General features: G+C 72.9%; 50 protein-coding genes and 2 pseudogenes (2 of these 52 only partly in view). 16 read left to right on the top strand and 36 right to left on the bottom strand.

Annotated features, from left to right (window positions below; translation table 11 throughout):
- From ASG83_RS10165 to ASG83_RS10130, 8 genes and pseudogenes are all read right to left on the bottom strand, one after another.
- Nucleotides 1-1323 carry the 5' portion of a glycine--tRNA ligase gene (locus tag ASG83_RS10165; protein ID WP_055860795.1) on the bottom strand. 63 nt of this gene lie to the left of the window's left edge, so 1323 of the gene's 1386 nt are visible here — the first part of the coding sequence; the start codon lies at nucleotides 1321-1323; its stop codon lies beyond the left edge, outside the window.
- Nucleotides 1324-1417: 94 nt separating this feature from the next.
- On the bottom strand, nucleotides 1418-2251 hold the full coding sequence (locus ASG83_RS10160; RefSeq protein ID WP_055862055.1) for an isoprenyl transferase: 834 nt from the start codon (nucleotides 2249-2251) through the stop codon (nucleotides 1418-1420).
- 194 nt (nucleotides 2252-2445) lie between these two features.
- Nucleotides 2446-3168 (bottom strand): annotated as a pseudogene (recO, locus tag ASG83_RS10155) (DNA repair protein RecO); the annotation flags it as partial.
- A gap of 87 nt (nucleotides 3169-3255) precedes the next feature.
- Complete coding sequence (locus ASG83_RS10150) at nucleotides 3256-4527, bottom strand: cysteine desulfurase family protein (protein WP_200959286.1); 1272 nt, start codon at nucleotides 4525-4527, stop codon at nucleotides 3256-3258.
- Between the two features lie 6 nt (nucleotides 4528-4533).
- Nucleotides 4534-5394 (bottom strand): carboxylating nicotinate-nucleotide diphosphorylase, encoded by an 861-nt coding sequence (nadC, locus tag ASG83_RS10145; protein WP_055860792.1) that lies wholly within the window; start codon nucleotides 5392-5394, stop codon nucleotides 4534-4536.
- 75 nt (nucleotides 5395-5469) lie between these two features.
- Nucleotides 5470-7121, bottom strand: a 1652-nt coding sequence (locus ASG83_RS10140) for an L-aspartate oxidase (RefSeq protein ID WP_235460177.1), incomplete at its 3' end; no start/stop codon positions are given.
- Between the two features lie 12 nt (nucleotides 7122-7133).
- Nucleotides 7134-8405, bottom strand: a complete 1272-nt coding sequence (gene nadA / locus ASG83_RS10135; protein WP_055860790.1) for a quinolinate synthase NadA — start codon at nucleotides 8403-8405, stop codon at nucleotides 7134-7136.
- Nucleotides 8402-9166: an NUDIX domain-containing protein gene (locus ASG83_RS10130; protein WP_082599205.1), complete on the bottom strand. Its 765-nt coding sequence runs from the start codon at nucleotides 9164-9166 to the stop codon at nucleotides 8402-8404. The genes nadA and ASG83_RS10130 overlap by 4 nt, the downstream gene beginning before the upstream one ends.
- Nucleotides 9167-9326: 160 nt before the next feature.
- Here ASG83_RS10130 and ASG83_RS10125 point away from each other — a divergent pair.
- The 3 genes and pseudogenes from ASG83_RS10125 to ASG83_RS10115 form a co-directional block, all read left to right on the top strand.
- A pseudogene (locus ASG83_RS10125) lies at nucleotides 9327-9968 on the top strand (trimeric intracellular cation channel family protein); the annotation flags it as partial.
- Between the two features lie 199 nt (nucleotides 9969-10167).
- Entirely contained in the window at nucleotides 10168-11082 is a 915-nt protein-coding gene (gene sigJ / locus ASG83_RS10120) for an RNA polymerase sigma factor SigJ (RefSeq protein WP_055862048.1), read from the top strand.
- Nucleotides 11083-11116: 34 nt separating this feature from the next.
- The gene (locus ASG83_RS10115; RefSeq protein WP_082599204.1) at nucleotides 11117-11866 is read left to right on the top strand and encodes an SDR family oxidoreductase; all 750 of its coding nucleotides are present in this window, start codon (nucleotides 11117-11119) and stop codon (nucleotides 11864-11866) included.
- A gap of 204 nt (nucleotides 11867-12070) precedes the next feature.
- Here the strand turns inward: ASG83_RS10115 and leuA are convergent, their stop codons facing one another.
- The 9 genes from leuA to hrcA form a co-directional block, all read right to left on the bottom strand.
- Complete coding sequence (gene leuA, locus ASG83_RS10110; RefSeq protein ID WP_055860787.1) at nucleotides 12071-13831, bottom strand: 2-isopropylmalate synthase; 1761 nt, start codon at nucleotides 13829-13831, stop codon at nucleotides 12071-12073.
- A gap of 219 nt (nucleotides 13832-14050) precedes the next feature.
- Nucleotides 14051-14992 (bottom strand): GTPase Era, encoded by a 942-nt coding sequence (gene era, locus ASG83_RS10105; protein ID WP_055860784.1) that lies wholly within the window; start codon nucleotides 14990-14992, stop codon nucleotides 14051-14053.
- A gap of 13 nt (nucleotides 14993-15005) precedes the next feature.
- Nucleotides 15006-16337 carry a hemolysin family protein gene (locus tag ASG83_RS10100; RefSeq protein ID WP_055860781.1) on the bottom strand — a complete coding sequence of 444 codons (1332 nt, stop codon included), beginning with the start codon at nucleotides 16335-16337 and terminating at the stop codon, nucleotides 15006-15008.
- Nucleotides 16334-16801, bottom strand: coding sequence for an rRNA maturation RNase YbeY (gene ybeY, locus ASG83_RS10095; protein WP_055860778.1), 468 nt, complete (start codon nucleotides 16799-16801; stop codon nucleotides 16334-16336). Before ybeY ends, ASG83_RS10100 begins: the two co-directional genes overlap by 4 nt.
- 2 nt (nucleotides 16802-16803) lie before the next feature.
- Nucleotides 16804-17877 (bottom strand): PhoH family protein, encoded by a 1074-nt coding sequence (locus ASG83_RS10090; RefSeq protein ID WP_082515114.1) that lies wholly within the window; start codon nucleotides 17875-17877, stop codon nucleotides 16804-16806.
- A 55-nt stretch (nucleotides 17878-17932) separates the two neighbouring features.
- Complete coding sequence (locus ASG83_RS10085) at nucleotides 17933-18298, bottom strand: HIT domain-containing protein (protein WP_055860772.1); 366 nt, start codon at nucleotides 18296-18298, stop codon at nucleotides 17933-17935.
- 96 nt (nucleotides 18299-18394) lie between these two features.
- Nucleotides 18395-19150, bottom strand: a complete 756-nt coding sequence (locus tag ASG83_RS10080; RefSeq protein ID WP_055860769.1) for a 16S rRNA (uracil(1498)-N(3))-methyltransferase — start codon at nucleotides 19148-19150, stop codon at nucleotides 18395-18397.
- Nucleotides 19151-19158: 8 nt separating this feature from the next.
- Entirely contained in the window at nucleotides 19159-20265 is a 1107-nt protein-coding gene (gene dnaJ / locus ASG83_RS10075; protein ID WP_055860766.1) for a molecular chaperone DnaJ, read from the bottom strand.
- On the bottom strand, nucleotides 20266-21285 hold the full coding sequence (gene hrcA / locus ASG83_RS10070) for a heat-inducible transcriptional repressor HrcA (protein WP_055860763.1): 1020 nt from the start codon (nucleotides 21283-21285) through the stop codon (nucleotides 20266-20268).
- A gap of 167 nt (nucleotides 21286-21452) precedes the next feature.
- Here hrcA and ASG83_RS10065 point away from each other — a divergent pair, with 167 nt between their 5' ends.
- Nucleotides 21453-21845 carry a DUF4870 domain-containing protein gene (locus tag ASG83_RS10065; RefSeq protein ID WP_055860760.1) on the top strand — a complete coding sequence of 131 codons (393 nt, stop codon included), beginning with the start codon at nucleotides 21453-21455 and terminating at the stop codon, nucleotides 21843-21845.
- A 115-nt stretch (nucleotides 21846-21960) separates the two neighbouring features.
- Nucleotides 21961-22332 carry a DUF4870 domain-containing protein gene (locus tag ASG83_RS10060; RefSeq protein WP_235451451.1) on the top strand — a complete coding sequence of 124 codons (372 nt, stop codon included), beginning with the start codon at nucleotides 21961-21963 and terminating at the stop codon, nucleotides 22330-22332.
- A gap of 40 nt (nucleotides 22333-22372) precedes the next feature.
- On the opposite strand, the gene hemW is transcribed toward ASG83_RS10060, so the two are convergent.
- Nucleotides 22373-23611 (bottom strand): radical SAM family heme chaperone HemW, encoded by a 1239-nt coding sequence (gene hemW / locus ASG83_RS10055; RefSeq protein ID WP_055860753.1) that lies wholly within the window; start codon nucleotides 23609-23611, stop codon nucleotides 22373-22375.
- Nucleotides 23612-23681: 70 nt separating this feature from the next.
- Between hemW and ASG83_RS10050 the strand changes: the two genes are divergently transcribed.
- Together ASG83_RS10050 and ASG83_RS10045 are read left to right on the top strand one after the other, a co-directional pair.
- Nucleotides 23682-24800: an NAD(P)/FAD-dependent oxidoreductase gene (locus ASG83_RS10050; RefSeq protein ID WP_055860750.1), complete on the top strand. Its 1119-nt coding sequence runs from the start codon at nucleotides 23682-23684 to the stop codon at nucleotides 24798-24800.
- Nucleotides 24797-25510 carry an HAD family hydrolase gene (locus ASG83_RS10045; protein ID WP_055860747.1) on the top strand — a complete coding sequence of 238 codons (714 nt, stop codon included), beginning with the start codon at nucleotides 24797-24799 and terminating at the stop codon, nucleotides 25508-25510. The genes ASG83_RS10050 and ASG83_RS10045 overlap by 4 nt, the downstream gene beginning before the upstream one ends.
- 10 nt (nucleotides 25511-25520) lie before the next feature.
- Here the strand turns inward: ASG83_RS10045 and ASG83_RS10040 are convergent, their stop codons facing one another.
- On the bottom strand, nucleotides 25521-25889 hold the full coding sequence (locus ASG83_RS10040) for a hypothetical protein (protein WP_055860744.1): 369 nt from the start codon (nucleotides 25887-25889) through the stop codon (nucleotides 25521-25523).
- 97 nt (nucleotides 25890-25986) lie between these two features.
- On the bottom strand, nucleotides 25987-26904 hold the full coding sequence (gene truB, locus ASG83_RS10035) for a tRNA pseudouridine(55) synthase TruB (RefSeq protein ID WP_055860741.1): 918 nt from the start codon (nucleotides 26902-26904) through the stop codon (nucleotides 25987-25989).
- A 33-nt stretch (nucleotides 26905-26937) separates the two neighbouring features.
- Here truB and ASG83_RS10030 point away from each other — a divergent pair, with 33 nt between their 5' ends.
- A complete protein-coding gene (locus ASG83_RS10030; protein WP_055860738.1) occupies nucleotides 26938-27948 on the top strand; it encodes a ketopantoate reductase family protein in 1011 nt (336 codons plus the stop codon).
- Nucleotides 27949-28128: 180 nt separating this feature from the next.
- Here ASG83_RS10030 and ASG83_RS10025 read toward each other — a convergent pair whose 3' ends face one another.
- From ASG83_RS10025 to ASG83_RS10010, 4 genes are read right to left on the bottom strand one after another with little or no spacing between them, the layout of a single operon-like run.
- Nucleotides 28129-29001 (bottom strand): aldehyde dehydrogenase family protein, encoded by an 873-nt coding sequence (locus ASG83_RS10025; RefSeq protein ID WP_055860734.1) that lies wholly within the window; start codon nucleotides 28999-29001, stop codon nucleotides 28129-28131.
- Nucleotides 28998-30509, bottom strand: a complete 1512-nt coding sequence (locus ASG83_RS10020; RefSeq protein ID WP_055860732.1) for an aldehyde dehydrogenase family protein — start codon at nucleotides 30507-30509, stop codon at nucleotides 28998-29000. Before ASG83_RS10020 ends, ASG83_RS10025 begins: the two co-directional genes overlap by 4 nt.
- A gap of 3 nt (nucleotides 30510-30512) precedes the next feature.
- Nucleotides 30513-31526: a deoxyribose-phosphate aldolase gene (gene deoC / locus ASG83_RS10015; protein ID WP_055860729.1), complete on the bottom strand. Its 1014-nt coding sequence runs from the start codon at nucleotides 31524-31526 to the stop codon at nucleotides 30513-30515.
- On the bottom strand, nucleotides 31523-32557 hold the full coding sequence (locus tag ASG83_RS10010) for a sugar-binding transcriptional regulator (RefSeq protein ID WP_082515042.1): 1035 nt from the start codon (nucleotides 32555-32557) through the stop codon (nucleotides 31523-31525). The genes deoC and ASG83_RS10010 overlap by 4 nt, the downstream gene beginning before the upstream one ends.
- Before the next feature lie 207 nt (nucleotides 32558-32764).
- Here ASG83_RS10010 and ASG83_RS10005 point away from each other — a divergent pair, with 207 nt between their 5' ends.
- Nucleotides 32765-33700 (top strand): ROK family protein, encoded by a 936-nt coding sequence (locus tag ASG83_RS10005; RefSeq protein WP_055860726.1) that lies wholly within the window; start codon nucleotides 32765-32767, stop codon nucleotides 33698-33700.
- A gap of 21 nt (nucleotides 33701-33721) precedes the next feature.
- On the opposite strand, the gene ASG83_RS10000 is transcribed toward ASG83_RS10005, so the two are convergent.
- The 5 genes from ASG83_RS10000 to lepA form a co-directional block, all read right to left on the bottom strand.
- The gene (locus tag ASG83_RS10000) at nucleotides 33722-35020 is read right to left on the bottom strand and encodes a CynX/NimT family MFS transporter (protein ID WP_055860724.1); all 1299 of its coding nucleotides are present in this window, start codon (nucleotides 35018-35020) and stop codon (nucleotides 33722-33724) included.
- 74 nt (nucleotides 35021-35094) lie between these two features.
- Nucleotides 35095-36051, bottom strand: a complete 957-nt coding sequence (locus ASG83_RS09995; RefSeq protein WP_055860721.1) for a bifunctional riboflavin kinase/FAD synthetase — start codon at nucleotides 36049-36051, stop codon at nucleotides 35095-35097.
- Nucleotides 36048-36482, bottom strand: a complete 435-nt coding sequence (locus tag ASG83_RS09990) for a hypothetical protein (protein ID WP_055860718.1) — start codon at nucleotides 36480-36482, stop codon at nucleotides 36048-36050. The genes ASG83_RS09995 and ASG83_RS09990 overlap by 4 nt, the downstream gene beginning before the upstream one ends.
- Nucleotides 36483-36496: 14 nt before the next feature.
- Nucleotides 36497-37252 (bottom strand): DUF1990 family protein, encoded by a 756-nt coding sequence (locus tag ASG83_RS09985; RefSeq protein WP_055860715.1) that lies wholly within the window; start codon nucleotides 37250-37252, stop codon nucleotides 36497-36499.
- A gap of 2 nt (nucleotides 37253-37254) precedes the next feature.
- Entirely contained in the window at nucleotides 37255-39126 is a 1872-nt protein-coding gene (gene lepA / locus ASG83_RS09980; RefSeq protein ID WP_055860712.1) for a translation elongation factor 4, read from the bottom strand.
- A 300-nt stretch (nucleotides 39127-39426) separates the two neighbouring features.
- Between lepA and rpsT the strand changes: the two genes are divergently transcribed.
- Nucleotides 39427-39687 (top strand): 30S ribosomal protein S20, encoded by a 261-nt coding sequence (rpsT, locus tag ASG83_RS09975; RefSeq protein ID WP_055860708.1) that lies wholly within the window; start codon nucleotides 39427-39429, stop codon nucleotides 39685-39687.
- Nucleotides 39688-40102: 415 nt separating this feature from the next.
- Here rpsT and holA read toward each other — a convergent pair whose 3' ends face one another.
- The 5 genes from holA to ASG83_RS13365 all read right to left on the bottom strand — a co-directional run bounded on the left by holA (nucleotide 40103) and on the right by ASG83_RS13365 (nucleotide 48697).
- Complete coding sequence (holA, locus tag ASG83_RS09970) at nucleotides 40103-41155, bottom strand: DNA polymerase III subunit delta (protein WP_055860706.1); 1053 nt, start codon at nucleotides 41153-41155, stop codon at nucleotides 40103-40105.
- Nucleotides 41156-41247: 92 nt separating this feature from the next.
- Entirely contained in the window at nucleotides 41248-43785 is a 2538-nt protein-coding gene (locus ASG83_RS09965) for a ComEC/Rec2 family competence protein (protein ID WP_055860703.1), read from the bottom strand.
- Nucleotides 43782-44519: a ComEA family DNA-binding protein gene (locus ASG83_RS12525; RefSeq protein ID WP_082599202.1), complete on the bottom strand. Its 738-nt coding sequence runs from the start codon at nucleotides 44517-44519 to the stop codon at nucleotides 43782-43784. Before ASG83_RS12525 ends, ASG83_RS09965 begins: the two co-directional genes overlap by 4 nt.
- A 61-nt stretch (nucleotides 44520-44580) precedes the next feature.
- Entirely contained in the window at nucleotides 44581-47268 is a 2688-nt protein-coding gene (gene leuS / locus ASG83_RS09955; RefSeq protein ID WP_082599201.1) for a leucine--tRNA ligase, read from the bottom strand.
- On the bottom strand, nucleotides 47234-48697 hold the full coding sequence (locus ASG83_RS13365) for an anthranilate synthase component I family protein (protein WP_055860697.1): 1464 nt from the start codon (nucleotides 48695-48697) through the stop codon (nucleotides 47234-47236). Before ASG83_RS13365 ends, leuS begins: the two co-directional genes overlap by 35 nt.
- A gap of 11 nt (nucleotides 48698-48708) precedes the next feature.
- Between ASG83_RS13365 and ASG83_RS09945 the strand changes: the two genes are divergently transcribed.
- The 4 genes from ASG83_RS09945 (at nucleotide 48709) to ASG83_RS09930 (ending at nucleotide 52871) form a co-directional block, all read left to right on the top strand.
- Complete coding sequence (locus ASG83_RS09945) at nucleotides 48709-49620, top strand: aminotransferase class IV (protein WP_055860695.1); 912 nt, start codon at nucleotides 48709-48711, stop codon at nucleotides 49618-49620.
- A gap of 82 nt (nucleotides 49621-49702) precedes the next feature.
- A complete protein-coding gene (locus ASG83_RS12930; RefSeq protein ID WP_235460174.1) occupies nucleotides 49703-51403 on the top strand; it encodes a DUF2510 domain-containing protein in 1701 nt (566 codons plus the stop codon).
- A gap of 189 nt (nucleotides 51404-51592) precedes the next feature.
- On the top strand, nucleotides 51593-52411 hold the full coding sequence (locus tag ASG83_RS09935; protein WP_055860689.1) for a DUF2510 domain-containing protein: 819 nt from the start codon (nucleotides 51593-51595) through the stop codon (nucleotides 52409-52411).
- Nucleotides 52412-52541: 130 nt separating this feature from the next.
- Nucleotides 52542-52871, top strand: a complete 330-nt coding sequence (locus ASG83_RS09930) for a hypothetical protein (RefSeq protein ID WP_055860686.1) — start codon at nucleotides 52542-52544, stop codon at nucleotides 52869-52871.
- Between the two features lie 33 nt (nucleotides 52872-52904).
- Here the strand turns inward: ASG83_RS09930 and ASG83_RS09925 are convergent, their stop codons facing one another.
- Together ASG83_RS09925 and ASG83_RS09920 are read right to left on the bottom strand one after the other, a co-directional pair.
- Nucleotides 52905-55478 (bottom strand): RNA helicase, encoded by a 2574-nt coding sequence (locus ASG83_RS09925; protein WP_055860683.1) that lies wholly within the window; start codon nucleotides 55476-55478, stop codon nucleotides 52905-52907.
- A gap of 36 nt (nucleotides 55479-55514) precedes the next feature.
- Nucleotides 55515-56357, bottom strand: coding sequence for a CPBP family intramembrane glutamic endopeptidase (locus ASG83_RS09920; protein WP_055860680.1), 843 nt, complete (start codon nucleotides 56355-56357; stop codon nucleotides 55515-55517).
- Nucleotides 56358-56480: 123 nt separating this feature from the next.
- Between ASG83_RS09920 and ASG83_RS09915 the strand changes: the two genes are divergently transcribed.
- A complete protein-coding gene (locus tag ASG83_RS09915) occupies nucleotides 56481-56861 on the top strand; it encodes a hypothetical protein (protein ID WP_055860677.1) in 381 nt (126 codons plus the stop codon).
- Nucleotides 56858-56932, top strand: partial view of a hypothetical protein gene (locus ASG83_RS09910; RefSeq protein WP_055860673.1) — the 5' end (the start) only. The gene runs 153 nt beyond the window's last position; 75 of the gene's 228 nt are visible here — the first part of the coding sequence; it begins with the start codon at nucleotides 56858-56860; its stop codon lies beyond the right edge, outside the window. Before ASG83_RS09915 ends, ASG83_RS09910 begins: the two co-directional genes overlap by 4 nt.

Raw genomic sequence — 56932 nt, 5'->3', positions numbered from 1 at the left:
CGCCATGGTGTCGCGCTCGCGCACGGTCACTGCCTGGTCGTCGAGGGTGTCGAAGTCGACCGTGATGCAGAACGGGGTTCCGATCTCGTCCTGACGGCGGTACCGGCGGCCGATCGCGCCGGCGTCGTCGAAGTCGACGTTCCAGTGCTGCCGCAGGCGGTCGGCGAGCTCGCGCGCGACGGGCGACAGCTGCTCGTTGCGGCTGAGCGGAAGAACCGCCGCCTTGACGGGCGCGAGCCGGCGATCGAGGCGCAGCACCGTGCGCTTATCGACCCCGCCCTTGGTGTTGGGCGCCTCATCCTCGGCATAGGCGTCGAGGAGGAAGGCCATGAGGGCGCGCGTGAGTCCGAATGCGGGCTCGATGACGTACGGGGTCCAGCGCTCGTTCCTGCCCTGGTCGAAGTACGACAGGTCTGTGCCGGAGGCGGCGGCGTGCGTCGAGAGGTCGAAGTCGGTGCGGTTCGCGACGCCCATGAGCTCGCCCCACTCGCCGCCCGTGAAGCCGAAGCGGTACTCGAGGTCGACCGTGCGCTTGGAGTAGTGCGAGAGCTTCTCGGCCGGGTGCTCGTACTGGCGGATGTTAGCCGGGTCGATGCCGAGGCCGAGGAACCACGCGAGCGACGTGTCGATCCAGTACTGGTGCCATTCCTCGTCGGTGCCGGGCTCGACGAAGAACTCCATCTCCATCTGCTCGAACTCGCGCGTGCGGAAGATGAAGTTGCCCGGCGTGATCTCGTTGCGGAAGCTCTTGCCGATCTGGCCGATTCCGAACGGGGGCTTCATGCGCGCGGCGTTGAGCACGTTGACGAAATTCACGAAGATGCCCTGCGCGGTCTCGGGGCGCAGGTAGTGCAGGCCGCTCTCGTCGTCGACGGGGCCCAGGTAGGTCTTCAGGAGCCCCGAGAACTCGCGCGGCTCGCTCCACTGGCCGCGGGTGCCGCAGTTGACGCAGACGATGTCGGCGAGACCGTTCTCGGGCTTGCGGCCTTTCTTCGCCTCGAACTCCTCCTCGAGGTGGTCGGCTCGGTACCGCTTGTGGCAGCTGAGGCACTCCACGAGCGGGTCGCTGAAGACCTCGACGTGGCCGGAGGCCTCCCACACCCGCTTGGGCAGGATGACGCTCGAGTCGAGCCCGACGACGTCGTGCCGGGACTGCACCATGGTCTTCCACCACTGGCGCTTGATGTTCTCCTTCAGCTCCACGCCGAGGGGCCCGTAGTCCCACGCCGAGCGCGAGCCGCCGTAGATCTCACCGGCCTGGAACACGAAGCCGCGCCGCTTGGCGAGGGAGATGACGGAATCCAGACGGGTGGGGGCTGCCACTTGGGGGTCTCCTAGAGATCGCGCCGAGCTGGATGCCCGGCGGCTGTCGCACGAAGTCCCCAGTCTACTGAGGCCGGGGCCGCGCGACGGGCGGTCAGACCGTGCCGGGGTCGGTCGCCGCCGCGGGTTTGTCGACCGCGCCGCCGAACCGGCGGTCGCGCCCCGCGTAGGCCTCGATCGCGCCCCACAGGTGGCGTCGCCGGAAGTCGGGCCACAGCGTGTCGAGGAACACCATCTCGGCGTAGGCCGACTGCCAGAGCAGGAAGTTGCTCGTGCGCTGCTCGCCGCTCGAGCGCACGAAGAGGTCGACATCGGGCATCCCCGGCGAATAGAGGTGCTGGGCGATCGTGCGCTCGGTGACGCGATCGGGGGCGAGGCGGCCGGCGGCGACGTCCGTCGCGATCGCGCGCACGGCATCCACCAGTTCGACGCGGCCGCCGTAGTTGACGCACATCGTCAGCGTTAGTCCTGAGTTATCAGCGGTGCGGCGCTCGGCCTCCTCGAGCTCGGAGATCACGCTGCGCCACAGCCTCGGGCGGCGGCCGGCCCAGCGGATGCGCACGTTCCAGGCGTCGAGCTGGTCGCGGCGGCGGCGCAGCACCTCGCGATTGAAGCCCATGAGGAAGCGGACCTCGTCGGGGCTGCGGCTCCAGTTCTCGGTGCTGAAGGCGTAGACGCTCAGGTGGGTGACGCCGATCTGGATGGCGCCGGCGACGACGTCGAGCAGGCTCGCCTCGCCCGCGCGGTGACCCTCGACGCGCGTGAGGCCCTGCTGGTTGGCCCAGCGGCCGTTGCCGTCCATGACGATCGCGACGTGCTTCGGCACGGCGGCCGTCGACAATTCAGGACAACGCTCGCCCGTCCAGTCGATCGGGCGCAGCGGTTCGGCCTCGGCGGCGCGCCGGGCCGCCCGGCTCTGGCCCGGAATACGGGGGGTGCGGGGCTCTCGGCTCACGCGGGGGCTCCGATCGTCGGGGTCTCGTGCGGTGCGCCACCGGGCGGCTTGTCCTGAATTGTCGACGCGGGCGCGGTCGGCGACGCGACCCCGGGGGGCGGATGCTCGCTCGCGAGCTCGGCAGGGCCGGCGGCCGCGCGGCGCGAGGTGGGAGCGCTCGGCGCCTGGCGGTCGACGTGCGGCAGACTGCGCAGCCCGCGTTCGAGGTGGAACTGCGTGTAGGCCGCGATGATGCCGCTCGCCTGGTTGCGCGCGCGCTCGTCGGACGCGTCGGCCGTGGCCCAGTCGCCCGTGAGGAGGGCGGCGAGCAGCGCGAGAGCCTCCGGGCTCACGCGCGGAGACCCGGGCGGGGCGACGTCGGCGGCCACCATGCCCCCCAGCTGGACCACGAAATGGCTGTGCAGGCCGGGCGCGCCGGTCACGGCGCAGTCGCCGAAGCTCGGCGCCCATCCCGCGATCGACAGCGCCCGGAGCAGATATGAGTCGAGGGTCAGGCTGGGTGCGTGCTCGCGGCGGGCGAGGGAGCGGAGGGCTCCGACGAGGAGGAGGTACTGCTGGACTCCTCCGCCGTCGTCGTCGGTGACCTTGTCGGCCGTCTCGACCATGACGCTCGCGGCGGTGTAGCTGCCGTAGTCGTCGCTGATCTCGGCGCCGTAGCTGCCGAGCGACTCGGCCTGCTGCACGATGTCGAGGCTGCGGCCGACGTAGAGCTGCACGTCGGCGACCATGAACGGCTCGAGGCGGCTGCCGAAGCGGCTGCCGGTGCGCCGCACGCCCTTCGCGACCGCGCGGATCTTCCCGTGGTGCCGGCTGAGCATCGTCACGATGCGGTCGGCCTCGCCCAGCTTGTGGGTGCGCAGCACGACGGCTTCGTCACGGTAGGTGGGCACGCTCCAGTATCGCGCGCGGAGCGGCGCGGCGCGGTGAGCGCGCGGGCGGGTGGTCGACAACTCAGGACTACCGCGCGCCCGCCGCGCTCAAACCCGCAGGGCGGCGGCCGATCGGGCGAGGAGCTCGACGGCCGACGCGAGTTCGTCCTGAGTTGTTGACGCACCCCAGCTGAAGCGCAGGGCCGTGCGGGCCACGTCGGCGGGGTACCCCATCGCCAGGAGCACGGGCGACGGGTCGTCGCGGCCGGCGGCGCACGCAGAGCCGCTCGAGGCGATCACCCCGCGATCATCGAGGGCGATGAGCAGGGGCTCGCCGCCGATTCCCGGGACGACGAACGACGCGTGCGCGGGCAGACGCTCAGACGGATGCCCGGTGAGCGCCGCCCCGGGGACCCTCGCGAGCACGTCCGCGACGAAGCGATCTCGCCGCGCGGCGATCGCGACGAGGTCCTCCCGTTCCTGCTGAGCGAGCTCGAGCGCGACGGCGAGCCCCACCGCTCCGGCGACGTTCTCGGTGCCCGAGCGCCGCTCGCGCTCCTGCCCGCCGCCGTGGATCAGCGGCTCCACGGGAGCGCCCGTCGGCAGCACGAGCGCGCCGATTCCCTTCGGCGCGCCGAGCTTGTGCCCGCTGATCGCGACCGCGTCGGGGCGGGATGCCGCACCGGCACCGGCGACATCAGCCGTACCGGCAGCACCAGAACCGGCAGCACCAGAACCAGCAGCACCAGCAGCCCCGGCCCCAGCAGCTGTCGACCCGGCAGCGCCCGGGCCGGCGCCGGTCAGGGGCGGTACCACGGGCATCCACCCCGACGTCTGCACGGCGTCGACGTGCACGCGCGCCCCCACCGCCCGCGCGGCGCGCACGAGAGAGTCGACCGGCTGCAGCGTTCCGACCTCGTTGTTGGCGCGCTGCACGGCGACGAGCGCGGTGCCCGGTCGCAGCAGCGCCTGGAGCTCGCCGACCGAGTACCGCCCGAGCTCGTCGACTCCGAGCCGCGAGACCTCGACCCCGTGCCAGCGCGCGAGGTGGTCGGCCGAGGCGAGCACCGCCTCGTGCTCGACCGCTCCGACCACGACGTGCCGGTCGCGCCCCGCCGTGAGCGCCGCGAGCGTCAGCCCGATGACGCCGAGGTTGTCGGCCTCCGTGCCTCCGGACGTGAACACGATCTGCGCCGCCCGCACGCCGAGGAGGCGCGCGATGCGGCTACGGGCATCCTCGAGGGCGTCGGCGGCGCGCCGCCCGAGGGCGTGCGTGCTCGACGGGTTGCCGTAGTCGCCCGTCAGGTGCGGCCACATCGCCTCGAGCACCGTGCGGCGCACGGATGCCGTGGCCGCCTGATCGAGGTCGATGATCGTCATGAGCGGCTACAGCTCGATGTCGAGGCCGAGGTCGAGGGCCGGCGCCGAGTGGGTGAGGGCTCCGACCGAGATGACGTCGACGCCCGTCTCGGCGATCGCACGGACGGTGTCGAGGGAGACTCCCCCGCTCGCCTCGGTGATCGCGCGGCCGGCGATGAGGGCGACCGCCTCGCGGAGGGCGTCGACGGGGAAGTTGTCGAGCATGATCGTGTCGGGTTCGGCCGCGATGACGGCGGGCAGCTGGTCGAGCCGGTCGACCTCGACCTCGAGGTGCGTCGTGTGCGGGATGCGCGCGCGCACCGTGCGGATCGCCTCCGTGAGGTCGAGCCCCTGCGCCGTCAGGACGGCGAGGTGGTTGTCCTTCAGCATGACCGCGTCGGAGAGCGAGAAGCGATGATTGCGGGCGCCGCCGGCGCGGACGGCGGACTTCTCGAGCATCCGCAGACCCGGTGCGGTCTTGCGGGTGTCGACGATGCGAGCGCTCGTGCCGGCGACCGCGTCGACGTAGGCGCGCGCGAGCGTCGCGACGCCGGAGAGGCGCTGAGCGAGGTTGAGAGCGACGCGCTCGCCGAGGAGGATGCCGCGCGCAGGCCCGGTGATCTCGGCGACGACGGTGCCGGGTCGCAGGGGGTCCCCGTCGGCATGCGTGCGGGTGACGCGCAGCGTCGGGTCGGCGCGCAGGAACGCGGTCTCCAGGGCGAGGCCCCCGGCGAGGATGCCCGTGCTGCGGCTGACCGCACGCGCGGTCGCCGTCACGCCGGCCGGGATCGCAGCCTCGGAGCTGACGTCGCCCCACGGCGCGTCCTCGGCGAGGGCGCGGTCGATGAGCTCGACGAGGGCGGGGCGGGGCGGGTCGAACGCGGTCATGCGGCTCCTCGGGAGGGGGTGGGCGCGGCGGGTGGGTGGGCGGCGGTTGGGTGGGCGGCGGGGTGGGCGGCNNNNGGGGCCGGGTGGGCGCGGATCGTCAACAACTCAGGACGAGCGATCACGGCGGGCGCCCAAGCTCGCCGCACGCGCTGCGCGTCATCGGACTCCGGCGCGTCCGCACGCCAGTGCGCGCCGCGCGACTCGACCCGCGCCTGCGCGGCGGCGGTGACGAGGCGCGCAAGCGGCAGGAGCGTCTCAGCGGTGGTGTCGGCGGGGCGGCATTCCCCGAGTTCTCGGGCGAGAGCGGCCAGCGAGTCGCCATGTCGCTCGAGCCCGAGCACCGCCCACGTCCGCTCGCGGAGCCGCGACGACTCGAGGGGTCGCAACGGCTCGAGACGAGCATCCGTCTTCATGCTGGCGGCCGACGCGGTGACGACCTCCAGACCGCTGGGAACCAGGTAGTCCTGAATTGTCGACGCGGGGGCGGCGAGCAGGCGGCTCGAGAGGCGTCGGGACATGACCGCGGCCTCGAGGAGGGAGTTCGAGGCGAGGCGGTTCGCGCCGTGCACGCCCGTGGCCGCGGTTTCGCCCACAGCGAACAGGCCGGGGATCGTCGTGCGGCCATCCAGGTCGGCGAGCACTCCGCCCATCGCGTAATGGGCAGCGGGCGTCACCGGCACGGGCTCGCGCGCCCAGTCGATGCCCTGCGCGCGCACGAGCCGGTCGATCGTCGGGAAGCGGCGCGCGAGGGCGGCGGCTCCCCCGAGCCGCGCGGCGACGTCGCGAACGTCGAGCAGCACCGGGTCTCCGCCCTGTTCGCGCATCGTGCGGGCGATCGCGCGGGCGACGACGTCGCGGGGGGCGAGCTCGGCACGAGCATCCACGTCGGTCATGAAGCGTCGGCCGCGCGAGTCGCGCAGCACCGCGCCCTCGCCGCGCACCGCCTCGGAGACGAGGCCGCCGCCGACGAGCACCGTCGGGTGGAACTGCACGAACTCGAGGTCGGCGACCATCGCCCCCGCGCCGTGGGCCAGCACGACGCCCGCTCCGATCGACCCCGCGGGGTTGGTCGTGCGAGGGTAGAGCGCGCCGTAGCCGCCCGTCGCGAGCACGACGGCGTCGCCGGCGAGGGCTCGGCGCGCGCCGGTCGCGTCGGTGACCTCGACCCCCGCAGCCGCGCCGTCGCGGGTCAGGATGCTCGAGACGCGCACCCCCTCGAGCACCGTCACCCGGCTCGACCGGACAACCCGCGCGAGGGCGTCGACGATGCGCGCGCCCGTCGCGTCGCCGCCCGCGTGCAGCACGCGCGCCCGCGAGTGAGCGGCCTCGAGACCGCGGGCGAGGTCTCCGGTCGCATCGCGGTCGAAGGCGACTCCGAGATCGAGGAGCTCGGCCACGACTCCGGGAGCCTCCCTGCACAGGGCGAGGGCGGCATCCGCATCGACGAGCCCGGCGCCCGCCGCGATCGTGTCGGCCGTGTGCAATTCAGGACCATCGTCGGCGCCGACCGCGGCGGCGATACCGCCCTGCGCCCACGAACTGGAGCCGGAGGGCAGCGCGCCGGCCGTCACGAGCGTGATGTCCTGAATCGTTGACGCGCCTGCGCCGTGCGGCCGCGGGCGGGCCGCGGGCCGGTAGTCCTGAGTTGTCGACGAACCCGCTCCGGCCGCGAGGCGCAGGGCGGTCAGCAGGCCCGCAAGGCCCGACCCGACGACGATGACGTGCATGGCAGGCCCTGGTCAGCCGCGCGGCTTCGCGGCGAGCATCCGCTCGAGGGCGACGCGCGCGTCGGACTGCACCGACGCGTCGACGACGATCTCGTTGACGACGCGCCCCGCGACGAGCTCCTCGAGCACCCAGGCGAGGTAGCCGGGGTGAATCCGGTACATCGTCGAGCACGGGCAGATGACCGGATCGAGGCAGAAGATCTCGTGCTGCGGGTGCTCGGCGGCGAGCCGGTTCACCATGTTGATCTCGGTTCCGATCGCGAAGACGCTCGGCTCGGTCGCCCCCGCGACCGCGCGCCGGATGTAGTCGGTCGACCCCGCCTCGTCGGCCGCGTCCACGACCTCCATCGGGCACTCGGGGTGCACGATCACGCGAACCCCGGGGTGGGATGCCCGCGCCGCCTCGATCTGCGCCGGCGTGAACCGCTTGTGGACGCTGCAGAATCCGTGCCACAGGATCACCTGCGCGTCGAGCAGCTCGTCGGCGGTCGAGCCGCCGAGGGCCTTGCGCGGGTTCCACATCGGCATGCGCGACACAGGCACACCCATCGCCTTCGCGGTGTTGCGCCCGAGGTGCTGATCGGGGAAGAACAGCACGCGCTGGCCGCGCTCGAACGCCCACTCGAGCACGGTTGCGGCGTTCGACGACGTGCAGACGATGCCGCCGTTCCGCCCGCAGAACGCCTTGAGCGCCGCGGATGAGTTCATGTAGGTGACGGGGATGACCGGGGCCCGGCCGTCGGCGTCGGGCGACGACCCGTAGAGGGCGGTGAGCTCCTCCCACGCCGCCTCGACCGAGTCGATGTCGGCCATGTCGGCCATCGAGCATCCGGCCGCCAGATTGGGCAGGATGACGCGCTGCCACTCGCGGGCGAGGATGTCGGCCGTCTCTGCCATGAAGTGCACGCCGCAGAACACGATGAACTCGGCATCGGGCTTCGTGAGCGCGGCGTTCGCGAGCTGGAACGAGTCGCCGAGGAAGTCGGCGTGCTCGACGACCTCGTCGCGCTGGTAGAAGTGGCCGAGGATCACGAGGCGGTCGCCGAGCGCGGCCTTCGCGGCGCGGATGCGGTCGTGCAGCTCGGCGTCGGGCGCGTCGCGGTACTCGGCCGGAAGTGCGCCTTGCCGCGGCGACCCGGTCGGGATGACGTCGAGCATCGACGAGCCGGGGCCGTAGCCGGGCACCGTGTCGAACTCCCACGGTCCCTTCGCGAGGTCGGGCGTGCAGACCTCGCCGGCGGCGCCGTTGGTGATTCCGCGGATCACGGTGTCGAGAGCGGTCATCGGGGGTCCTCCTGGGCGGGTTCTGGCTGGCCGTCGTGACGAGAAGCGGGGGGATGCTGGGCCGTCGCCGCGACCACGCGCGCGGTGAGCGGCCCGGCGTCGGCGAGCTCGACTCCCCCGGCGTAGCGGTAGAGCTTGGGCGGGCGGTGCCGGCCGCCGACGACCACGTCGCCGGTGGGCTCGATCGCGCCAGAGGACTCCATCTGGCGTCGGAAGTTCGCCGGATCGAGCGGCTTCTGCAGCACGGCCTCGTGCACGCCGCGCAGCTCGGCGAGGGTGAACTGCTCGCCGAGGAAGGCGTGGGCGATGCGGGAGTACTCCATCTTCGTGCGCAGGCGCCAGAGGGCGTACTCGACGATGAGGTTGTGGTCGAAGGCGAGGTCGGGCAGGTCGTCGGCGGGGAACCAGCGCACGTTCTCGCCGGGGCTCACGCGCTCGGCCTCCTCGGGGCGCACGAGCGCCCAGTAGACGATCGACACCAGGCGGGTGGTCGGCGAGCGGTCGACGTCGCCGAAGGCGTAGAGCTGCTCGAGGTAGGTGGGCTCGAGCGCGGTGGTCTCGAGCAGGTTGCGGCGCGCAGAGGCCTCGAGGCTCTCCGACAGCGCGACGGGGCCGCCGGGCAGCGCCCACCGGTCGAGGTACGGCTCACGGATGCGCCGGACGAGGGGCAGCCAGACGCTGGGCGCGCCCGCGGCGTCGGGGCGGAGCGCGAAGATGACGGTCGACACGGCGAGGCCGATGCCGGATGCGGCGGCGGGCATCCGCGCCCCCTCTCATCGCTGCGTGCGGACCGCGATCGCGGTTAGAGTCACTCTGACCCGAACAGAGTCTAGCACTTCGTGTCAGGGCGACACGAACCGGAGGATGCGTCGACCGCGCGGCGGCGGCCCGACCCCGCTCCGCGACCGCCAGAATGGGCGCATGGCCGAGGTGTTCGTGATCCCGCTCTGGGCCGACCTGCTCGCGGTCGGCATCGGAGCGCTGCAGGGCGCGCTGTTCGCGGCGCAGTTCCGCGACCGGCGGCTCGACTGGCTGGGCGTCGCGATCATCGGCATCGTCGTCGGCTTCGGCGGCGGACTCCTGCGCGACCTCCTGCTCGACGTGCCGCTCGCTCCCCTGCAGACGAACTGGTACGTGGTCGTCGCGACCGGAGCGGCGCTGCTCGGCATGCTGCTCGAGCGCGTGTTCTCGCGCCTCGGCGGCCTCATCACCGCGCTCGACGCCCTCACGATCGGGCTCTTCGGCGCGATCGGCACGACGAAGGCCCTCGCGCTGGGGATCCCCGAGGTCGCCGCCGTCTTCGTCGGCGTGCTCGCCGCGGTCGGCGGGTCGATCCTCCGCGACGTGCTGCTCAATCTGCCGATCGCGCTCATGCACGTCGGCTCGCTCTACGCCGCCGCCGCTGCTGCCGGCTCGGGACTCATCGCCCTGCTGCTCGCCCTCGACGCCCCCGTCTTCGCGGCGGCGGTCGCCGGCGTCGCACTCACCTTCTGCGTGCGCATCGCCTCGGTGCTGTTCGGGTGGAGCCTGCCCGAGCAGAGAGCGATCACCCGGCTGCCGCGACTGCCCGCGCTCCCCCGGCGGGGTCGGCGCGGCGAGGACGACGGGACGGGCGATCGCGGTCGCACCGTCACGACGACGACCGGCGTGATCCACCTGCGACCCACGACGTCGACGATCCCCGTCGTCGGCTCGACGCCTCGCGTACGGCGGCGCTCCCCCATTCCCGGGGCGAGCCAGCGACGCGGGTGACCGCGTGACGATGCACGCGAACGAGGCGGCCGCTCGGTTCGAGGCCGCCCGGCCCCGGCTCACGGGCCTCGCCTACCGCCTGCTCGGCTCGTGGGCAGAGGCAGAGGACGTCGTGCAGGACGCATGGCCGCGCTGGGCATCCACGGCCGCGACCAATGACATCGACAACGCCGACGCGTACCTGACCACGATCGTCACGCGGCTCGCGCTCACCGCGCTCGACTCCGCCCGCGTGCGACGCGAGCTGTACGTCGGGCCGTGGCTGCCCGAGCCCGTCTCGACGCTCGACGACCCGACCCTCGGGGCCGAGCGCGCCGAGGCGCTCGACCTCGCGACCCTCCTGCTGCTCGAGCGCCTCAGCGGCCCCGAGCGCGCCGCCGTGGTGCTGCGCGAGGCCTTCGCCTACGACTACGCGAGCCTCGCCGAGGTGCTCGGCACGAGCGAGGCCGCCGCGCGCCAGCTCGTCTCGCGAGGGCGGCGCGCCCTCGACGGGCACCGGCGGGAGCAGGCCTCCCCCGCCGAGCGCGACCGGCTGCTCGCCGCGTTCGTCGCGGCGGCGCAGGGCGGCGACCTCGCCGCGCTCGAAGCGGTGCTCGTGCCCGACGCCGTCGCGATCAGCGATGGGGGCGGCGTGGTGAGCGCGGCCCGCCGGCCCGTGCGCGGCGCCGAGCAGGTCGCGCGCTTTGTGCTCGGGGTGCTCGAGAAGTTCGGGCGAGGCGTGCGGAGCATCCCGGTCATCGCGAACGGCGATACCGCCTTCCTCGCCGTCACCGACGAGGCCCGGCCGAAGCCGGTCGCGCTGTGGTCTCTCGACTTCGGCGCCGACGGGGTGCGCGGCGTGCACATCGTGCGGGCGCCCGCCAAGCTCGCGCGGCTCACGGCTTCTGCCCTGTCACAGAACGACGGCCCGCCCGGTCGACTCTGAGAGGGATGCGCCCGGCACTCTCGGAGAGGACACCATGACCCTGCTCATCACGGGAGGCACGGGCACCGTCGGGCGCCCCACCGCCGAGGCCGCGCGCGCCGCGGGGCTCGCGCCGAGCATCCTCAGCAGACGACCCGGGCCCGACCACCGCGTCGCCGACCTGCGGACCGGTGCCGGGCTCTCCGCCGCGCTCGACGGCGTCACGACCGTCGTGCACCTGGCCACCAACAGGCGGTCGGATGCTCGAGCGACGTCGCGGCTCGTCGCAGCCGCGCGCGCCGCGGGAGTGGAGCACCTCGTGTACCTGTCGATCGTCGGCGTCGACGCCGTGCCGCTCGGGTACTACCGGTCGAAGCTCGCGTGCGAGCGGCTGGTCGCGGGGTCGGGGGTGCCGTTCACGGTGCTGCGGGCGACGCAGTTCCACGACTTCGTGGCGGGGGCGTTCGCGGCGCAGCGGCGGCTGCCGCGGGTGCTCACGCTCGACGTGCCGTTCCAGCCGATCGACACGGGGGCGGTGGCCGCACGCCTGGTGTCGCTCGTGGGCGGGCCGCCCGCCGGCGGCCGGGTGGATGACCTCGGCGGGCCCGCCGTTCTGCCGATGCGCGAGCTCGCCGAGCAGTGGCTCGTCGCGCGGGGTGCGTCCGAGACGGATGCGCGGCGCCGGGTCGTCGAGTGGCGCGCGCCGGGGCGGCTCGCGGCGGCCTACCGCGCCGGGCTGCACACGACCGGGCTGCCCGGGCCGGGCATCCCGTTCGCGGAGTGGGCCGCGCGGGCCGCGCGCTGACCCGCGTCGCGTCAACAACTCAGGACGAACGCTGCTCGCGCGTACTGCGTGACCCGCATAGGCCCGGAGTTGCGCCGCGGAGTGGGCTCGTAGCCGTCGCTAGTCCTGAGTTGTTGACGAGCCCGCGTGACTGCGACGTGCGCTTGTCCTGAGTTGTCGACACGCGCGGCGGCCATAGCCGGCGCGCGCCGGGCGGGGCGCGGCTCAGGCCGAGACGAGCTCGCGGTCGGGCGACTCGAGCCGGATCGCCCGGTTGACCGCCGAGACGACCGCCTTGAGGGATGCCGTCGAGATGTCGGCGTCGATGCCCACGCCCCAGAGCGTGCGCCCGTTCACCTCGAGCTCGACGTACGCAGCGGCGAGAGCATCGCCGCCGGCCGAGAGCGCGTGCTCGACGTAGTCGAAGAGGCGGATGGTGATGCCCTCCGACTCCATGATCGACAGGAACGCCGCGATCGGCCCGTTGCCCGTCGCCGAGACGCCGTCGATCGACTCGCCGTCGCGCAGCGTCGCGTCGAGTCGCACCTCGCCCGTCATGTCCGACGCCGTGCGGGTCGAGAGCAGCTCGAAGCGGCCCCACTTCTCGTCGGCCGAGGCGGCCGGCAGGTACTCGTCCTGGAAGATCTCCCAGATCTGCTCCGACGTGACCTCGCCGCCCTCGGCGTCGGTCTTCGCCTGCACGACCCCGCTGAACTCGATCTGCAGCCTGCGGGGCAGGTCGAGCTTGTGGTCGGCCTTGAGCAGGTACGCGACTCCGCCCTTGCCCGACTGCGAGTTGACGCGGATGACGGCCTCGTAGGTGCGGCCGAGATCCTTCGGGTCGACGGGCAGGTAGGGAACACCCCAGACGAGGTCGTCGACGCTCACGCCCGACTCCGCGGCACGGGCATCCATCGCCTCGAAGCCCTTCTTGATGGCGTCCTGGTGCGACCCGCTGAAGGCCGTGTAGACGAGGTCGCCGGCCCAGGGGCTGCGCTCGTGCACCTTCAGCTGGTTGCAGTACTCGGCGGTGCGCTTGATCTCGTCGAGGTCGCTGAAGTCGAGCTGCGGATCGATGCCCTGCGTGAACAGGTTGATGCCGAGGGCGACGAGGTCCACGTTGCCGGTGCGCTCGCCATTGCCGAACAGGCAGCCCTCGATGCGGTCGGCTCCGGCCATGTACCCGAGCTCGGCGGCGGCGACGGCCGTGCCGCGGTCGTTGTGCGGGTGCAGGCTCAGGATGATCGAGTCGCGCCGCGCGAGGCGCCGGTGCATCCACTCGATGGAGTCGGCGTAGATGTTCGGCGTCGCCATCTCGACCGTGGCAGGCAGGTTGATGATGAGCTGGCGCTCGGGCGTCGGCTGCAGCTGCTCGATGACGGCGTTGCAGATCTCGAGCGCGGTCTCGAGCTCGGTGCCCGTGTAGCTCTCGGGGCTGTACTCGTAGAAGACCTCGGTGCCGGGCACGGTCGACTCGTACTGCTGGCACCAGCGGGCGCCCTGCAGCGCGATCTCCTTCACGCCCTCGACGTCGGTGCGGAAGACGACCTCGCGCTGCAGCGCCGAGGTCGAGTTGTAGAAGTGAACGATCGCGCGCTTGGCGCCCTTGATCGACTCGTAGGTGCGGGCGATGAGGTGCTCGCGCGACTGCGTCAGCACCTGGATCGTCACGTCGTCGGGGATCAGGTCGTCCTCGATGAGGTGGCGCACGAAGTCGAAGTCGGTCTGCGAGGCCGACGGGAACCCGACCTCGATCTCCTTGAAGCCCATCGAGACCAGAAGGTCGAACATGATGCGCTTGCGCTCGGGGCTCATCGGGTCGATGAGCGCCTGGTTGCCGTCCCGCAGGTCGACGGCGCACCAGCGCGGAGCCTGCGTGATCGTCGCGTTCGGCCACGTGCGATCGGGCAGCGAGACGGGGAGAGCCGACTGGTACGGCTCGTACTTGTGGATCGGCATGCCCGAGGGCTGCTGACGGTTCTGCATGAGGTGCTCCTGCTGTCTGGTTCGAAGGGTTTCAGCCGACGACGAACTCCGCGACGAGGGAGGCTAAGGGTCTAAGCCTCGTCGCGGCAGCGAAGAAGGAGCTGGCCGAACACGTCTCCAGGGTACACCCGGGCTGCACGGGCGCGCGAACGAGCAGAGGCGGGATGCTCGAGCCCCGCTCGGCGTGCGCCGAGCATCCCCCGCCGACCGCGACGGGTGTCAGAACCCGAGCCGCCCGAGCTGCTTCGGGTCGCGCTGCCACTCCTTGGCGACCTTGACGTGCAGCTTGAGGAACACGCGCCGGCCGAGCAGCTTCTCGATCTCGAGCCGCGCGCGCGTTCCGACCTCGGTGAGGCGAGCACCGCGGTGCCCGATGATGATGCCCTTCTGGCTGTCGCGCTCGACCCAGACGTTGGCGTAGATGTCGATGACTCCCCCGGGCGCGCGCTCGGCCATCTCATCGATCGTGACGGCGAGCGAGTGCGGCAGCTCGTCGCTCACGCCCTCGAGCGCGGCCTCGCGGATGAGCTCGGCGACGCGGTCGTCCTCGCTCTCGTCGGTCACGGCCTCCTCGCCGTAGAGCGGCGGCGAGACCGGCATGAGCGCGATGAGCTGGTCGGCGAGGAGGTCGACCTGGTCGCCCGTGAGAGCCGACAGCGGGATGATGAGGTCCCATTCCCGCAGCTCCGACACGGCGAGCAGCTGCTCGGCGACCTTCGTCGGCCCGGCCGCGTCGGTCTTCGTGACGATCGCGACCTTCCGCGTGCGCGGGAAGCTCTCGAGCTGCTCGTTGATGTACCGGTCGCCGGGCCCGATCGGCTCGTTCGCGGGCACGCAGAAGCCGATGACGTCGACGTCGCCGAGGGTGTCCTGCACGACGGCGTTGAGGCGCTCGCCGAGCAGCGTGCGCGGGCGGTGCATGCCGGGCGTGTCGACGACGATCAGCTGGCCGGATGCCCGGTGCACGATCCCCCGGATCGCCCGCCGCGTGGTCTGCGGCTTCGAGCTCGTGATCGCGACCTTCTCGCCGACGAGGGCGTTCGTGAGGGTCGACTTGCCGACGTTGGGGCGGCCGACGAAGGTCACGAAGCCCGCGCGGTGCTCGGGCGTCTCCTCGGGATCGCCGCCGCCGGAGCGGGGCTTGCGGGGGCGGTCGCTCATGGTCGGGCCTCGCTCAGCTGTGGTCGGGATCGGGAGCGGAGGACGGCGACGCCGGGGACGCCGCGGAGAAGGCGCGACGGGCATCCTTCAGGGCCTCGTCGGCCTCGACGAGGACGGTCACGACGCGCTTGCGGCGGCCCTCGGTGCGCTCGGCGGTGAGGACGACGCCGTCGACCGTGACGGTCGAGCCGGCGACGGGGAGCCGGCCGAGATGCTTGGTGAGGAGGCCGCCGACGGAGTCGACGTCGTCGTCGTCGAGCTCGATCCCGAAGAGGTCTCCGAGCTCGTCGACGGGCATGCGGGCGCTCACGCGGAAGCGGTCGTCGTCGAGCTGATCGGAGGTCGAGATCTCGCGGTCGTACTCGTCGCTGATCTCGCCGACGAGCTCCTCGATGAGGTCCTCCATCGTCACGAGGCCGGCGATGCCGCCGTACTCGTCGACGACGAGCGCGAGGTGGTTCGACTCGACCTGCAGCTGGCGCAGCGCGTCGTCGGCCTTCTTCGACTCCGGCAGGAACAGGGCGGGCTTCGCGAGCTCCTCGACGGTCGTCGTCGTGCACGCCTCGGGCGTCTCGTACGCCATGCGGGCGGCGTCGCGCAGGTACACGACGCCGAGCACGTCGTCGGAGTCGTCGCCGACGACGGGGATGCGCGAGACGCCTCGGGCGAGGAAGAGGCTCATGGCGTCGGTGACGGTGAGCTCGCGGTCGAGCGTCACCATGTCGGTGCGCGGCACCATGACCTCGCGCACGATCGTGTCGTTGAACTCGAAGATCGAGTGGATGAGCTCGCGGTCCTCCACCTCGAGCACGTCGAGGTCGGTGGCCTCGTCGACCATGCTGAGCAGCTGCTCCTCGCTCGAGAAGGTCGCGCTGCGGGGACGGCCGGGCGTGACGCGGTTGCCGAGGAAGACGAGCAGGTCGGCGAGCGGGCCGAGCATGAGGCGCACGCCGCGGATGAGCCCGCCGGTGAGGCGCAGCAGCTCGCGCGGGTGGGCGCGACCGACGCTGCGCGGGCTCGAGCCGACGAGCACGAACGAGACGCCGATCATGATGAGCGCGCTCACCGTGAGCACGAGCCACCACTCGTCGAGGACCGCCGAGAACGCGAGCGTGATGAGCACGGCGGCGATCGTCTCGGCGACGATGCGGAGGAAGTTGACGGCGTTGACGTGCGCGCCGACGTCGGCGGAGACCGCGAGGAGCGTGCGCGGGCTCTTCTTGCGCGAGGCGAGGTCGATGAGGTCGGTGCGACTCACGACCCCGAGCGCCGCGTCGATCGCCGCGAGGAGGCCGCCGAAGGCGACGAGGATGCCCGCGACGACGAAGAAGACGACGGTGATCATGTGGAGCGCTTGCGCTCGGCGAGCGCGAAGCCGACGAGGACGTCGCGCTGAACCCCGAACATCTCCTTCTCGTCCTCCGGCTCGGCGTGGTCGAAGCCGAGCAGGTGCAGCAGGCCGTGCGTGGTCAGCAGCAGCAGCTCGTCGAGCGTCGAGTGGCCGGCCGCCTCGGCCTGGCCGATCGCCACCTGCGGGCACAGCACGATGTCGCCGAGCAGCCCGGGCGGGGTGGGCTCCTCGTCGGAGCCCGGGCGGAGCTCGTCCATCGGGAAGCTCAGCACGTCGGTCGGGCCGGGCTCGTCCATCCACTGCAGGTGCAGCTGCTCCATCGCGCCCTCGTCGACGAGCACGATCGCGAGCTCGGCGTCGCGGTGCACGTTGAGGAAGTCGAAGGCGTGCAGCGCGAGCCGCTGCAGCGCCTCGTCGTCGACCTCGACGCCGGACTCGTTGTTGATCTCGACGGCCATGACTACCAGCTCCCGCGTCGGGGGCTGCGACGGATGCCCGTGCTGCGATCGCGCTGCAGCCCCGATCGGCGCGCGGCCCGGTTCTCGCCCTCGGCACCGCGCTCGGCTCCGCGATCAGCACCGCGCTCGCCGTCGCGCAGGCTCTCGCGCTCGTGCTTCTGCGCCATGCGCTCGGCGTCGTAGGTCGTGTACGCGTCGACGATGCGGCCGACGAGCGTGTGGCGCACGACGTCGTCGCTCGTGAGGCGGGCGAAGTGGATGTCGTCGATGTCGGCGAGCACGCGCGTGACGAGCTGGAGGCCGCTCGCGCCCGTCGGCAGGTCGACCTGGGTGATGTCGCCCGTGACGACCATCTTCGAGCCGAAGCCCAGGCGCGTGAGGAACATCTTCATCTGCTCGGGCGTGGTGTTCTGCGCCTCGTCGAGCACGATGAACGAGTTGTTGAGCGTGCGGCCGCGCATGTAGGCGAGCGGCGCGACCTCGACGACGCCCGTCGCGAGGAGCTTGGGCACGAGCTCCGGATCCATCATCTCGTTGAGCGCGTCGTAGAGGGGCCGCAGGTAGGGGTCGATCTTGTCGGTGAGCGTGCCGGGCAGGAAGCCCAGGCGCTCGCCCGCCTCGACGGCCGGGCGCGTGAGGATGATGCGGTCGACCTCCTTGCGCTGCAGTGCCTGCACCGCCTTCGCCATCGCGAGGTAGGTCTTGCCCGTGCCGGCGGGGCCGATGCCGAAGACGATCGTGTTGACGTCGATCGCGTCGACGTACGACTTCTGCCCGAGAGTCTTGGGGCGGATGCTCTTGCCCCGGCTCGTGAGGATGGCCTGGCTGAGCACGTCGGCGGGGCTGCCGGCGCCCTGCTCGAGGATCCTGGCCGAGCTGGCCACCTCGACCTCGCCGAGGTCGTGTCCGTTACCGATCATGGTGATGAGCTCCCCGACCAGCGCGCTGGCCGCTTGTACCTCGGCGGGGTCTCCGTCGAGGGTGATCTGGTTGCCGCGGACGTGGACGTCGACGCCGCGGTACTGCTGCTCGAGAGTGCGCAGGAGGCGGTCCTGCGGGCCGAGCAGACGCACCATGGCGACCCCGTCGACCTCGATCGCGACGTGCCCGGGGCTCGCCGGGGCGGAATCGTCAGTGGGCAAGTGACCCCTCGGCGAGCGAGCCCGCGAGGACGTGGGCGTGCACGTGGAAGACGGTCTGCCCGGCCCCGGCGCCCGAGTTGAAGACGAGGCGGAAGTCGCCGTCGGCGTGCTCGTCGGCGAGCGACTGCGCGGTCGCGACGATCTCCGCGAGGAGGGCGGGGTCGGCGGCGGCGAGCTCGGCGACCGTGCGGTGCTGCGCGGTCTTCGGGATCACGAGCAGGTGCACGGGCGCCTGCGGCGCGATGTCGCGGATCGCGATGAGCCGCTCGGTCTCGAGCACGATGTCGGCCGGGATCTCGCGCGCGATGATGCGCTCGAAGATCGTGGGCTCGGCGGCCTGGTCGGTCGAGGTCATGGGCTCCATTCTAGAGCGCCGCTCGGCACCCGGAACGGGGTTGCGCGCCGGTTCGCGCCGGGGTTCGCTCTGGGCGTGCCTCGACGCGCGCGCGGCTCACCAGCGGCCGAGAGCGGCCGAGAGCACGGCGATCGCCGCGGGCCCGGCGGTGGAGGTGCGCAGCACGGTCCGCCCCAGCCGCATCCCGCGGGCTCCGGCGGCGACGAGCGCCGCGAGCTCCTCCGGCGCGACGCCGCCCTCCGGTCCGACGACGAGCACGACGTCGCGGTCGCCGAGCGCGCCCGCATCGAGGGCGGTGAGCGGATGCTCGGCGAGCGGATCCAGGACGAGCACCGTCGCCGAGGCTGCGAGGCGCGCGATCGCGGCCGTCGTCGCGAGCGGCGCGACCTCCGGCACCCGTGGCCGGATGGCCTGCTTGCTCGCCTCGCGCACGATCGTCGCCCAGCGCGCGCGGCCCTTCTCCGCCTTCGCCGCATCCCACCGCGAGACGCTGCGCGCGGCCTGCCACGGCACGATCGCGTCGACGCCGAGCTCGGTCGCGGCCTGGATGGCGAGCTCGTCGCGGTCGCCCTTGGCGAGGGCCTGCACGAGCACGATGCGCGGGCTGGGCTCGGGCGCGCGCTCGACGTGCTCGACGTGCAGGACGACCTCCTGCGCGCTCGACTCGACGACCTCGCCCTCGACGATGAGCCCGGCTCCGTCGCCGAGGCGAAGATGCTCGCCAGGACGCACGCGCGAGACGGTGACCGCGTGGCGGGCGTCGGGGCCCGTCAGGCGCACGATCGCGCCGAGCGGGGCATCCGCCCCCGCGAGCTGCGCCGCGAGCGAGTCGTCGAGGTAGAAGTGCGCCACGCGCGGGCCTAGAGGTTCAGGAACCGGTCGCGGAGCTTGGAGAAGATGCCCTGCTGGAAGGTCGAGAACTCGGGCGGCACGGGGCGACGGGAGCCCGCGAACTCCTGGATGAGCTTGGTCTCCTTGCTGTTCAGGCGCACCGGGGTGACGACCTGGATGCCGATCTTGAGGTCGCCGCGGCCGGCGCCGCGCAGGCGCGTGATGCCGCGCTCCTTGATCGTGAGGACCTCGGCGCTCTGCGTGCCGGGCTTGATCTCGACGCGGACGTCGCCGTCGAGCGAGCGAAGCGTGGCGGTCGTGCCGAGGATGGCGTCGGTCATCTGCAGCTCGAGGGTCGCGAGCAGGTCGTCGCCGGAGCGGCTGAACGTCTCGTGCGTCTTGACCTTGATCTCGAGGTAGAGGTCGCCGTTGGGGCCGCCGGCGGGGCCGACCTCGCCCTGGCCGGGGAGCTGGATGCGCAGACCCGTGTCGACGCCCGCGGGGATGTCGACGGGGATGGTGCGGCGCGCGCGCACGCGGCCCTGGCCCGCGCACGTCGGGCAGGGGCTCGGGATCACCGTGCCGAAGCCGCGGCACGAGCCGCAGGGGCTGGAGGTCATGACGTTGCCGAGCAGGCTGCGCACGGTGCGCTGGATCTGCCCGGAGCCGCGGCAGATGTCGCAGGTCTGCGGGCTCGTCCCGGGCGAGCAGCAGGAGCCCTCGCACGTCTCGCACAGCACGGCCGTGTCGACCTCGAGCTGGCGGGTGGTGCCGAAGACGATCTCCTCCAGCTCGACCTCGACGCGCAGGAGGGCGTCCTGTCCGCGCTCGCGGCGGCTGCGCGGGCCGCGCTGCTGCTGACCGCCGCCGAAGAAGGTCTCGAAGATGTCGCCGAAGCCGTTGAAGCCCCCGCCGCCGCCGCCGAAGCCGCCCGCGCCGCCGAGGTCGTACTGCTGACGCTGGTTCGGGTCGCTCAGCACGTCGTAGGCGTGGGTCACGAGCTTGAAGCGCTCGGCCGCCTCGCCGCTCGGGTTGACGTCGGGGTGCAGCTCGCGCGCGAGCCTCCGGTACGCCTTCTTGATGTCGTCGGCGCTCGCGTCACGGGCGATGCCGAGAACCTCGTAATGGTCTGCCACTTATTCCTCACCGAGCAGCCGGGACACGTAGCGCGCGACGGCGCGGACGGCTGCCATGTTGTTCGAGTAGTCCATGCGGGTGGGGCCGAGCACCCCGAGTTTGGCCGAGAGGTCTGCGCCGACCCTGTACGCGCTCGTGACGACGGCCGTCTCGCGCAGCACCTCGTCGTTCTCGCGGCCGATGCGCGCCGAGACGCCGTGCTGGTCGAGCTCCATCTCGCGGAAGAGCTTCAGAAGCGTCACCTGCTCCTCGATCGCCTCGAGCACCGGGTAGACGCTGCCGGCGAAGTCGGACTCGGTGCGCACGAGGTTCGCCGCCCCCGCCATGACGAGCCGGTCGCTGCGGTGCGCATCCACGTGACCGAGGAGGGCCTCGGTGACGACGGAGACGGCCGCACGGCGATCGGGCGCGAACTGCTCGTCGAGCTTCGGCGCGAGGTCGGTCACGTCGCTGAGCGACCGACCCGCGATCGCGGCGTTGATCTTCGCGCGGAGCTCGCCGAGGAAGACCTCGTCGGTCTCGGCCGGGAGCTCGATGATGCGCTGGTCGACGCGACCGCCGTCGGTGATGAAGACGGTCATGACGCGCGTGGCCGACAGCGGCACGAGCTCGACGTGCCGCACGCGAGCGTGGCCGAGGGTCGGGTACTGCACGAGCGCGACCTGGTTGGTCAGGCTCGCGAGCAGCCGCACCGTGCGGGCGAAGACGTCGTCGAGATCGACGGACTGGTCGAGGAAGGCTGCGATCGCCTGCCGCTGGGCGGCGCTCAGAGGTCGGAGGTCCTGCAGCTCGTCGACGAAGAGCCGATAGCCCTTGTCCGTTGGCACGCGGCCCGAGGAGGTGTGCGGGGCCGCGATGAGCTCCTCCTCCTCCAGCTGCGCCATGTCGTTGCGGATCGTCGCGGCGCTCACGCCGAACTGGTGCCGCTCGACGATCGCCTTCGAGCCGACGGGCTCGCGAGAGGCGACGTAGTCCTGCACGATCGCCCGCAGAACGTGGAGGGCGCGCTCCGAGATCATGGCGCTCTCCTTTCCCTCGGGATGGCGAGTGCTGGCACTCGCCTTAGCTGACTGCCAATTCTACCCCGGCGCACCGGGCGGAGATGATTGCCCGCGCGGCGACCGAGCGCTATTTTGTGCCTGAGTTCCACTCCACTCGATCGCACGCATCGGAAGGCAGCACGCTCATGACCGACTCCACCCCTCCCCCGGCCGCGGCCTCCGCGGCGCCGCTCAGCGAGGCAGAGGACCGCCAGTGGGCATCCTTCGCCCACCTCGGCGGCATCTTCTGGATCCTGCCCTCGCTCATCATCTACCTCGTCTTCAAGGACCGCGGAAGCTTCACGCGAGTGGAGGCCAAGGAGGCCCTGAACTTCCAGATCACCGTCGGCATCGCCTACATCGCGCTCCAGATCATCTCCGCGATCCTGGCGGCGGTGACCTTCGGGCTCGGGGGCCTGCTCGGCTTCCTCGCCCCTCTCATCTGGATCGCCGCGGTGATCTTCTCGATCCTCGGCTTCGTCCAGGCCAAGGATGGGAATCACTACCGCTACCCGGTCTCGGTGCGCTTCATCAAGTAGTCGCGCGTCGATCGCTCAGGGGGTCCGGCCGGAGGCCGGGCCCCCTCCGCGTGTCCGGGCGTCGCGACGTCGCGGGGCATCGCGGGGCCGGCGGGCACCGACCATAATGTCGAGCATGACCCAGCAGCCGCCCGCGAGCCCCTACGCCGCGACACCGAACCCCCTGCGCCCCGAGGACGAGAAGACCTGGGCGATCCTGACGCACATCGGCGGCCTGTTCGTCCCTCTCATCGGACCGCTCATCGTCTACCTCGTGCTGCGCGATCGAGGCCCCTTCATCCGCCATCACAGCGCGACGGCGTTCAACTTCCACGTCACCATGACCCTCGCGAGCATCGTCGGAGGGATCCTGACCATCGTGCTCGTGGGCATCCTGATCCTTGCCGCGGTCGGCATCCTGTGGTTCGTCCTCGCGATCGTCGCCGCCCTCGCGGCGGGCCGAGGCGACTTCTACACCTACCCGCTCAGCATCCCGTTCGTCCGCTGACGCGGGATCCCGGCGCCCGCGCATCGGCGGTGCCGGGCCGCTAGTCGAGCAGGCGGCGCACGACCGCGTCGGCGAGCAGCCGGCCGCGCAGCGTCAGCACGACCGTGCCGCGCAGCGCGGGCCCGGGCTCGACGAGGCCGTCGGCGATGAGGCCGGCGACCTCGCGGCGGCCCGTCGCCGCGAGAGCGCTCGTCGGCAGCCCGTCGGCGAGGCGGGTCTCGAGCAGCACGCGCTCGACGCGTCGGGTCTCCTCGTCGAGCGTCTCGCGCCCGGCCGCCGGCGACTCCCCCGCCGCGAGGCGCTGCGCGTAGGCGGCGGGGTGCTTGACGTTCCAGAAGCGGACGCCGCCGATGTGGCTGTGCGCACCCGGGCCGATGCCCCACCAGTCCTGGCCAGTCCAGTACGCGCGGTTGTGGCGCGAGCGACGGGATGCCCCGCCGTCATGGGCCGAGAGCGCCCAGTTGCTGACCTCGTACCAGGAGTAGCCCGCCTGGCTGAGCCGAGCATCCGCCGCCTCGTACATCGCGGCGTGGAGGTCGTCATCGACGGGCGGCACCTCGCCGCGGGCGATCTGACGGGCGAGCTTCGTGCCCTCCTCGACGATGAGCGCGTAGGCGCTGATGTGGTCGGGAGCGTTCGCGAGGGCGACGTCGAGGGTCGCGTGCCAGTCGGCCTCGGTCTCGCCGGGGGTTCCGTAGATGAGGTCGAGGCTGACGGCGAGCCCCGCGGCTCGCGCCTCGGCGACGCGACGGGCGACGTTCGCGGGGTCGTGGGTGCGCTCGAGCGTCGCCAGCACGTGCGGCACGGCCGACTGCATGCCGATGCTGACGCGCGTGAAACCGGCGGCGGCGAGGGTCTCGAGCCCGGCGGCGTCGATCGAGTCCGGGTTCGCCTCGGTCGTGATCTCGGCCCCGGGCGCGAGGGTGAAGAGGCGGTCGACAGCCGCGAGCATGCGGGCGAGGTCGGCGGCCGGCAGGAGGGTCGGCGTTCCCCCGCCGAAGAACACGGTGCTGGCGGGCCGCGGCGGCAGGCCCGCGTCGTCGAGGACGCGCGCGGCGAGCTCGAGCTCGGCGATCGCCTGGTCGGCGAAGTCGCTCTGCTTCACGCCGCGGATCTCGCTCGCGGTGTAGGTGTTGAAGTCGCAGTAGCCGCAGCGGACTCGGCAGAAGGGCACGTGCAGGTAGACGCCGAAGTCGCGGTCGGCCGCGCCCTCGCGCACGCTCGCCGGGAGCGCCCCGTCGACGGGAGCGGGGTCGGCGAGGGGCAGGTCGCTGGGCACGCTCCATCCTCCCACCGAGCCGGCGCGCCGCTCTCAGCCGCGGAGCACGCGCAGCGGCGATGATGGGCGCATGACGGAGACGCCGACCCCGCCCGCGCTCCCCGACTCGGTCGACGTCGTCGTCGTCGGCGGCGGTCAGGCAGGGCTCGGCATGGGGTACCGCCTGCGCGAGGCGGGCATCCCGTTCGTCATCGTCGACGAGCGCGACCGCGTCGGCGACGTGTGGCGGGAGCGGTGGCGCAGCCTCGTGCTCTTCACGCCGCGTCGCTTCGCCGCGCTGCCCGGGAGCGCGCTCCCCTCCTCGACCGCGTACTACCCCAGCAAGGACGAGATCGCCGACTACCTCGCGCAGTACGCCGCCGAGCACGAGCTCCCCGTCGTGCCGCGCGCCCGTGCGTCCGCCGTGCGGCGCGAGGGCGAGGAGTTCGTGGTCGAGACCGCGCGCGGCACGGTGCGGGCGCGCTCCGTCGTCATCGCGACCGGCCCGTTCCAGTACCCGCGCGTGCCGCGCGTGGGCGCGAAGCTCGCCGCGACGGTCGCGCAGCGGCACTCGAGCGCGTACCGCGCACCCGAGGACCTGCCGCTCGGCCGCACGGCCGTCGTGGGCGGCGGGAACTCCGCCGCGCAGCTCGCCGTCGAGCTCGCCGCGACCCGCGAGGTCACGATGGTCGCGCCCGCGCCGCCCTGGTTCATCCCCGAGCGCATCCTCGGGATCTCGGTCTACTGGCCGCTGAGCCTGCTGGGGATCCTCGACTCGCCCGCCGAGAGCCGCATCAGCCGCTACATCCACTCCCGCGGCGACGGGATCCTGGGCACGGAGGCGAAGCGGGCGGTGCGCGCCGGCCGGCTCGCGCTGCGGACGAGCCGCGTCGTGGATGCCGAGCCCACGGCGCTCGTGCTCGCCGACGGAACCCGGCTCGAGGTCGACGCGGTGCTCTGGGCGACGGGGTTCCGCACCCACTACCCCTTCGTCCAGGTCGACGGCGCCCTCACCGAGCAGGGCGCCCCGCGCCACACGGCGGGGGTCTCGCCCGCCCCGGGCCTCTTCTGGATCGGCCTGCCCTGGCAGTCACGCCTCGACTCCTCGATCCTGCACGGGATCGCCGCCGACTCCCGCGACCTGCTCGTCGCCGTGCGAACGCACCTCGCGCGCGGCGCCCGCGCGGCCTCTGCCAGGCTGGACGGGTGACCGACACCCCTGCCGTCCCCGCGCCCACCACGATCCTCTGGGACGTCGACGGGACGCTCCTGTTCAACGCGGCCTCGGGCGGCGGCGAGCTCTACCACCAGGCGGTCGAGGTCATCGCGGGCCGGGAGCTGCCTCCACCGCTCGCGCGCGCCCACGGCAAGACCGACGGGCAGATCCTGTTCGAGATCCTCGAGGCGTTCGGCCTCGACTCCGCTCGGCACGATGACGCGGTCGCGGCGCTCGACGCGCTCTCGGTCGAGCGCGCGAAGGCCGGCGATCGGCGGGAGGTCGCCCCGGGCATCCCCGACGCGCTCGCCGCGGCCGCCGCCGACCGGGGGTGGGTCAACGCGCTCCTCACGGGCAACTCGGCGACCCGCTCGCGCGTGAAGCTCGCCGGCGCGGGCCTCGACCCCGAGCTCTTCGACTGGAGCCGCTCGTTCTTCGGCGACCGCGCCCGGGAGCGCCGCGACATCACGCTCGCCGCGCGCGCGGCCCTGCCCGACGAGCGGCTCGTCATCATCGGCGACACCCCGCGCGATGACGACGCGGCGGTCGCGGCGGGCATCCCCTTCATCGCGGTCGCGACCGGCGTCTACGACGTGGATGCCCTGCGCGGGACCGGCGCCCTCCTGGTCGTGCCGACCCTCGCCGACGGGCTCGACGCCGTGCTCGCGGTCATCGACGCGCTGCCGGAGTCGCCCGCGGCCTGAGGATCGCCGCCTACGCGACCTGCACGAACCAGATCTGCCCCATGCGGTAGACCATGACGGCGACCGCGAGGCCCACGACGCCGAGCACGACGGTCGACCAGCGCGAGCGGTCGACGAGCCCCCACACGATCGCGAGCGGCGGCAGCAGCAGCGCCGAGATCAGGTAGACCCAGTACTCGACCGGATCGCCCGTGGGGTCGTTGCCGACGAACGGCGCGACGATCGAGACCACGACCTGGGCGAGCAGCAGCAGCGCGACGAACGCCGTGAGGCCGTTGGTGAGGTCGCTCGGCGCCCGGCCGACCCCCCCGGCGATGAGGCACACGATGCCGACGACGACGGCGATGGCGACCTGCGCGGTCGTGAACCACTCGATCACTGCTGACTCCTGGCTGAGGGGGCGGTCGCGAGCGGTGCATCGCGACCGTGCGCTGCGCCGCGCCCGTGGGCTGCTGCGCGACCGGCGGGGCGGATGCTCACTCCGCGTCGATCGGGAACCCCACCAGCGTACGGCCGACGCCCCGGCGCACGCTCACGAGGGCCACGAGCCGGCCCGAGGCGTCGATCGCGGCGAGCGGCTCGACGTCGTCGAGCTCGGGCAGCGCGAGCCTCTTGCCGTGGCCGAGGTCGCGGGCCTGCTCGTCGGTCGCGCGGAGCACCGGGAAGAGCCGCTCGGCGACTGCGGCCGACGACTCGAGACCGGCGGGCCCCTCCTCGGCGAGCTGCTCGAGGCTCGCGGCGTCGGCGATGTCGAACGGTCCGACGCGCGTGCGCCGCAGGGCGCGCAGGTGGCCGCCGACGCCGAGAGCCTCGCCGAGATCGCGGGCGAGCGCCCGGATGTAGGTGCCTGACGAGCAGTCGATGCGCGCATCCACCTCGATCGTCGGGGGTTCGTCGGCCGAACCCGGACGGCGGCGCACGGCGAGCACGTCGAAGGCCGCGATCGTGACGGCGCGCGCCTTCAGCTCGACCTGCTCTCCGGCGCGGACGCGGTCGTAGGCGCGACGCCCGTCGACCTTGATCGCGCTCACCGCGCTCGGCACCTGCTCGATCGGGCCCGTGAGGGCGGCGACGGCGACGGCGAGGCGCTCGTCGGTCACGGCGTCGAGCGCGGAGGCCGCCGCCGGGTCGCCGAGGAGCGCGCCCTCGGAGTCGTCGGTCGTCGTCGCGCGACCGAGCACGATCGTCGTCTCGTACGTCTTGTCGAGGCCGACGAGGTAGGTCAGCAGCCGCGTCGCCGATCCGATGCCGAGCGTCAGCAGCCCGGTCGCGAGCGGGTCGAGCGTGCCGGCGTGGCCGACCTTGCGGGTGCCGAGCGCGCGGCGGGCGCGGGCGACGACGTCGTGGCTCGTGAGGCCGGCGGGCTTGTCGACGAGGAGGAGTCCGGTGGGCACCGCCCCACGCTAGCGCGGCCGTAGGATGCCCAGGTGCGGATCGCGGTCGTCGGGGCGGGGGCGGTCGGCGGCGTGCTCGCGGCGCTCCTTGATCGCGCGGGCGACGACGTCGTCGTGACCGCCCGGGGCGAGCACGGCGCGGCGATCGCGCGCGACGGCCTGGAGCTGTCCGGCGGCTGGGGGTCGCACCTCGCGCGCGTGCCCGTCGTCGAGCGCGTCGAGCCGCCCGTCGATCTCATCGTGCTCGCGACGAAGGCGCACGACTCGGCTGCGGCGCTGCGCGCGGTCTCCGGCTGCGACGGCAACCCGGTGCTCGTCGTGCAGAACGGCCTCGGCGGGGCCGACGCGGTGCGGGATGCCCTGCCGCGCTCGCCCGTCGCGATCGGCCTCGCGCTCTTCGCCGCGAGCCTCACCGCTCCCGGCCGCGTGTCGGTGACGGGCCCGGCCCCGCTCACGCTCGCGGGCGACGACGCGGCGGTTGCGGTCGCGCTGCCGCTCCTGCGCGCCGCCCTCCCCGCCGAGGTCGGGGTGACCGACGACGTGCGCGGCGCGCAGTGGACGAAGCTGCTCGTCAACCAGGTCAACGCGCTGCCGGCGATCACCGGGCTCAGCGTGCAACGGGTCGTCGCCCACGACGGACTCCGGCGCATCCTCGCGCGCGGCATGGTCGAGACGGCGGTCGTCGGCCGGGCCCTCGGGGTGCGGTGGGCGCAGGTGGGCTCCGTGGGCGCGGCCGAGGTCGAGGAGCTGCTCGCGGGCGACTCGGAGCGGGCCGAGGCTCTGCCGCGATCGCTCGCCGAGCGCATGGGGGACGTGCCGAACCCCGCCTCGACGCTGCAGAGCATCCGCCGCGGTCGGACCACCGAGATCGACGCTCTCAACGGGGCGGTGGCGGATGCCGCGGCCGGCCTGCGCATCCCGGCGCCGGTCAACGCCGCGATGGTCGCGCTCGTGCACGAGGTCGAGCGGACGGGCGAGTTCCTCGAGCCTGCCGAGGTGCTCATGCGCGTGCCGCGCGAGAACGACCCGGCCCGCACCGACTGACGCCGCGCGTCAACAACTCAGGACGAGCGCCCGCGCAGAGTGTCGCGCTGCCCGCAGCAGCGGGCCTGCGCGCGCCAGAGCGGCGCGGTAGTCCTGAGTTGTTGACGCACGCGCGCGGGCGCACCGAGAGGCGGGCCGGCTCCCACCACAAGAGCCGGCCCGCGGGCACGAGGGCGAGCGCTAGAGCATCGCCTTCGTGTGCCAGACCGTCTTCGTCTCGACGAAGGCGGTGATCCGCTCGAGGGAGGGCGCGGGCGCCCCCTCGACGGGCGGCAGGACGCGCTTGAGCGTCTCGGCCGCGGTGATCTGCAGGTCGACCCACGCGCCGTCGGCGAGGGAGCCCGCGCCGGCGAGGTCGAGCGCGTTGACGTCGGCGTGCGAGGCGAGCCACGGGGCGAGCTCGGCGGGCGAGCCGGTGAGCACGTTCACGACGCCGCCGGGGACGTCCGAGGTCGCGAGCACCTCCGCGAGCGAGATCGCCGAGAGCGGAGCAGCCTCGTTGGCGACGACGACGACCGTGTTGCCGGAGAGCACGATCGGGGCGACGACGGCGGCGAGGCCGAGCAGCGAGACCCCGGTGCGGTCCTGCGGCGCGATCGTCGCGACGACGCCCGTCGCGTCGGGCACAGAGAGGTTGAAGTAGGGGCCCGAGACGGGGTTGCCGTTGCCGGCGACCTGCGCGTACTTGTCGGCCCAGCCGGCGTACCAGACCCAGAGGTCGATGGTCGCGTCGACCTGCGCGCCGGCGACGGCGGCCGTGACGCCCTCCGACTGCACGATCTCGTCGACGAACTGCGCGCGACGCCCCTCGAGCAGCTCGGCGATGCGGTACAGCACCTGGCCGCGGTTGTAGGCCGTGGCGCCCGCCCACTTGGCCTGCGCTCCGCGGGCGGCGACGACGGCATCCCGAGCGTCCTTCCGCGAGGCGAGCGAGGCGTTCGCGAGGAACTCACCCGAGGGCGAGGTCACGACGTAGGTGCGGCCGCTCTCGCTGCGCGGGAACGCGCCGCCGATCGCGAGCTTGTAGGTCTTGGGCACGCTGAGCCGGCTCACTTCGCCACCGCCTTCCGGGCCTTCCGGCCAGATCGAGGGGATGCTGCGCTCGACTCGATCGGAGCCTGCCAGCCGCTCGCCTCGAGGTACGCGGCGAGACCGTGGCGGCCGCCCTCGCGGCCGTAGCCCGACTCCTTGTACCCGCCGAAGGGCGAGGCGGGGTCGAACTTGTTGAACGTGTTGGCCCAGACGACGCCCGCGCGCAGGCGGTCGGCGAGGGCGAGCATGCGCGAGGCCTTCTCCGTCCAGATGCCGGCCGAGAGGCCGTAGGGGGTGTTGTTGGCCTTGGCGACGGCCTCCTCCGGCGTGCGGAAGGTCAGCACCGACAGCACGGGGCCGAAGATCTCGTCGCGCGCGATGCGGTGCGAGGTCGAGACGTTGGTGAAGATCGTCGGCGCGAACCAGAAGCCGTTCGAGGGGATCTCGCACGCGGGGCTCCAGCGCTCGGCGCCCTCCTGCTCGCCGATCTCGCTGAGCGCGCGGATGCGGTCGAGCTGCTCGCGCGAGTTGATCGCCCCGATGTCGGTGTTCTTGTCCAGCGGGTCGCCGAGGCGCAGCGTCGACAGGCGCGTCTTGAGGCGGTCGACGAGCTCGTCGTGGATGTTCTCCTGGACGAGCAGGCGCGAGCCGGCGCAGCAGACGTGGCCCTGGTTGAAGAAGATGCCCGAGACGATGCCCTCGACGGCCTGATCCATCGCGGCGTCGTCGAAGACGATGTTCGCGCCCTTGCCGCCGAGCTCGAGCGTGAGCTTCTTGCCCGTGCCGGCGACCGCGCGGGCGATCTCGCGGCCGACGGGCGTCGAGCCGGTGAAAGCGACCTTGTTGACGTCGTCATGCGAGACGAGCGCGCGGCCCGTCTCCCCCGCGCCCGTGATGATGTTGACGACGCCCGCGGGCAGGTCAGCCTGCTGGCAGATCTCGGCGAACAGCAGCGCCGTGAGCGGAGTGGTCTCGGCGGGCTTGAGCACGACCGTGTTGCCGGCCGCCAGGGCGGGGGCGATCTTCCACGCGAGCATGAGCAGCGGGAAGTTCCACGGGATGACTTGCGCGGCGACGCCGAGCGCGCGCGGCGCCGAGCCGAGGCCCGCGTACTCGAGCTTGTCGGCCCAGCCGGCGTAGTAGAAGAACCACGCGGCGACGAGCGGGATGTCGACGTCGCGGGTCTCCTTGATCGGCTTGCCGTTGTCGAGGCTCTCGGCGACGGCGAGCTCACGGGCGCGCTCCTGGACGAGCCGCGCGATGCGGAAGAGGTACTTGCCGCGGTCGCCGCCCGACATGCGCGACCAGGTGCGGTCGTAGGCGCGGCGGGCGGCGGCGACGGCGCGGTCGACGTCGGAGGCATCCGCGCACGCGACCTCGGCGATGCGCTTCTCGGTCGACGGGCTGATGGTCGCGAACGCCGCGCCGTGGCCGTCGACGAACTCGCCGTCGATGAACAGGCCGTACGAGTCGCGGAGGTTCAGGATCGCCGTCGACTCGGGAGCCGGGGCGTACTCGAGGAAGCTCATGGTCTAGTCCACCGTCACGTAGTCGGGGCCGCTGTAGTGGCCGGTCGTCATCTTCTGGCGCTGCAGCAGCACGTCGTTCACGAGGCTCGAGGCGCCGAATCGCCACAGGTGCGGCACGAGCCACTGCTCGCCGACGGTCTCGGCGACCGTGACGAGGTAGCGCACGGCATCCTTCGACGAGCGGATGCCCCCGGCGGGCTTCATGCCGATGCGCTCGCCCGTGAGGCGGTTCCAGTCGCGGATCACCTCGAGCATGAGCAGCGTGACGGGCAGCGTGGCCGCGGGGCTCACCTTGCCCGTGGAGGTCTTGATGAAGTCGGCTCCCGCGAGGATCGCGAGCCAGGATGCCCGGCGCACGTTGTCGTACGTCTGCAGCTCGCCCGTCTCGAGGATGACCTTGAGGTGCGCGTACGACCCGTCGGTGCGGCGGCATGCCTCCTTGACGGCGACGATCTGGTCGAACACGAGCCCGAAGCGACCGGAGAGGAAGGCGCCGCGGTCGATGACCATGTCGATCTCGTCGGCGCCCGCCGCGACGGCCTCGCGCGTGTCGGCGAGCTTGATGTCGAGGCTGGCGCGGCCGGAGGGGAAGGCGGTGGCGACGGCGGCGACGCTCACGAGCCCCTGGTCGGGGTCGCCGTGGTGGGCGCCGAGCGCCTCGACCGCGTACGGCACCATGTCGCCGTAGACGCACACCGCGGCGACGCGCGGGCAGGAGGGGTCGCTCGGGTCGGGCATGACCGCCTTCGCGACGAGCGAGCGCACCTTGCCGGGAGTGTCGGCGCCCTCGAGAGTCGTGAGGTCGCAGGTGCGGATGATGGTGTCGAGGGCCCAGGCCTTCGAGCTCGTCTTGATCGAGCGGGTCGCGAGGTTCGCGGCGCGAGCCTCCAGACCCACCGCGTCGACGCCCGCGAGGCCGTCGAGGTGGAGCCGGAGCGCCTTCTCGGTGAGGTCGCCGCCGAGGAGCCGCACGGCGCGGTCGGCCGGGGCGAGGGCGACCGGATGGTCGATGGTCATGAGGAGGACCCTTCCGATGGAGTGGCGTGGTGGCCGGCGGGCTCGACGCGGAGGTCGGCCCCGGAATCGTGGCCGTCGAGGTCGTCGAGCAGCGCCCGGGCGGTGTGCTCGTCGGTCACGATGACCGAGCAGAGGCCGTGGGTGACGATCGCGCGGGCGACGGCGTGCTTCGCCTCGCCGCCGATGACGAGGATGCTCGTGGTCGCCTCCCGCAGCTCCTCCAGCCCGAGGCCCAATGTGCGCGCATCGAGCTCGGGGTCGGCGATCGTGCCGTCGGCGGTGATGTAGCGGCCGATGACATCGCCGACGGCGCCGCGCTCGCGCAGCTCGCCGATGTCGTCCGCCGTGAGGTAGCCGCTGTCCACGTGGACCGAGGACGTGTCGGCGACGCCGGCGCTGAAGAGGTAGGCGGCCGCGCCGCGGGCCATCTGCACGACGCCGCCGACGGTGCGGTCGCTCTCGATGGCCTTCTTCGTCTCGAGGCGCTCGAGGATGGCCGGGCTCGGCAGCAGGGTCGCCTGCCCTCCTGCCTTCTGAGCGATCATGACGGCCGTGCTCGCGGCCGTGCCCGGGCGCTTGGACAGGCTGACGCCTCCGTTGATCTGCACGACGTTGACGGCCGTCGCCCAGCCCACGGGCAGGGCTTCGGCGACCTGGTGCAGCGTGCGACCCCAGCTGACGCCGAGCAGGCGCGGCACGGGGCGGACGCTCACGAGGTAGTCGGCAGCGGCCTCGGCGACGCGCGCCTGCAGCTCGACCTCGTCGACCGGGGCCGGGACGACGATCGCGTCCTTCAGTCCGTAGCGGGCGCCGAGCTCGCGCTCGAGGGCGAGCCGTCGGGCTCGCGGGTGCACGATCTCGATGCGGATGATGCCGCGCTCGCGAGCCTGGGCGAGGAGTCGGCCGACCTTCCAGCGCGTGACGCGGAGGATCGCCCCGATCTCGTCCTGCGTCTTGTTCTCCTCGTAGTAGAGCTCGGCCGCGCGGACGGCGAGCAGCTCGTTCGCTGCCGCGCTCTCCGTGGACACCATGGTTCTCCGTCGTGACGTCGTGAGGTCGATTCCCGATCCGCCCCGAGGGCGGCACCGCTCCAGGCTAGGCGCGGTCGCGCGCCGGGACCAACATATGTTGCGCGCCTGCTCACATGAGCATCAGTCCGTCCGGTGCCGCGCGCGGCGCTCGATACGCTGTCCCTCTACACCCCCCGCGCGGCCCCGCGCAGCAGGAGAGGACACCCCGTGACCGACTACGCCCTCGCCGTCGACCTGGGAGGAACGAAGGTGGAGGCCGCACTCGTCGACGCCGCCGGGCGGGTCCTGCCGGGATCGCGTCATCGCCGCCCCACGGGCGCGACGTCCACGAGCGGCGAGCTCGCGGCATCCGTCACCGAAGCGGTGGAGAGCGCGCTGGAATCGGCCAGCAGCCCCGGCGTCGAGCTGCTCGGCGCGGGGATCGGCTCGGCCGGCCCCATCGCCGGCCGCACGGGGAACGTCTCGCCCCTCAATCTCGCCGCCTGGCGCGACTACCCGCTCGGCGAGCTCGTCGCCGACCTTCTGCCCGCCTCGCTGCCCGTCACGCTGCGCATGGACGGCATCTGCATCGCCCTCGCCGAGGTGTGGGTCGGCGCCGCGCAGGGCGAGACGAACGTCATGGGCATGATCGTGTCGACCGGCGTCGGCGGCGGCGTGATCCTCGACGGGCGCGTCATCACCGGCCGCAGCGGCAACGCCGGCCACATCGGCCACGTGCAGGTCGCGGGCTTCGACGACGCGTGCGCGTGCGGCGCGAGCGGATGCCTCGAGGCGGTCGCCTCGGGACCGCGGACCGTCGCCTGGGCGCGCGCGCAGGGCTGGTCGGGCGCGACCGGCGAGGAGCTCGCCGCCTCCGCGACCGAGGGGGATGCCACGGCGCGCGCCGCCATCGAGCGCTCGGCCGGCGCGGTCGGCCGGGCCATCGCGTCGGCCAGCGCCCTCGTCGATCTCGACGTCGTCGCGATCGGCGGCGGATTCAGCCACGTCGCGGACGACTACATCGACCTCGTGCAGGCCGCCGTCGCCGGCCACAGCGACTTCGGGTTCGTCACGAACACGCGCGTCGTCCGCTCGGCTCTCAGCGGCGAGGGGCCGCTCATCGGCGCGGCCGCCCTCGTGCACCAGTCGCACCGGGTCGACTGACGACGTCCGGCGCTGGCGCGGTCAGAGCCCTCGGCGCTCGAGCTCGTCGTCGATGGTCTCGCCCGAGCGCAGGAGCGGGATCGCGACGAGCGTCGAGAGGGCCGCGAGGAGCAGGATGACGATCGCGGGCATCCAGCTGCCGGTCGCGGTGCGGAGCAGCCCGAGTCCCAGTGGGGCGACCGCGGCGACGCCGTAGCCGATCGCCTGCACGAAGCCGCTCACGGTGACCGCGCGGTGCGAGGTGCGACTGCGCAGCGAGATGAGCGCGAGGCACATCGGGAAGAGGATCTGCCCGGCGCCGAGGAGGATCATCCACAGCGGGGTCGCGAGGGTCGGCGCGAGCGCGAGGCCGAGGAAGCCGACCGCGAACGACGCGACCGACCCCACCATGATCGGCGCGGGCGAGCGCAAGCGCGCGGTGACGACCGGCGTCGCGAGCGACAGCGGGAGCCCCACGATCGCGAAGAGGCCCAGGAGGGCGCCGGCGCGGCCGGCGTCGAGCCCCGCGAGATCCTGCAGCAGCAGGGGCATGAGCGCGAAGATCGAGTACGCGGTGACGCCCGAGATCGCGAACGGGATCGTGATCCCCCACACGACGCGCGAGCGGGCGAGGCGGCCGAACTGGCGCGTGTCGGGCTCGTCGACCGGGTCGGCCGCGATGTCGCCGACCGCGTCCTGCGCGTCGGCCGGGGCCGCCGGCGCCGGCGCGTCGACGATCGTCACGGGCTCCGTGATGACGGGATGCGGCGGTCGCATCGCGAGGACGACCCACGGCACGAGCGCGAGCACGCCCGCCGCTCCCCACATCGCGAGCGACAGTCGCCAGCCCGCCGCGTCGGCGACCGGCACGGCGATGAGCGGGGGAAGCGCCGTCGAGATCGACATCATGGTCGCGTAGGCGGCGGTCACCGCGCCGATGCGACCGGGGGCGTAGCGCTTGACGGCGGGCGGGAGCAGGATGTTGCCGAACCCCGCACCCATGAGCACGAGCAGCGTGCTCGCCAGCAGGCCGGGGTAGTCGAGCGAGGCTCCGCGCAGCAGGTGGCCGACGATCATCGCCACGACGGCGGCGAGCAGCGCCCGCTCGAGCCCGATGCGGTGCGCGACCCAGGGGGCGACGATCCCCGCCACCGCGAAGGCGACGGGGGGCACGACGCCGAGCAGCCCGATCGCGGCGGCGTCGAGCGGGATCTCCGCGTCGATCCGTCCCGCGATGGGCGAGAGACCGGCGACGGCGGTGCGGATGTTGAGGGCGATCAGTACGATGCCGAGAACGCCGAGAAGGCGTCCGCCGCGGGGCGAGAGAAGGCGTTCGGGCACCAGGCGACTCTACTGCCGGGCGCGGGCCGTCGAGGGCGCGGCGACGGCGGTCAGCGCCGCCGCGACGACGGCGGTCAGCCGGCCGCGGCCGCGCCGGGAACGCCGAGGACGCCGCGGATCTCCTGCTCGTCGCGCCCCATCTGGGTCGCGAGCGCGTCGGCGGACTCGAACTTCCGCATGCCCCGCATCCACCGCACGAACTCGAGCTCGACGGTCTTGCCGTACAGGTCCAGCGCGACGTCCATCGCGTGAGACTCGACGGTCTTGTCGGGCACGTCGCCGAAGGTGGGGTTGTTGCCCACGCTCGTCGCCGCCGGGTAGCGCACCCCGTCGACGTGGAGCCACGTGGCGTACACGCCGTCGGCCGGGATGTACCCCTCGGCGTTGTGCGCGAGGTTCGCGGTCGGGTAGCCCAGATCGCGGCCGCGCTGATGGCCCGGCACGACGAGCGAGCGGATGCGCGGGTGCCGCCCGAGGGCATCCGTCGCCTCGTCGAGCCGGCCGGCGTCGAGCGCCTCGCGGATGCCCGTCGAGGAGACCCGTCGCCCGCCCTGCTCGCACACGTCGTCGACGAGCGAGACGGTGAAGCCGAACCGCTCGCCCTCCTCGCGGAGCGACTCGACCGAGCCGGCTCCGCGCGCGCCGTAGCGGAAGTCGGTGCCGACGACGACCTCGATCGCGCGGAGCCCGTCGACGAGGACGTGCTGGACGAACTCGTCGGGGCTCCAGCTGGCGAAGTCGCGAGTGAAGGGCATCACGACGACGAGGTCGGCGCCCGCCTCGACGAGCGCCTCGGTCTTCTGCGCGACGCTGAGGAGCGGTGTCGGCGCCCGCTCGGGGGCGAGCACCGCAGCGGGGTGGCGGTCGAAGGTGACGACGACGACCCGGGCGTCGCCGGCGCGCTCGCGCATGCCCGCGATCACGGCCCGGTGGCCGCGGTGGACGCCGTCGAACTTGCCGATCGTGACGATCGAGCGGACCTCGTCGAGCGGCAGTTCGGCGAGGCCGTCGAGGACGCGCGCGTCGCTCATCGCGCCCCCTCCGTCACGGCGGCGGCGCGGCGGGAGCGGTGGACGCGGCGCAGCCAGAGCAGACCGAGGACGGGAAGCACGAGGGGGATGAACAGGTACCCCTGGCCGAAGCGCGACCACACCGTGTCGTCGGGGAAGAGCTCGGGGTCGACGAGGCTCGCAACGCCAACGGCGAGCACGCCGACGAGCTCGACGACGATCGCGACGACGGCGATGCGGAAGGCCGTGGCGCCGCGCGCGACGAGCGCGACCGTCGCGACGACGTAGACGACCGCGGCCGCGGCGGAGAGCGCGTACGCGACCGGCGCCTCGGCGAGCTTGGTCGCGATCTGGTAGCCCGAGCGACCGGTCGCGGCGAGAGCGAGCACGGCGTAGACGACGACGAGAACGCGGCCGATGCCGGACGCGGTCGGGCGGGGTTCCTCGGTCACGACTTCAGCGTAGGTCAGGAATCCTGAGGGTCGACGTCGCGCTCGGCGGGCGCGATCGCCGGGCCGGGGTCGGTCGGCTCGACGGCGAGACGCTGGGAGGGCAGAGGGCTCGCCCCGGGGATGGGCGCCGAGAGGGCCCGGAGGAAGCGCTGGGCGATCCGGCGCCGGGCGACGCCGAGCGCGGGGTTCGCGAGCGCCCAGCCGGGGCTCGCGGCACGCGCGAAGCTGCGCACGGTCAGCCAGATGCCGCCGTCGGACTCCCGCTCCAGCAGGAACGACTCCTCCCCCGACAGCGGATGCCCGGGGAGCGTCCCCACGGCGTAGAGGACGCGATCGGGGCCCTCCTCGCGCAGCACCACGCGGCCCGGAAGCGGATACAGCATGCGTCCCCCGAGCGCGGGGCCGACGATCACGGTGTCGCCGGGCCGCACGTACCGCTCGCCGGAGGGCGAGAACTCGTCGTCGGGCACCTCGAGCGTCGCGGCGCCCACGGGCTGGCCGGACTCGTCGTAGCTCACGGGCAGGTAATGCGCGGCATCCTGCTCGCCGGCAGCGGGGATGACGCGGACCGCGAGACCCGCACCGCGGTAGACGCCGCCGGTCAGGAGGCGCTCGACGGCGTGCTCCCAGCGGGCGTCGCCGTGGCCGACGCGGCCGCGCACCTCGAGCGGTCGGTAGCCCTTGGGCGGATACTGCAGGAGGTCGACGGCCTGCGTGCCGCCCACCGACCCGTAGGTGACGGTGCGCTGCTCGAGAGGTCGGCGGGCCACCGCTACTTCTTCTCCTTGGCCTTCTCGGTGTCGCCCGAGAGCGCGGCGATGAACGCCTCCTGCGGGACCTCGACGCGACCCACCATCTTCATGCGCTTCTTGCCCTCCTTCTGCTTCTCGAGGAGCTTGCGCTTGCGGGTGATGTCACCGCCGTAGCACTTGGCGAGCACGTCCTTGCGCATCGCGCTGATCGACTCGCGGGCGATGATGCGGGCGCCGATCGCCGCCTGGATGGGCACCTCGAACTGCTGGCGCGGAATGAGCTTCTTCAGGCGCTCGGTCATGAGCACGCCGTAGGCGTAAGCCTTCTCACGGTGCACGATCGCGCTGAACGCGTCGACCGCCTCGCCCTGCAGCAGGATGTCGACCTTCACGAGGTCGGCCTCCTGGTCGCCGGTCGGCTCGTAGTCGAGGCTCGCGTAGCCGGCCGTCTTGCTCTTGAGCTGGTCGAAGAAGTCGAAGACGATCTCGCCGAGCGGGATCGTGTACTTGATCTCGACGCGGTCCTCGCCGAGGTAGTCCATGCCGATGAGGCTGCCGCGGCGGCTCTGGCAGAGCTCCATGATCGTGCCGACGTAGTCCTTCGGGGCGAGGATCGCCGCCTTCACCATGGGCTCGCTCACGCTCGCGATCTTCGCCCCCGTCGGGAACTCGCTCGGGTTCGTGACCGTGAAGTGCTTCCTGTCGTCGGTCGTGACCTCGTAGGTCACGCTCGGCGCGGTCGAGATCAGGTCGAGGCCGAACTCGCGCTCGAGGCGCTCGGTCACGATCTCCAGGTGCAGCAGGCCGAGGAACCCGCAGCGGAACCCGAAGCCGAGCGCGACCGAGGTCTCGGGCTCGTAGTTGAGGGCGGCATCGGAGAGCTTGAGCTTGTCGAGCGCCTCACGCAGGACGGGGTAGTCGCTGCCGTCGATCGGGTACAGCCCCGAGAAGACCATCGGCTTGGGGTCGGTGTAGCCGGGGAGGGCGTTCGCGGCCGGCTTCTGCGCATTGGTGACGGTGTCGCCGACCTTCGACTGGCGGACATCCTTCACGCCGGTGATGAGATAGCCGACCTCGCCGACGCCGAGGCCCTTGCTCGGAACCGGCTCGGGGCTCGAGACGCCGATCTCGAGGAGCTCGTGCGTCGCGCGCGTCGACATCATCTGGATGCGCTCGCGCGGGCTGAGCTTGCCGTCGACCATGCGGACGTACGTGACCACGCCGCGGTAGGCGTCGTAGACGGAGTCGAAGATCATCGCGCGAGCGGGGGCGTCCGGGTCGCCGACCGGAGCCGGGATGAGCTCGACGACGCGGTCGAGCAGCGCCTCGACCCCCTCGCCGGTCTTGCCGCTCACGCGCAGCACGTCGGCCGGGTCGCCGCCGATCAGCTGGGCGAGCTCGCGCGAGTACTTCTCCGGGTCGGCGGCCGGGAGGTCGATCTTGTTGAGCACCGGGATGATCGTGAGGTCGTTCTCGAGCGCGAGGTACAGGTTCGCGAGCGTCTGCGCCTCGATGCCCTGCGCGGCGTCCACGAGCAGGATCGCGCCCTCGCACGCCGCGAGGCTGCGGCTCACCTCGTAGGTGAAGTCGACGTGGCCCGGAGTGTCGATCATGTTCAGGGCGAAGGTCTGCGGCTTCGCGCCCTCCTGCGGCAGGGCCCAGGGCATCCGCACCGCCTGGCTCTTGATCGTGATGCCGCGCTCGCGCTCGATGTCCATGCGGTCGAGGTACTGCGCGCGCATGTCGCGGTCGCTGACCACGCCCGTGATCTGCAGCATACGGTCGGCGAGCGTCGACTTGCCGTGGTCGATGTGCGCGATGATGCAGAAGTTGCGGATCAGCGTCGGGTCGGTGGCCGCGGGGGCGAGCGGCGTGAGGGCGCGAGGAGACATGTCGCGCCATTCTCCCACGCCCGCCGCGGGGCGCGATCACGCACGGGATGCCCGGGGTCGGGCATCCGCGCCGGTCGCCTCGCGCGCGCCCTCCGCGACGCGCCCCGCGCGCGATTGTCGCGGGCGCTCGCCTGCTGGTAATGTTGCCTGTTGGCTTGCGTGTCAGGAAGCCCTCTCTCTTCCGACACGGATTGCGGCTGGGATTTCGCCACAGCGGTTGTGCTCGTTATCAAGCGCGTTCGCACGGCACCCCACCCCCGGCCGCCACACTCACACCGACCGCATCGAAGAAAGACAGTCATGGCGAACATCAAGTCGCAGATCAAGCGCATCAAGACCAACCTCAAGGCGCAGGAGCGCAACAAGGCCGTCAAGAGCGAGCTCAAGACCGCCGTGCGCCGCACGCGCGAGGCCATCGCCGCGGGCGACAAGGCCGCCGCCGCCGAGGCTCTCGTCGTCGCGACGAAGAAGCTCGACAAGGCCGCCAGCAAGGGCGTCATCCACAAGAACCAGGCGGCGAACCGCAAGTCGGCCATCGCCAAGCAGGTCGGCGCGCTCTAGCCGCACCCGTCCCCGCACGTCGGGCGCCGCGCGCGCCCCGCTCGAACCCCCGCTCCGCCCGTCGGCGAGCGGGGCTTCGTCGTGCGCGGGGCTGTGGTGCGCGGGCCTCGTCGCGCACGGTGCTGCGTCGTCAACAACTCAGGACGAGCGGGGCGCCCTCGCACTGCGCGCCGCGAGCGGGCGGGGTGCGGGGGGTCGACCGCGCACGGGTTGGTCCTGAGTTGTTGACGCGGGCCGGCTCACGCGCCACGGGTGTCGACAACTCAGGACTAGCGGCGCGCGCGGCCGCGTGAGGCCTCGCGCTGCACGAGGCGGGCGGCCGCTCGCGCGCGGTAGTCCTGAGTTGTTGACACGCTCGCGGCCGCGGTCGTCCTGAGTTGTTGACGCGCGCGGGGGCGCGCGGGTCGGGGTGCGGTCAGGCGGGCGGGAGGCCCCGAGCCGCGACCGTGCGCACAAGGGTCTCGAGCGAGTAGATGGGGTCGCGGGAGGCTCCCTTGACCTGCGCGTCGGCGTCGGCGACGGCGAGGATGGCGCGGCCGAGGCCCTCCTCCGTCCAGCCCTGCAGGTCGCGGCGGGCCCGGTCGATCTGCCAGGGCGCGAGCCCGAGCTGCCCGGCGAGCTGCCCGCCCGAGCCGCGCGAGCCGCCGACCTTCGCCATCGTGCGCAGCTTCATCGCGAACGCGGCGACCATCGGCACCGGATCGGCTCCCGTCGCGATGGCGTGCCGCAGCAGTGCGAGCGCCTGCCCGTGCTGCCCGGCGATGGCGGCATCGGCGACGGCGAAGGCGTTCGTCTCCACGCGCCCGCCGTAGTACTTCTCGACCGTCTGCGGCGTGATCTCGCCCTCGGTGTCGGCGACGAGCTGCTGGCAGGCGCTCGCGAGCTCGGCGAGGTCGTCCGAGAACGCGTTCACGAGGGCTCGCAGAGCGGAGGGTGCGATCGCGCGGCCCGCGTGCCGGAACTCCGCGGCCGCGAAGTCGGCTCGGTCGGAGTCTCGCTTGAGCTCGGTGCAGACGACCTCGATGCCGGAGCCCTGGCCCGACCGGATCGCGTCGAGCATCTTCTTGCCGCGCATCCCCCCGCCATGCCGCAGGAGCACGACCGTGTCGTCAGCGGGCGAGGCGAGGTAGTCGAGCACGTCCTCCAGGAACGCATCGCTGCACTTCTCGACGTTGTCGACGCGGATGAGGCGCGGCTCGCCGAAGAGCGACGGGCTCGCCAGGGTCAGCAGCTCACCGGGCGCGTACCCGTCGGCGCGCAGGTCGTGCACCTCGAGGCTCGCGTCCTGCGCGCGCAGGGCATCCCGCAGCACACGGCTCGCCCGGTCGGCGAGGAAGGCCTCGGGGCCCGTGACGAGGACGACCGGCGCGGGCCGGATCTCGTGCCACGACAGCTGCGGGATCGACGCCTTCGCCTTCGCCGACGACGCCTTCGCGCTCGAGGTGCCGCGCGAGCGGGGAGCGGGCATGGTCCTCCTCGAGGGCGGGTGGGCGGATGCCGCGGGCGCGTTCTCGCCGGCCCTGCGGCCGTGCGCCGGCCCCGTTCGCGGCACGCATCAGCCTAGTCCGCGGCACCGACCTCCCCGGGGTCGGCCACGGCCCCGCGCTCGGTCCAGACGCGCCATCCGGCGCCGTGCGCACAGTCGCCGTCGGAGCCGCCTCCCGAATCGCCGCCGGACTGCCCGCTCGACGCTGCGCCCGACCCTCCGCCCGACATCCCGCCGAGACCGGCACCCCAGACCCTGCCCGTGCCAGGAGCGATCAGCACGAGCCCGAGCCGGTCGCTGCGCAGCGCCGCTCCCCCGCTGTCGGCGAGCATCGCGAGGGCCTCCTCCGTCGGGTGGCCGTAGGTGTTGTCGGCGCCCACCCCGATGAGCCCGAGCGTCGCGCGCGCCTCGGCGTACACCTCCGCGCTCTGGTCGTTCGATCCGTGGTGGCTGACCTTGACGACGTCGACGGGCGCGATCCGCACGCTCGCGCGCAGCGACTCCTGCGCGTCGCGGCCGAGGTCGCCGAGCGCGAGCATGCTCGGGCACGCGCACTCCCCCGCACTGCGCCACTCGAGGACCAGGCTCGCGCCGTTGCCGGGCGAGACCCCGCGGTGGTCGGGAGGCCACAGCGCGCGCCAGCCGTAGTCGCCGTGCTTCCCGGAGTCGCCCGCCGTGACGTGCTCGACCACGGCTCCGCCGGCGACGAGGGCATCGAGCACCGCCTCGTCGCGCGCTCCGTCCGTCGGACCCACGAGCGCCGCACCGACTCGGCCAACGACGGCCTCCACCCCGCCGACGTGGTCGGCGTCGAAGTGCGTCAGCACGAGCAGGTCGATGCGGCCCACACCGAGCTCGTCGAGGCAGGCGGCCAGCGCGTCCGGCTCGGCGCCCGTGTCGGTGAGAGCGACGCGCCCGGCCGATCGCACGACGACCGCATCGCCCTGCCCCACGTCGCACTGCGCGATCACCCAGTCGGCGGGGCGCCCCAGCCGCCCCAGCGCATCGGCACCCGCTGTCGCTCCTACGATCACGACGAGCACCGCGGTCGTCGCGAGCGCCGCGCGCGCCCGCAGGCGGTCGCCGGCGATCGGTGCCGGGACGCCCGCGGCGACGAGAGCGCCGACCGTCAGCCACGCGAGGAGAAGGGCTCCGATCGCGCCCTCGGGCCACGGCATCGTCGCACTCGGGAGGCCGCTCGTGACCCGCGCGGTGCCCGCGATCCAGGTCGCGGGCACCCACGCGAGCCCCGCGAGCGCGGTGGCGAGCCAGGGCAGCGCGGGGGCGATGAGGCACGCGGCCATCCCGACGATCGTCGCGACGGGGGCCGCGGGTGCGGCGAGGATGTTGGCGACGACGCCCATCAGAGGGAGCTCGGGCGCGAGCAGCACGAGGACGGGCTGGCAGGCGAGCTGTGCGGCGAGCGGCACGGCGATCCACAGCGCGATCGCTCGCGGCATGACGGCCGCGAGCCGGGCCGCGAGCGGGCCGGAGAGCACGAGGAGCGCACCTGTCGCGAGCACGGAGAGGGCGAAGCCGTAGTCGCGAGCGATCCAGGGGTCGAGCACCAGGATGCCCAGCACCGCCGCACCGAGCACGGGCAGACCGCGCCCGCTTCGGCCGGTCGCCAGGGCGAGCAGCACGACCGCGGCCATCACGGCCGCGCGCACGACGCTCGCCTGCGGCGTCACGAGCACGACGAACCCGCCGAGCGCGACGAGGGCTGCGCCGACGCGAGCCGCGCGCGGCCACCGGCCCAGCGCCCCGAGTCCGAGCACGAGACCGACGACGATCGCGCAGTTGGCCCCGGAGACCGCGGTGAGATGGCTGAGCGAGGATCGCTTCATCGCCGCGTCGAGCTCGGCGTCGATGGCCGAGGTGTCGCCGATCGCGAGCCCGGGGAGCAGCGCGGCACCCGGCCCGGGGAAGGTGCTCGCCACTCCGAGGAAGCGCTCGCGCAGGGCATCCGCGCCCGCCATGAGAGGCGGCGGCCGCCCGGCCGCCTCGAGTGCGCCGAGGGGCTTCGCCAGCGCCACCCGGTCGTCGCCCGCCTCGAGCGGTACGAGGCGCACGAGGCCCTGCCAGCGCGACCCGAGGGCTGCGCGCTCGGCGGGCTCGAACCCGAGGAGGACGACCGGGACGCGAACCTCCCGCATCGACTCGGTCTCGGGCGGCGCCGCCCCACCGGCGAGCTCGGGGTCGGCGCCGCCGCCGACGCCAGCGGGTCGCGGGCGGAGCGCGACGACCATCGCGTCCGTCGCCGAGGAGGACCCGCCGACCGCGGCGACCGTCTCGTCGAGCGCGACCACGACCTCGATGGGCGCGCCCGTATCGAGCGCGCCGGCGAGCACGGCCGGCTGGCGGAGGGGCTCGTGCAGCGCGATCGCGAGCGCGACGACGGCAATCGCGACGAGGGGCAGGATGCCCGCCTCGAGCGCCCGGACCGTCCGGCCCCCCGGGAGGGCCGACGCCACGCCGAGCAGCGACGCGAGCACGGCGACCGCGGCCGCGCCGGCGACCGGACCGGCGGCCCCCGGAATTCCGACGAGAAGGATCGCCGCGACCCAGGCCCCGGCAGCCGGCAGGGCGAGGCGCAGATCGGTCGCCGTCACACCGTCACCTGGTCGCGGAAGCCCGCGAGGGTCTTCTCGCCGATGCCCGAGACCGCGAGCAGTTCGTCGACCGCGCGGAACGGCCCGTTCTGCTCGCGCCAGGCGATGATCCGCGCGGCGAGGGCGGGCCCGACGCCGGGCAGCGTCTCGAGCGTCGCGGCATCCGCCGCGTTGAGGTCGACGAGTCCGCCGGCAGCGCTAGGTGGCCCCGCACCGCCCGAGCCTGCAGCGCCGCCCGGCGCCGCACCTCCCGGACCGGCCGCGCCCGCGGGCCCGCCGGGAACGACCTCCCCCGTCGCGGGCACGTACAGCTGCTCTCCGTCGACGAGCGCGCGGGCGAGGTTGACGCCCCCGAGGTCCGCGGTCTCCAGGGCGCCGCCGGCCTCTGCGATGGCGTCCATGACGCGGTCGCCCGGTCGCACCTCGACGATGCCGGGCTCACGCACCGAGCCGAGCACGTGGACGATGACGGCGGCCTCGGAGGGCCGGGGGGCTCCCTCGCCGACGCCAACGTCGACCGAGGAGGAGGACGATGATGAGGAGGACGGCGCCGCGGACGGCACCCCGCCGACGACGCTCGTCGAGCCTCCTGGCACCACGAGCGCTCCGATGACCGCCGCGGCCACGCCGAGGAGGGCGAGCACGATCGCGGCCCCGACCGCGGCGCGCAGGCGCGGACTGCGCCGCGGCGGGCCCGCGCCGAGGTCGTCAGGCGCTTCCGGATCTCCGCTCACGCGGGAAGGCTAGGCACCCTCCCGACGGCGCGGCACCGGATCCGGCGATCCGGGGGACGGATCAGCCCCGGGTCGCGATGTTGACGACGCGCGGGGCGCGGACGATGACCTTGACGATCTCGCGGTCGCCGATCGAGCGGATGACCGCCTCCGACCCGCGAGCGAGCGCCTCGAGCTCGTCGCCGCCGATGTGGGGGGAGACCTCCAGACGGTCGCGCACCTTGCCGTCGACCTGGACGACGGCGGTGACCGAGTCCTCCACGAGCAGCAGCGGGTCGGGCTTGCGCCAGCCGGCGAAGGCGACGAGCCCGTCGCGCGAGGTCGTCGAGCCGCCACCACTGCCGTCGGCCGCCGGAGCGACGCCGTGGCCGAGCCGCGCCCACATGTCCTCCGCCGTGTACGGCGCGAAGAGCGAGAGCGCGATCGCGACGGCCTCGACGGCCTCGCGCACGGCGGGGTCGCCCGCTCCGGGGCCCGAGTCGACGGCCTTGCGGATGGCGTTGACGAGCTCCATCGTGCGCGCGACGGCGACGTTGAACTTGAACGCCTCGACGAGCGGCGGCACTTCGGCGAGGAAGCGGTGCGTCAGGCGGCGCAGAGCCACGTCTCCCTGGGCGAAGTCGACTCCGACGGGCGACGTGACCTCGCCGGCGAGCCGCCAGGCCCGCGCGAGGAACTTCTGAGAGCCCGTGACCGACACGTCGCGCCAGTCGATGTCGTCCTCCGGCGGGCCGGCGAACGCCATCGTGAGGCGCACGGCGTCGACGCCGAAGCTGTCGAGCTCCTCGGTGAAGTAGACGAGGTTGCCCTTCGACTTCGACATCTTGGCGCCGTCGAGGATCACCATGCCCTGGTTCAGCAGCGCGCTGAACGGCTCGGTGAAGCTCACGTAGCCCATGTCGAAGAGCACCTTGGTGATGAAGCGCGCATAGAGCAGGTGGAGGATCGCGTGCTCGACGCCGCCGACGTACTGATCGACGGGCGCCCACTTCTCGGCCTCGCGCGGGTGGAAGGCCTGCGTGTCGTCGGTCGGCGAGAGGAAGCGCAGGAAGTACCACGACGAGTCGACGAAGGTGTCCATCGTGTCGGTGTCGCGGCGCGCGGGGCGGCCGTCGGGCGTGGTCGTCTCGACGAACGAGGCGACGCTGCCGAGCGGCGAGGTGCCCTTGGGCTTCATGTCCATGCCCTCGGCGTCGGGCAGGCGCACCGGCAGGGCGTCCAGCGGGACGGGCACCTCGGTGCCGTCCTCCGTGTACATGATGGGGATGGGCGTGCCCCAGTACCGCTGCCGGCTGATGAGCCAGTCCCGGAGCCGGTAGGTCTTCGCGGCGCGACCGGTTCCGCGCTCCTCGAGCAGCTCGATCGCGCGCCGGATGGCGTTCGACTTCGACAGCCCGTCGAGGGGACCGGAGTTGATCATGCGGCCGTCGCCCGTGAGCGCCTCGCCCGTGACCGACGGGTCGAGCTCGGGGATGTCGCCGGACTCCATCATCTCCGGCGTGATGACGGGGATGGCGCCCGTGACGGGCGCGAGGGTGTCGACGACCACGCGCACGGGCAGGTCGAACTGCCGCGCGAAGTCGAGGTCGCGCTGATCGTGCGCGGGTACGCCCATGACGGCTCCGTGGCCGTAGTCGGCGAGCACGTAGTCGGCCGTCCACACGGGGATCCGCTCGCCGCTCACGGGGTTGACCGCCCAGCGGTCGAGGAAGATGCCGGTCTTCTCGCGCGAGGTGTCCTGCCGGTCGATCTCCGATTTCTTCTGCACCTGCTCCAGGTAGTCCTGGAAGCGCATGCGCACCTCGGGGCTCGATCCGGCGGCGAGCTCGGCGGCGAGGTCGCTGTCGGGGGCGACGACCATGAAGGTCGCGCCGAAGAGCGTGTCGGGGCGCGTCGTGAAGACCGTGACGGGGCTGTGGTGGCCCTCGATGACGAAGTCGACGTCGGCGCCGACCGAGCGGCCGATCCAGTTGCGCTGCATCGTCAGGACCTTCGAGGGCCAGGAGCCCTCGAGCTGGTTCAGGTCATCGAGCAGGCGGTCGGCGTAGTCGGTGATCGCGAAGTACCACTGCGTGAGCTTCTTCTTCACCACGACGGCGCCCGAGCGCTCGGAGGTCCCGTCGGGCAGCACCTGCTCGTTGGCGAGGACCGTCTGGTCGACCGGGTCCCAATTGACCCAGCTGTCCTTGCGGTAGGCGAGCCCCTTCTCGTACATCTTCAGGAACAGCCACTGGTTCCAGCGGTAGTACTCGGGGTCGGAGGTGTGCAGCACGCGCGTCCAGTCGAACGACGCGGCGTACCTCTTCATGGAGGCCCTCTGCTGGGCGATGTTGTCGTACGTCCAGCCGCGCGGGTCGACGCCGCGCTTGATGGCGGCGTTCTCGGCGGGGAGCCCGAAGCTGTCCCACCCGATGGGGTGCAGCACCTGGAAGCCCTGCTGGCGCCAGTACCGCGCGACGACGTCGCCGAGCGCGTAGACCTCCGCATGGCCCATGTGCAGGTCGCCCGAGGGATACGGGAACATGTCGAGCACGTACTTCCGCGGCCGGGCGTCGGTCGGGTCGTCGACCGAGAAGGGCTCGAGGTCGTCCCAGATCGGGGTCCAGTGCGCCTCGATGCGCCGGAAGTCGTAGTCGTTCTCGGCGCGGTCGTCAGGGGTGCGGTCGGCGGCGGCTCGGGCGTCGTTCGGGCGGTTCTCGGTCACTCGTCCGAGCTTACTGGGGGCCGACGGGGAACTCGGGCGGGGCATCCGCCTCATCGCGCACGCCGAGGGCGCGCTCGAGAGACCGGGCCTTCAGGCGCATCTCGGCGACCTCCGCCTCGGGGTCGCTCAGCGCGGTGATGCCGCCGCCCGCGCCGAGCGTCGCGACCCCGTCGGCGATGAGGATGCTGCGGATCACCATCGCGAGGTCGGCCGCGCCGTCGGCGGCGAGGTAGCCGAACGCGCCGGAGTAGACGCCGCGCGGCGCCCCCTCCCAGCTCGCGAGGAGCTCGATCGCGCGCCGCTTCGGGGCTCCCGTCATCGAGCCGGCGGGGAAGCACGCGGCGACGGCGTCGAGCGCGTCGAGCCCTGCGCGCAGCCGCCCCTCGACCGTCGAGACGAGCTGGTGCACCTGGGCGTACGACTCGACCTCCAGGAGCCCGGTCACGACGACGGAGCCGAGCTCGCTCACGCGCGAGAGATCGTTGCGCATGAGGTCGACGATCATGAGGTTCTCAGCGCGCTCCTTCTCGCTCGCCTCGAGCTCGGCGACGAGCGCGGCGTCGGCGGCGAGGTCGGAGCCGCGCGGGCGAGTGCCCTTGATGGGGCGCGTGCGGGCGCGCAGCCCGCCGCCCGCATCGAGCTCGACGCGCAGGAAGGTCTCGGGGCTCGCGCTCACGAGCGTCGCCGCGCCGATGCGCAGCAGGGCGCCGTGATGCGCGGGGCTCGCCCGGCGCACGCGCCGGTAGAGCTCGATCGCGTCACCCGGGTCGTCGACCGTCGCGCCCGAGGTGAGGCACAGCTGGTACGCCTCCCCCTCGCGGATCGCCTCCTGGCACCGACGCACGAGCTCCGCGTAGTGCGCGTCGTCGTGGCGCCAGCGGGCGGCGCGCGGCGGCGGGTCCGAGACGGGCGGGGCGGATGCCCGGCGCGCGTCATCGACGAGCGCGACCATGCGCTGCCGCCACACTTCGAGCTCGCCGCTCCAGCCCTCGCCGTCGGCGTCGAGCGCCACGAGCTCGAGCGACTCCGCAGCGTGGTCGATCACGAGGCCGCGATCGACGGCCAGCCACGATGCCCGGTGGGCGGGCGGCGTCGCGGGGGCGGGCATCCCCATCGTCTCGTCGCGGAGCTCGTACCCGAACCAGCCGACCAGGCCGAGCGGCGGGGCCGGGGCGGCGGGCGCCGCGGGCGCAGGCGCGGGCTCGAGCGCGCTCGCGCGGTCCGCGCCGCGCATCGTGGCGAGGGTCGCGCGCAGCTGCGGGAGGACGGCAGCATCGGCGTCGAGCACGACGCGCTCCCCGTCGGCGGAGAGGAAGGAGCGGCCGGTGCGGGCTCCGACGCCGGAGTCGAGCCAGACGAGGTCGGCGGCGGGGTCGTCCGCGACGAGGGCGAGCAGAATGCGCTCGGCGAGCTCGGACGCAGTCGCCGTGCCGGTCGCGGGCGCGAGTCGGTGCCGCAGGAGCCCGTGACGCATACGCTGATCCTATGAGCGCGAGCGCGGAGCACCCCGAGGAGGGGCTCCGACACTGGCGCGGGGGCGCGGCGCCGGACGACGTCTGGACAGCCGTCGACTGGTGCGACGTGCACGCGGGGCCCCTGCTCGCGGCCGACTCCTGGCGCGTCGTCGACGGTCGCGTGCGCGGGGTCGACCGGCACCGCGCCCGCTTCCTCGCCGCGATCGCGCCGTTCCGCTCCGACGGCGGGGCGTTCTTCGACGAGGTCGTCGCCGCGCTGCCCCGGACGGGCGACTGGTTCCCCCGCGTGGAGCTCCGCGCCCGCGGCATCCCCGCCCCGACCGCGCCGACCGTCCCCGCCCTCGGCGCCGCGACCGGGCTGAGCCTGCGTCTGCGCCCCACGCCGCCCACCGCGGAGGAGGTCGTCGTCGCGACCGCTCCCCACGATCCGCGCACGCGGCCGCGGGTCAAGGGCCCCGATCTCGACGCCCTCCAGCGACTTCGCACCGCAGTGCAGCCGCTCGGCGCGGGCGAGGCGGTCATCCTCTCGCCGGAGGGCCTGATCGTCGAGGGCGCCTACTCGGGCCTCGTGTGGGTGCGGCCCGACGGCGCTCTCGTGCACCCGAGCGCGAGGCTCGAGAGGATCCCGAGCGTGACCGCGGGCATCCTTCTCGCGGCGGCCGCGGCCGACGGCGCCGTCATCGAGGCGACGGATGCCCGCCCGCACGATCTGGACGGCTGCGAGCTGTGGGTGCTCAGCGCGCTGCACGGTCTCCGGGTCGCGACCTCGTGGGTCGATGGTCCGGCGCTCGTGCGCGTGCCGGGGCGCGCCGAGCGGGCACGACGCCGGCTCGATGACGCGGCGACCCCGCTGCCCGGGCCGCCGTCGGCGACTCCGTCACCCGGTGCCCCCCGACAGGGGTACACCCACTCTGGGGGCTGACGGACCCTCCCTTTCCGAGCCGACCGACCCATACACTGAACCCAGCCGGCCTCGGGGTCCGGCCTGATGAGGGGGCAGAACGGTGTCGGAGGACGAATACGGGCGGGTGCCTGCGGGGTGGTACCCCGACCCGCTCGGTCTGCCGCAGCTGCGGTGGTGGGACAACCACGCCTGGACCGAGCACGTCTCCGATGCCCGCCAGCCCATGGTCGCCCAGCCCGCGCCCACGACCTTCGCCGACGATGACGAGCTGCCCACGCGCCGCGCGCGCCGCAGCGCCGAGTCGGCAACCGATGCCGGCGAGACCATCGACGACCGCCCGCTCGCGCACGTTCTCAAGGCACTTCCCGCGCCGACGACCGTCTCGATGCCCGCTCTCGTCGAGCCCGACATCGCCGCCCCGTCCTTCGCGCCCGAGCCCGTCGTCGAGCCCGTCGTCGAGCCGCTCATCGCGCCCGAGCCCGAGTTCTCGAGCCCGCAGTCGTTCACCGCCGCGCCCGCCTTCGGCGCTGACCCGTTCGCGGCCGACCCCTTCGCCGCCTCCGAGCCCGCCCCGTTCACGCCGCAGGCCACCACGACCCCGCCGCCCTTCGCCACCGAGCAGACGGCCGCGCCGCAGCCGGCCGCGCAGTCGGCGCAGCAGGCGCCTCAGCAGTCCGCCCCTCGCACCGAGGCCCCGCGTCCGGCTGCGAACCCCGGCTTCGACATCCCCACGAGCGAGTCCGCGATGCGCGACGCGCAGTGGATCCCGATGCAGGAGCCCCGCGAGCAGCAGCCCGCGAACGCGCCCGGCCCCGTGTCGGCCGCGAGCGCCGTCAATCACTCCTCGCCCGGCTCCGTGCCCGGCGCCCCCTCGCACGGCGGGTGGCAGCCCTACGGCGGCGACCCGCGCTCGGCGCAGTCGGCCGGCCACTACTCGGCCGCCCAGACCTCCGCCCCCCACCCGCAGGAGCAGTGGGGTGGGAGCCCGTACTACGCCCAGCACGCGCTCTTCCAGGATTCCGCGCCGCAGCATCCCTCGGCCGCCCGCTACGGCTCCGCGCCCGGCACCGGCAGCGCCGCCGGCTGGGGCTCCGTTCCGGGCGCTCCGCAGTACGTGCCGTACGTCGCCGAGTCGCCCGTCGCCGCCATGCGGCGCGGAGGGATGATGCCCGGTGCCGCCGGACCCGTCCCGCACGTGCACACCGGTGCCGCCTGGGCGATCGCGCTGCTGCCGATGGTGCAGCTGCTGCTGAGCCTGCTCGTCGTGGCCGCGTTCACGAGCGGACTCGACCTGCCGATCATCACGGCGATCTGGCTCGCGCCGATCCCCGTCGTCATCGCGCTCGCGTACTTCGACCAGCGGTCGCTGAAGCGGCGCGGCATCGACCGCCCCGCCGGCTGGTGGTGGTCGATCATCGGAGCGCCCGTCTACCTGATCATGCGCGCCGTCAGTCTCGCTCGCTACTCGGGCGCCGGCTTCGCGCCCGCCGCCGTCTTCCTCCTCCTCGTGGGTCTGCAGGTCGGCGCGATCGTCGCGGTTCCCGGCCTGCTGATCTCGGCCGTGCCGCAGCTGTTCGCCGACGAAGCGTCGAACTCGATCGAGCTGAACGCCCGCAGCATCGGCACCGCCGCCGAGGTCACCTGCTCGGGCACCCCGCCGCTCTTCATCGGCCAGCAGTACCGCTGCCCCGCGGTCAACGCCGATGGGACGACCTTCGTGGTCACCGTCAGCCTCCAGCGCGCCAACGGCTGGATCACCTGGCAGGTCGACGACTGGGGCGTGTACAGCCTCACCGAGTGATGAGACCGGGCCGCGTCACGCTGCAGACGCATCCGAGGCCCACCGCAACACCGCAGCACAGCACGGCACAACCGAATATCTGCAGCACACGTCGCGTGGGACCCGAAACGTCGCGACAGCGCCTCGCACACCCGTGCGAGGACGGGTTCCACACCGGTCGGGGGACCGGTACGACACCTGGGGGAAGTCATGAGCATCACCGCACCGTCCCGCGTACCCGCGGGCTGGTACCCGGATCCGCTGAGCCGAACCGGCTCCGAGCGTCGCTGGTGGGACGGCGACAAGTGGACCGAGTACACCGCGCCCGTCGCCGTTCTCAGCGAGGTCGTCGAGACCGTCGTGCAGTCGTCGACCGGCCCGGTCATGATCCACGGCTCAGCCGCGACGCCCACGGCGCGCGAGTCGGCGCGGATCGCCGAGTCCATGCCGCTGCACACGATCGTCACGGCCTCGAGCCCGACGTGGGACGAGCTGCCCCGCGTCTCCGCCGCGACGGTGTTCTCGCCCGACATCGTGCTCTCCGACGTGGTGCCCGCCGAGTTCCAGGACGCCTACGTCGCCCCGGTCGCCCGCCCGCGCATGGCCGACACGTTCGCCTCGCGCGTCAACACGAGCGCGGTGTGGCTCTTCGCGCTCCTGCCGATCATGCACGCGGCCTCGCTGTACTACGCGATCACGGGCCTCCCCGAGGCGGCCCCGCTGTCGAGCGTGCTCATGCTGCTGGCGCTGCCCTTCGTGCTCTACGCGGCGCTCGCTGCGCGCGACGCCCGGGCGCTCGGCGACGACGGCCACCTGTCGACGGCGCCGTGGGGTCTCGCGCTCATCGCTCCCCCGGTGTACCTCGCCGTGCGCGGCGTCCAGGTCTCGCGCGCGACGGGGTCCGCTCCGTGGCCGCTGTTCTCCTGGGTGCTCGTGCAGGCCGCGGTCGTCGGCGCCTGGTGGTTCGTCTCGCCCGAGACGCTCGCCGCCCTGCCGAACCTCATCACCGTGCCGAGCCTGCTCGGCTGAGGCCCCGGGCGCGGCGTCCCCCCGACGCGCCCGGCCACTCCCCGAAGAACGCGCAGGCGCGCGTCCCCCCGACGCGCCCGGCGCATCCCCCGCTTCGAGCTCACCCCTCGAGCCGTCCTAGGCTCGAGGGGTGAGTCGTTCCTCCTGGCCCTCCCGGCATGAGCGCCGGCGCGGCGCGAGCCTCGAGGTGCTGCGCGCGGAGGCTCACGACGAGCTGCAGACCGTCGTGATGGAGCGCCTGCGCGACGGCGAGGACCCGTGGGACTTCATGGACGAGCTCCCGACCGTCGACGAGCTCGTGGTGTGGATGCTCCGCGCCGAGCTCATCCGCGAGGACGACGAGCGCCGCCCGAGCGCCGCTCGCGACTACCGCATGCTGCGCCAGATCGCCCTCGACCACCCGCCGCTCACGCGCACCGTGTGGTCGATGATCGGACGGCTCGAGGCCGAGGCCGGTTAGCGCCCCGGCAGGGCGCTCGAGCGCGCGCCCGGGCTACAGCCGATTCAGCCCCTCGACCCGCACGACCGCGACGCCCTGCTCGGCGCTGGCTGCGAGGTCGACGACCGCGTCGATGCCCCAGTCGTGGTCGCCGGCCGGGTCGTCGATGACCTGACGGACGCGCCATGTGCCGGGGGCATCCGTCGGGGTCTCATCGATTCTGATGAGGGATGCGGTGCGCGCGTTCCCCGCGGTGCCGATGCTCTCGTGGTCGGCGTAATAGGCGTCGAGCGCGTCGGGCCACGCCGCCTGCGGGTCGAGCGCCTCGAGCTCGTCGTCGCGCTGCAGGGCTGCGAGCTGCACCCGCCGGAAGAGCTCGTTGCGCACGAGCACCAGGAACGCGCGGCGGTTGGTGAGCACCGACGGCGGCGCGGGCGGGATGACCGGCTCATCGCCCTCGGGCTGCGGGTTCGACAGCGCCTCCCACTCGTCGAGCAGGCTCGAGTCGACCTGGCGCACGAGCTCGCCGAGCCAGGCGATGATGTCGCGCAGCTCCTCGGTCTTCGCCTCGTCGGGCACCGTCTGCCTGATGGCGCGGTCGGCGTCGGAGAGGTAGCGCAGCAGCAGGCCCTCGCTTCGCGCGATGCCGTAGAAGGAGACGTACTCGCTGAACGTCATCGCGCGCTCGAACATGTCGCGCACGACGCTCTTGGGCTTGAGCTCGACGTCGCGGATCCACGGCTGGCTCGCCGCGAACGTCTCGAACGCCTCGCGCAGCAGCTCGCCGAGGGGCTGCGGGTGCTCGACCTCGTCGAGCAGCTCCATGCGCTGCTCGTACTCGATGCCGTCGGCCTTCATGCCCGCGACGGCCTCGCCGCGCGCCTTGAACTGCTGCTGGCTGAGCACCGGGCGCGGGTTCTCGAGCGTGGACTCGATGACGCTCACGACGTCGAGCGCGTAGTGGCCCGTGCCGATGCCGCCCGTGTGCGAGCCCGTCGCGTCACGGCCCGCCGCCTGCGTCTCGGCGGGGTCGAGCAGCTCGATGACGGCGAGCGCGAACGGGCTGAGCGGCTGGTTGAGAGCGAAGTTGGGCTGCAGGTCGACCGTGAGGCGGATGCGCGGCTCGCGCTCTCTGCCTTCGGCACCGTCGGCGCCGTCGCGGTCGATCACCACGACGCCGGCGCGCACGAGGGTCTTCGCGATGCCGAGGGCGCGCTTCACGAGCTCGCGCTGCCGGTGCGGCGGCTCGTGGTTGTCGGTGAGCAGCGCACGGGCGCTGCCGAGGACGTCTCCCCCGCGCGCGATCAGGTTGATGAGCATCGCCGCGCTCACCTGCATGCGGCTCTCGAGCGGTTCGGGCGCGCCGCCGACGAGGCGCTCGAAGCTCGTCTCGCTCCACGTCACGAAGCCGGCGGGCGCCGACTTCCGGACGATCTTCTTCCTCTTCTTCGGGTCGTCGCCCGCCTTGGTCGTGGCGAGGTGGTTCTCGATCTCGTGGTCGGGCGCCTGCACGACGACGAGCCCCGAGGTGTCGTAGCCCGCCCGCCCGGCGCGGCCCGCGATCTGGTGGAACTCGCGCGCGCTCAGCTGCCGCGTCTTCACGCCGTCGTACTTGCTGAGCGCGGTGATGAGCACCGTGCGGATGGGCACGTTGATGCCGACCCCGAGCGTGTCGGTGCCGCAGATGACGCGCAGCAGCCCGCGCTGGGCGAGCACCTCGACGAGGCGGCGGTACTTCGGCAGCATGCCGGCGTGGTGCACGCCGATGCCCGCGCGCACGAGTCGGCTGAGCGTCGAGCCGAAGCCCGTCGAGAATCGGAAGTCGCCGATCGCGGCAGCGATCTCGTCGCGCTGCTCCCGACTGACGATGCGGATGCTCGACAGGGCCTGCGCGCGCTCCATCGCCGCGGCCTGGCTGAAGTGGACGACGTAGACCGGCGCCTGCCTCTCGTCGAGCAACCGCTCGACGGTCTCGTGCACGGGAGTGCGCACGTATTCGAAGCTCAGCGGGATGGGCCGCTCGGTGTGCGTGACCTCGCTCACAGGGCGCTCCGTGCGGCGGTGCAGGTCGTCGGCGATCGCGCTCATGTCGCCGAGCGTCGCGCTCATGAGGAGGAACTGCGCGCCCGTGAGCGTGAGCAGCGGCACCTGCCACGCCCACCCTCGCTCGGGCTCGGCGTAGTAGTGGAACTCGTCCATGACGACGAGCCCGGCCTCGAGGTCGGCGCCCTGGCGCAGCGTCAGGTTCGCGACGATCTCGGCGGTGCAGCAGATGATCGGGGCGTCGCCGTTGACGGCCGAGTCGCCCGTGACCATGCCGACGTTCTCGGCGCCGAAGATCTCGACGAGCTGGAAGAACTTCTCGCTCACGAGCGCCTTGATCGGCGCGGTGTAGTACGACCTCTGCCCCTGCGCGAGCGCGATCGCGTGGGCGGCGACGGCGACGAGGCTCTTGCCCGACCCGGTGGGGGTGGCGAGGATGACGTGGGCTCCGGCGACGAGCTCGAAGATCGCCTCCTCCTGCGCCTCGTAGAGCGGTCGCCCGCCCGCGGCCGACCATGCGGCGATCGCGTCGAACGCGGCGCCCGCCTCGAAGGGCCGGGGCATCGCATCCATGAGGGAGGTCATCGCCCCCAGTCTGTCAGCCGCGCCCTGCCGACCCGGTCAGTACAGGAAGATCGGGAGCGCCGCCGGGTCGTGCGCGTGCACGATCACGAGGAACACGACGAGGTCGAACAGCAGGTGCACGATGAGGACGAACGTGAGGCTCCTCGTGCGGTGGAAGAGCATCCCCTGCACGAGCGCGAACGGGATCGTCAGGAGCGGGCCCCACGCCTGGTAGCCGAGCTCCCACAGGAAGCTCACGAAGATGATCGCCTGCAGGATGTTCGCCAGCCACGGCCGGAAGTGGCGCAGCAGCAGGGCGTAGCAGGTGCAGATGAAGAACAGCTCGTCCCAGGTGCCGACGGCGTTGACGCCGACGAAGAGCCGGCCGATCTCGCTCGGCGTCTCGACGTCGGGCCAGTTCCGGTAGACGCCGGAGGTGAGGAAGTAGAACGGCAGGATGAGCCAGCCGAGCGCCGGGGTCGCGACGAGGTAGACCCTCTCGCCGCGCGTCCACCTCCGGCCGCTGCGCCAGGGGAAGCGGATGGCCCTCCGCCGGTACACGAAGCGGTCGACGAGGAACGGCACGAGCACCGCCGCCGTGAACACCGTGCCGAGCAGGACGATGTTGAGCCAGCTGATGTCGGCCTCGACGCTCACGAGGCTCACGATCGTGATGCCGATGCCGATGAGCAGCAGGTCGCGGAAGAGCACGCGGTCGACGAGGAGCGCGGCGACGAGCGACACGACGAGCACGGCGTAGCCGAGCGGACGGAACGGCGCGTCGAAGAAGCCGTAGAGGACGACGGCGGAGATCGCCACGCCGAGGGCGGGCGGCAGCTTCGCGCTCAGCACCCCGCTCGGCGGGTCGAGGTCGACGGCGGCGGCGACGGGGGCGGGCATGGCTCCATCCTCCCCCACCGCGCCCGCCCGTAGGGCGCTCCGCGGCCGGATGTCTACCCCCTTCCCCGAGAGCCTCCTGAGGGGTTGAGTGGGGGCGTTCCCCCGAGATGTAAGGAGACCGCTATGAGCGAGCACGACATCCATCAGGACGACACCACGATGGGCCAGAACCCGGGTGCCGAGGGCGACTTCGGTGCCGGGCAGGGCCACGAGGGCCAGTCAGCCGACGTCGCGACCGGGCATCCGACCGGCACCGACCAGCCCCGCGCCGACGAGGTGATCCACGACGACATGGACGCCGCCGGCGAGGACGAGCCCATCCCGGGCATCGACGACTCCGCGCAGGCGGGCCTGCTGACCACGCCCAACGATTACGACGAGGGCCAGACGCTCACCGGCCAGGCCGACGACGGCGTCGAGAACAACTTCGACGAGGGACAGGCGGGCGGCGGCGTTCCCGGCAACCAGCCCGGCCACGACGGCCACGGCGGAGCGCACTCATGACCCACCACGGCGACGAGTCGCAGCACCACGACGACCAGCACCTCTCGCCGAGCCCCGACGAGCCCGTCGGC

The sequence above is a fragment of the Yonghaparkia sp. Soil809 genome, from assembly GCF_001429705.1.
Taxonomy (GTDB): Bacteria; Actinomycetota; Actinomycetes; order Actinomycetales; family Microbacteriaceae; genus Microcella.
The sequence above is the reverse complement of the archived record's forward strand: the minus strand, read 5'-3'. Positions and strand labels throughout refer to the sequence as shown.

Excerpts from the sequence above, each read along its gene's own strand:
- ASG83_RS09935 (WP_055860689.1), top strand. The coding sequence starts at position 51,593 with ATGAGCATCACCGCACCGTCCCGCGTACCCGCGGGCTGGTACCCGGAT.
- rpsT (WP_055860708.1), top strand. The coding sequence starts at position 39,427 with ATGGCGAACATCAAGTCGCAGATCAAGCGCATCAAGACCAACCTCAAG.
- ASG83_RS10100 (WP_055860781.1), bottom strand. The coding sequence starts at position 16,337 with ATGATCACCGTCGTCTTCTTCGTCGTCGCGGGCATCCTCGTCGCCTTC.
- nadA (WP_055860790.1), bottom strand. The coding sequence starts at position 8,405 with ATGACCGCTCTCGACACCGTGATCCGCGGAATCACCAACGGCGCCGCC.
- ASG83_RS09925 (WP_055860683.1), bottom strand. The coding sequence starts at position 55,478 with ATGACCTCCCTCATGGATGCGATGCCCCGGCCCTTCGAGGCGGGCGCC.
- ASG83_RS09945 (WP_055860695.1), top strand. The coding sequence starts at position 48,709 with ATGAGCGCGAGCGCGGAGCACCCCGAGGAGGGGCTCCGACACTGGCGC.
- ASG83_RS10060 (WP_235451451.1), top strand. The coding sequence starts at position 21,961 with ATGACCCAGCAGCCGCCCGCGAGCCCCTACGCCGCGACACCGAACCCC.
- deoC (WP_055860729.1), bottom strand. The coding sequence starts at position 31,526 with ATGACCATCGACCATCCGGTCGCCCTCGCCCCGGCCGACCGCGCCGTG.
- ASG83_RS10090 (WP_082515114.1), bottom strand. The coding sequence starts at position 17,877 with ATGGTGCGTCTGCTCGGCCCGCAGGACCGCCTCCTGCGCACTCTCGAG.
- ASG83_RS10115 (WP_082599204.1), top strand. The coding sequence starts at position 11,117 with ATGACCCTGCTCATCACGGGAGGCACGGGCACCGTCGGGCGCCCCACC.
- ASG83_RS13365 (WP_055860697.1), bottom strand. The coding sequence starts at position 48,697 with ATGCGTCACGGGCTCCTGCGGCACCGACTCGCGCCCGCGACCGGCACG.
- ASG83_RS10050 (WP_055860750.1), top strand. The coding sequence starts at position 23,682 with ATGACGGAGACGCCGACCCCGCCCGCGCTCCCCGACTCGGTCGACGTC.
- ASG83_RS09920 (WP_055860680.1), bottom strand. The coding sequence starts at position 56,357 with ATGCCCGCCCCCGTCGCCGCCGCCGTCGACCTCGACCCGCCGAGCGGG.
- holA (WP_055860706.1), bottom strand. The coding sequence starts at position 41,155 with ATGCCCGCTCCCCGCTCGCGCGGCACCTCGAGCGCGAAGGCGTCGTCG.
- leuS (WP_082599201.1), bottom strand. The coding sequence starts at position 47,268 with ATGCCCCGCCCGAGTTCCCCGTCGGCCCCCAGTAAGCTCGGACGAGTG.
- ASG83_RS10085 (WP_055860772.1), bottom strand. The coding sequence starts at position 18,298 with ATGACCTCGACCGACCAGGCCGCCGAGCCCACGATCTTCGAGCGCATC.
- ASG83_RS09915 (WP_055860677.1), top strand. The coding sequence starts at position 56,481 with ATGAGCGAGCACGACATCCATCAGGACGACACCACGATGGGCCAGAAC.
- ybeY (WP_055860778.1), bottom strand. The coding sequence starts at position 16,801 with ATGGCCGTCGAGATCAACAACGAGTCCGGCGTCGAGGTCGACGACGAG.
- sigJ (WP_055862048.1), top strand. The coding sequence starts at position 10,168 with ATGCACGCGAACGAGGCGGCCGCTCGGTTCGAGGCCGCCCGGCCCCGG.
- ASG83_RS10065 (WP_055860760.1), top strand. The coding sequence starts at position 21,453 with ATGACCGACTCCACCCCTCCCCCGGCCGCGGCCTCCGCGGCGCCGCTC.
- ASG83_RS10020 (WP_055860732.1), bottom strand. The coding sequence starts at position 30,509 with ATGAGCTTCCTCGAGTACGCCCCGGCTCCCGAGTCGACGGCGATCCTG.
- ASG83_RS10130 (WP_082599205.1), bottom strand. The coding sequence starts at position 9,166 with ATGCCCGCCGCCGCATCCGGCATCGGCCTCGCCGTGTCGACCGTCATC.
- ASG83_RS09995 (WP_055860721.1), bottom strand. The coding sequence starts at position 36,051 with ATGAGCGACGCGCGCGTCCTCGACGGCCTCGCCGAACTGCCGCTCGAC.
- ASG83_RS10010 (WP_082515042.1), bottom strand. The coding sequence starts at position 32,557 with ATGGTGTCCACGGAGAGCGCGGCAGCGAACGAGCTGCTCGCCGTCCGC.
- leuA (WP_055860787.1), bottom strand. The coding sequence starts at position 13,831 with ATGCAGAACCGTCAGCAGCCCTCGGGCATGCCGATCCACAAGTACGAG.
- era (WP_055860784.1), bottom strand. The coding sequence starts at position 14,992 with ATGAGCGACCGCCCCCGCAAGCCCCGCTCCGGCGGCGGCGATCCCGAG.
- nadC (WP_055860792.1), bottom strand. The coding sequence starts at position 5,394 with ATGACCGCGTTCGACCCGCCCCGCCCCGCCCTCGTCGAGCTCATCGAC.
- lepA (WP_055860712.1), bottom strand. The coding sequence starts at position 39,126 with ATGTCTCCTCGCGCCCTCACGCCGCTCGCCCCCGCGGCCACCGACCCG.
- hrcA (WP_055860763.1), bottom strand. The coding sequence starts at position 21,285 with ATGATCTCGGAGCGCGCCCTCCACGTTCTGCGGGCGATCGTGCAGGAC.
- ASG83_RS10150 (WP_200959286.1), bottom strand. The coding sequence starts at position 4,527 with ATGACGATCATCGACCTCGATCAGGCGGCCACGGCATCCGTGCGCCGC.